The organism is Streptomyces sp. NPDC048277, from assembly GCF_040652235.1.
Taxonomy (GTDB): Bacteria; Actinomycetota; Actinomycetes; order Streptomycetales; family Streptomycetaceae; genus Streptomyces.
Genome location: NZ_JBEZLQ010000014.1, coordinates 218,709 through 276,379, shown reverse-complemented (window position 1 = coordinate 276,379; position 57,671 = coordinate 218,709). Strand labels below are relative to the sequence as shown.

General features: G+C 70.2%; 51 protein-coding genes and 3 tRNA genes (1 of these 54 only partly in view). 33 read left to right on the top strand and 21 right to left on the bottom strand.

Going from position 1 to position 57,671, the window contains the following annotated elements:
• The first annotated feature begins 525 nt into the window (after window positions 1-525).
• From dnaN to AB0D85_RS29385, 11 genes are all read left to right on the top strand, one after another.
• Window positions 526-1,656 (top strand): DNA polymerase III subunit beta, encoded by a 1,131-nt coding sequence (dnaN, locus tag AB0D85_RS29435; protein ID WP_362326554.1) that lies wholly within the window; start codon window positions 526-528, stop codon window positions 1,654-1,656.
• Window positions 1,657-1,850: 194 nt separating this feature from the next.
• Window positions 1,851-2,726, top strand: coding sequence for a phosphogluconate dehydrogenase (NAD(+)-dependent, decarboxylating) (gene gnd / locus AB0D85_RS29430; RefSeq protein WP_362326552.1), 876 nt, complete (start codon window positions 1,851-1,853; stop codon window positions 2,724-2,726).
• A 29-nt stretch (window positions 2,727-2,755) separates the two neighbouring features.
• Window positions 2,756-3,877 carry a DNA replication/repair protein RecF gene (gene recF, locus AB0D85_RS29425; protein ID WP_362326549.1) on the top strand — a complete coding sequence of 374 codons (1,122 nt, stop codon included), beginning with the start codon at window positions 2,756-2,758 and terminating at the stop codon, window positions 3,875-3,877.
• On the top strand, window positions 3,874-4,401 hold the full coding sequence (locus AB0D85_RS29420) for a DciA family protein (RefSeq protein ID WP_362326546.1): 528 nt from the start codon (window positions 3,874-3,876) through the stop codon (window positions 4,399-4,401). Before recF ends, AB0D85_RS29420 begins: the two co-directional genes overlap by 4 nt.
• Window positions 4,402-4,775: 374 nt before the next feature.
• Window positions 4,776-6,839, top strand: a complete 2,064-nt coding sequence (gyrB, locus tag AB0D85_RS29415; RefSeq protein WP_362326543.1) for a DNA topoisomerase (ATP-hydrolyzing) subunit B — start codon at window positions 4,776-4,778, stop codon at window positions 6,837-6,839.
• Between the two features lie 42 nt (window positions 6,840-6,881).
• A complete protein-coding gene (gyrA, locus tag AB0D85_RS29410; protein WP_362326541.1) occupies window positions 6,882-9,476 on the top strand; it encodes a DNA gyrase subunit A in 2,595 nt (864 codons plus the stop codon).
• Window positions 9,477-9,495: 19 nt separating this feature from the next.
• On the top strand, window positions 9,496-10,275 hold the full coding sequence (locus tag AB0D85_RS29405; RefSeq protein WP_362326538.1) for a DUF3566 domain-containing protein: 780 nt from the start codon (window positions 9,496-9,498) through the stop codon (window positions 10,273-10,275).
• 111 nt (window positions 10,276-10,386) lie between these two features.
• Window positions 10,387-10,463, top strand: a tRNA-Ile gene (locus tag AB0D85_RS29400).
• A 119-nt stretch (window positions 10,464-10,582) separates the two neighbouring features.
• Window positions 10,583-11,113 carry a carbonic anhydrase gene (locus AB0D85_RS29395; RefSeq protein WP_362326535.1) on the top strand — a complete coding sequence of 177 codons (531 nt, stop codon included), beginning with the start codon at window positions 10,583-10,585 and terminating at the stop codon, window positions 11,111-11,113.
• A gap of 60 nt (window positions 11,114-11,173) precedes the next feature.
• Window positions 11,174-12,244 carry an MBL fold metallo-hydrolase gene (locus AB0D85_RS29390; RefSeq protein WP_362326532.1) on the top strand — a complete coding sequence of 357 codons (1,071 nt, stop codon included), beginning with the start codon at window positions 11,174-11,176 and terminating at the stop codon, window positions 12,242-12,244.
• A gap of 113 nt (window positions 12,245-12,357) precedes the next feature.
• Complete coding sequence (locus AB0D85_RS29385; protein WP_362326530.1) at window positions 12,358-13,767, top strand: PA14 domain-containing protein; 1,410 nt, start codon at window positions 12,358-12,360, stop codon at window positions 13,765-13,767.
• Between the two features lie 158 nt (window positions 13,768-13,925).
• Here the strand turns inward: AB0D85_RS29385 and AB0D85_RS29380 are convergent, their stop codons facing one another.
• From AB0D85_RS29380 to AB0D85_RS29365, 4 genes are all read right to left on the bottom strand, one after another.
• Window positions 13,926-17,921, bottom strand: coding sequence for an AAA family ATPase (locus AB0D85_RS29380; RefSeq protein WP_362326528.1), 3,996 nt, complete (start codon window positions 17,919-17,921; stop codon window positions 13,926-13,928).
• Window positions 17,922-18,418: 497 nt separating this feature from the next.
• Complete coding sequence (locus tag AB0D85_RS29375) at window positions 18,419-18,883, bottom strand: hypothetical protein (RefSeq protein ID WP_362326526.1); 465 nt, start codon at window positions 18,881-18,883, stop codon at window positions 18,419-18,421.
• Window positions 18,884-18,983: 100 nt separating this feature from the next.
• Window positions 18,984-19,403: a hypothetical protein gene (locus tag AB0D85_RS29370; protein WP_362326524.1), complete on the bottom strand. Its 420-nt coding sequence runs from the start codon at window positions 19,401-19,403 to the stop codon at window positions 18,984-18,986.
• Between the two features lie 64 nt (window positions 19,404-19,467).
• A complete protein-coding gene (locus tag AB0D85_RS29365; protein ID WP_362326521.1) occupies window positions 19,468-19,917 on the bottom strand; it encodes a DoxX family protein in 450 nt (149 codons plus the stop codon).
• A gap of 185 nt (window positions 19,918-20,102) precedes the next feature.
• Between AB0D85_RS29365 and AB0D85_RS29360 the strand changes: the two genes are divergently transcribed.
• Genes AB0D85_RS29360 through AB0D85_RS29350 form a run of 3 tightly spaced genes read left to right on the top strand, consistent with a single transcriptional unit; the run spans window position 20,103 to window position 22,480 of the window.
• Window positions 20,103-21,314: an amidohydrolase family protein gene (locus AB0D85_RS29360; RefSeq protein ID WP_362326519.1), complete on the top strand. Its 1,212-nt coding sequence runs from the start codon at window positions 20,103-20,105 to the stop codon at window positions 21,312-21,314.
• A 38-nt stretch (window positions 21,315-21,352) separates the two neighbouring features.
• Entirely contained in the window at window positions 21,353-21,556 is a 204-nt protein-coding gene (locus AB0D85_RS29355; RefSeq protein WP_362326517.1) for a ferredoxin, read from the top strand.
• A 3-nt stretch (window positions 21,557-21,559) separates the two neighbouring features.
• Window positions 21,560-22,480, top strand: coding sequence for an FkbM family methyltransferase (locus tag AB0D85_RS29350; RefSeq protein WP_362326514.1), 921 nt, complete (start codon window positions 21,560-21,562; stop codon window positions 22,478-22,480).
• Between the two features lie 255 nt (window positions 22,481-22,735).
• On the opposite strand, the gene AB0D85_RS29345 is transcribed toward AB0D85_RS29350, so the two are convergent.
• From AB0D85_RS29345 to AB0D85_RS29335, 3 genes are all read right to left on the bottom strand, one after another.
• On the bottom strand, window positions 22,736-23,494 hold the full coding sequence (locus AB0D85_RS29345; RefSeq protein WP_362326511.1) for a glycosyltransferase family 2 protein: 759 nt from the start codon (window positions 23,492-23,494) through the stop codon (window positions 22,736-22,738).
• Between the two features lie 7 nt (window positions 23,495-23,501).
• Window positions 23,502-24,290, bottom strand: coding sequence for a GntR family transcriptional regulator (locus tag AB0D85_RS29340; protein ID WP_362326508.1), 789 nt, complete (start codon window positions 24,288-24,290; stop codon window positions 23,502-23,504).
• A 198-nt stretch (window positions 24,291-24,488) separates the two neighbouring features.
• Window positions 24,489-24,830: a DUF6344 domain-containing protein gene (locus tag AB0D85_RS29335; protein WP_362326505.1), complete on the bottom strand. Its 342-nt coding sequence runs from the start codon at window positions 24,828-24,830 to the stop codon at window positions 24,489-24,491.
• 350 nt (window positions 24,831-25,180) lie between these two features.
• Here AB0D85_RS29335 and AB0D85_RS29330 point away from each other — a divergent pair, with 350 nt between their 5' ends.
• Both AB0D85_RS29330 and AB0D85_RS29325 read left to right on the top strand, forming a co-directional pair.
• Window positions 25,181-25,309, top strand: coding sequence for a DLW-39 family protein (locus tag AB0D85_RS29330; protein ID WP_003999697.1), 129 nt, complete (start codon window positions 25,181-25,183; stop codon window positions 25,307-25,309).
• 196 nt (window positions 25,310-25,505) lie between these two features.
• Complete coding sequence (locus tag AB0D85_RS29325; RefSeq protein WP_362326502.1) at window positions 25,506-26,810, top strand: hypothetical protein; 1,305 nt, start codon at window positions 25,506-25,508, stop codon at window positions 26,808-26,810.
• Here the strand turns inward: AB0D85_RS29325 and AB0D85_RS29320 are convergent.
• A complete protein-coding gene (locus AB0D85_RS29320; protein ID WP_362326498.1) occupies window positions 26,774-28,717 on the bottom strand; it encodes a protein kinase in 1,944 nt (647 codons plus the stop codon). The genes AB0D85_RS29325 and AB0D85_RS29320 overlap by 37 nt on opposite strands.
• Before the next feature lie 165 nt (window positions 28,718-28,882).
• On the bottom strand, window positions 28,883-29,431 hold the full coding sequence (locus AB0D85_RS29315; RefSeq protein WP_181803462.1) for a DNA-binding protein: 549 nt from the start codon (window positions 29,429-29,431) through the stop codon (window positions 28,883-28,885).
• Window positions 29,432-29,573: 142 nt separating this feature from the next.
• Here AB0D85_RS29315 and AB0D85_RS29310 point away from each other — a divergent pair.
• Window positions 29,574-29,646, top strand: a tRNA-Ala gene (locus tag AB0D85_RS29310).
• Window positions 29,647-29,704: 58 nt separating this feature from the next.
• Here AB0D85_RS29310 and AB0D85_RS29305 read toward each other — a convergent pair.
• Complete coding sequence (locus AB0D85_RS29305; RefSeq protein ID WP_362326494.1) at window positions 29,705-30,784, bottom strand: HAMP domain-containing sensor histidine kinase; 1,080 nt, start codon at window positions 30,782-30,784, stop codon at window positions 29,705-29,707.
• Window positions 30,777-31,502: a response regulator transcription factor gene (locus tag AB0D85_RS29300; protein WP_362326491.1), complete on the bottom strand. Its 726-nt coding sequence runs from the start codon at window positions 31,500-31,502 to the stop codon at window positions 30,777-30,779. Before AB0D85_RS29300 ends, AB0D85_RS29305 begins: the two co-directional genes overlap by 8 nt.
• 87 nt (window positions 31,503-31,589) lie before the next feature.
• On the opposite strand from AB0D85_RS29300, the gene AB0D85_RS29295 reads away from it, so the two are divergent.
• Window positions 31,590-32,705, top strand: coding sequence for an endonuclease/exonuclease/phosphatase family protein (locus AB0D85_RS29295; protein WP_362326488.1), 1,116 nt, complete (start codon window positions 31,590-31,592; stop codon window positions 32,703-32,705).
• Between the two features lie 55 nt (window positions 32,706-32,760).
• Here AB0D85_RS29295 and AB0D85_RS29290 read toward each other — a convergent pair whose 3' ends face one another.
• Window positions 32,761-33,456, bottom strand: a complete 696-nt coding sequence (locus AB0D85_RS29290; protein ID WP_362326485.1) for a DUF5324 family protein — start codon at window positions 33,454-33,456, stop codon at window positions 32,761-32,763.
• 290 nt (window positions 33,457-33,746) lie between these two features.
• Here AB0D85_RS29290 and AB0D85_RS29285 point away from each other — a divergent pair, with 290 nt between their 5' ends.
• Window positions 33,747-34,280 carry a peptidylprolyl isomerase gene (locus AB0D85_RS29285; protein ID WP_362326482.1) on the top strand — a complete coding sequence of 178 codons (534 nt, stop codon included), beginning with the start codon at window positions 33,747-33,749 and terminating at the stop codon, window positions 34,278-34,280.
• A gap of 120 nt (window positions 34,281-34,400) precedes the next feature.
• Window positions 34,401-35,300, top strand: a complete 900-nt coding sequence (locus tag AB0D85_RS29280) for a rhomboid family intramembrane serine protease (RefSeq protein ID WP_362326479.1) — start codon at window positions 34,401-34,403, stop codon at window positions 35,298-35,300.
• A gap of 248 nt (window positions 35,301-35,548) precedes the next feature.
• On the opposite strand, the gene crgA is transcribed toward AB0D85_RS29280, so the two are convergent.
• Window positions 35,549-35,803 (bottom strand): cell division protein CrgA, encoded by a 255-nt coding sequence (gene crgA, locus AB0D85_RS29275; RefSeq protein WP_351956796.1) that lies wholly within the window; start codon window positions 35,801-35,803, stop codon window positions 35,549-35,551.
• A 152-nt stretch (window positions 35,804-35,955) separates the two neighbouring features.
• On the opposite strand from crgA, the gene AB0D85_RS29270 reads away from it, so the two are divergent.
• The 6 genes from AB0D85_RS29270 to AB0D85_RS29245 are packed head-to-tail and all read left to right on the top strand — an operon-like array spanning window position 35,956 to window position 40,144.
• Entirely contained in the window at window positions 35,956-36,744 is a 789-nt protein-coding gene (locus AB0D85_RS29270) for a DUF881 domain-containing protein (protein WP_362326476.1), read from the top strand.
• Window positions 36,745-36,775: 31 nt separating this feature from the next.
• Window positions 36,776-37,468, top strand: a complete 693-nt coding sequence (locus AB0D85_RS29265; protein ID WP_362326473.1) for a class E sortase — start codon at window positions 36,776-36,778, stop codon at window positions 37,466-37,468.
• 52 nt (window positions 37,469-37,520) lie between these two features.
• On the top strand, window positions 37,521-37,682 hold the full coding sequence (locus AB0D85_RS29260) for a hypothetical protein (protein ID WP_189296565.1): 162 nt from the start codon (window positions 37,521-37,523) through the stop codon (window positions 37,680-37,682).
• Window positions 37,679-38,317, top strand: coding sequence for an aminodeoxychorismate/anthranilate synthase component II (locus AB0D85_RS29255; protein ID WP_362326469.1), 639 nt, complete (start codon window positions 37,679-37,681; stop codon window positions 38,315-38,317). The genes AB0D85_RS29260 and AB0D85_RS29255 overlap by 4 nt, the downstream gene beginning before the upstream one ends.
• Complete coding sequence (locus AB0D85_RS29250) at window positions 38,314-39,372, top strand: class E sortase (protein ID WP_362326466.1); 1,059 nt, start codon at window positions 38,314-38,316, stop codon at window positions 39,370-39,372. Before AB0D85_RS29255 ends, AB0D85_RS29250 begins: the two co-directional genes overlap by 4 nt.
• Before the next feature lie 19 nt (window positions 39,373-39,391).
• Window positions 39,392-40,144, top strand: coding sequence for a class E sortase (locus tag AB0D85_RS29245; protein WP_362326463.1), 753 nt, complete (start codon window positions 39,392-39,394; stop codon window positions 40,142-40,144).
• An 86-nt stretch (window positions 40,145-40,230) separates the two neighbouring features.
• On the opposite strand, the gene pknB is transcribed toward AB0D85_RS29245, so the two are convergent.
• The 6 genes from pknB to AB0D85_RS29215 all read right to left on the bottom strand — a co-directional run bounded on the left by pknB (window position 40,231) and on the right by AB0D85_RS29215 (window position 48,423).
• A complete protein-coding gene (pknB, locus tag AB0D85_RS29240) occupies window positions 40,231-42,222 on the bottom strand; it encodes a Stk1 family PASTA domain-containing Ser/Thr kinase (protein ID WP_362326460.1) in 1,992 nt (663 codons plus the stop codon).
• 169 nt (window positions 42,223-42,391) lie between these two features.
• A complete protein-coding gene (locus tag AB0D85_RS29235; protein WP_362326457.1) occupies window positions 42,392-43,876 on the bottom strand; it encodes a penicillin-binding protein 2 in 1,485 nt (494 codons plus the stop codon).
• Window positions 43,873-45,315, bottom strand: a complete 1,443-nt coding sequence (locus tag AB0D85_RS29230) for an FtsW/RodA/SpoVE family cell cycle protein (protein WP_362326454.1) — start codon at window positions 45,313-45,315, stop codon at window positions 43,873-43,875. Before AB0D85_RS29230 ends, AB0D85_RS29235 begins: the two co-directional genes overlap by 4 nt.
• A 30-nt stretch (window positions 45,316-45,345) precedes the next feature.
• Window positions 45,346-46,911 carry a Stp1/IreP family PP2C-type Ser/Thr phosphatase gene (locus AB0D85_RS29225; RefSeq protein WP_362326717.1) on the bottom strand — a complete coding sequence of 522 codons (1,566 nt, stop codon included), beginning with the start codon at window positions 46,909-46,911 and terminating at the stop codon, window positions 45,346-45,348.
• A gap of 98 nt (window positions 46,912-47,009) precedes the next feature.
• Entirely contained in the window at window positions 47,010-47,531 is a 522-nt protein-coding gene (locus AB0D85_RS29220; protein ID WP_362326451.1) for an FHA domain-containing protein, read from the bottom strand.
• A gap of 10 nt (window positions 47,532-47,541) precedes the next feature.
• Window positions 47,542-48,423 (bottom strand): DUF3662 and FHA domain-containing protein, encoded by an 882-nt coding sequence (locus tag AB0D85_RS29215; protein WP_362326448.1) that lies wholly within the window; start codon window positions 48,421-48,423, stop codon window positions 47,542-47,544.
• 405 nt (window positions 48,424-48,828) lie between these two features.
• Here AB0D85_RS29215 and AB0D85_RS29210 point away from each other — a divergent pair.
• Together AB0D85_RS29210 and AB0D85_RS29205 are read left to right on the top strand one after the other, a co-directional pair.
• Window positions 48,829-48,912 (top strand) — tRNA-Leu (locus AB0D85_RS29210).
• Window positions 48,913-49,281: 369 nt separating this feature from the next.
• Window positions 49,282-49,617, top strand: coding sequence for a helix-turn-helix transcriptional regulator (locus AB0D85_RS29205; protein ID WP_362326445.1), 336 nt, complete (start codon window positions 49,282-49,284; stop codon window positions 49,615-49,617).
• Window positions 49,618-49,657: 40 nt separating this feature from the next.
• Here the strand turns inward: AB0D85_RS29205 and AB0D85_RS29200 are convergent, their stop codons facing one another.
• Window positions 49,658-50,458 (bottom strand): hypothetical protein, encoded by an 801-nt coding sequence (locus tag AB0D85_RS29200; protein WP_362326442.1) that lies wholly within the window; start codon window positions 50,456-50,458, stop codon window positions 49,658-49,660.
• Between the two features lie 441 nt (window positions 50,459-50,899).
• On the opposite strand from AB0D85_RS29200, the gene AB0D85_RS29195 reads away from it, so the two are divergent.
• The 4 genes from AB0D85_RS29195 to AB0D85_RS29180 are packed head-to-tail and all read left to right on the top strand — an operon-like array spanning window position 50,900 to window position 54,057.
• Window positions 50,900-52,363 carry a DUF2252 domain-containing protein gene (locus AB0D85_RS29195; RefSeq protein ID WP_362326439.1) on the top strand — a complete coding sequence of 488 codons (1,464 nt, stop codon included), beginning with the start codon at window positions 50,900-50,902 and terminating at the stop codon, window positions 52,361-52,363.
• Between the two features lie 38 nt (window positions 52,364-52,401).
• Entirely contained in the window at window positions 52,402-52,866 is a 465-nt protein-coding gene (locus AB0D85_RS29190; RefSeq protein ID WP_362326436.1) for a hypothetical protein, read from the top strand.
• Between the two features lie 9 nt (window positions 52,867-52,875).
• A complete protein-coding gene (locus AB0D85_RS29185) occupies window positions 52,876-53,688 on the top strand; it encodes a hypothetical protein (protein ID WP_362326434.1) in 813 nt (270 codons plus the stop codon).
• A gap of 39 nt (window positions 53,689-53,727) precedes the next feature.
• Window positions 53,728-54,057, top strand: coding sequence for a rhodanese-like domain-containing protein (locus tag AB0D85_RS29180; RefSeq protein ID WP_362326714.1), 330 nt, complete (start codon window positions 53,728-53,730; stop codon window positions 54,055-54,057).
• Between the two features lie 101 nt (window positions 54,058-54,158).
• Here the strand turns inward: AB0D85_RS29180 and AB0D85_RS29175 are convergent, their stop codons facing one another.
• Window positions 54,159-55,292, bottom strand: coding sequence for an acyl-CoA dehydrogenase family protein (locus AB0D85_RS29175; protein WP_362326431.1), 1,134 nt, complete (start codon window positions 55,290-55,292; stop codon window positions 54,159-54,161).
• A 161-nt stretch (window positions 55,293-55,453) separates the two neighbouring features.
• Here AB0D85_RS29175 and pepN point away from each other — a divergent pair, with 161 nt between their 5' ends.
• Window positions 55,454-57,671, top strand: the 5' portion of a protein-coding gene (pepN, locus tag AB0D85_RS29170; protein WP_362326428.1) for an aminopeptidase N. 209 nt of this gene lie beyond the right edge of the window; the window shows 2,218 of its 2,427 coding nt (coding positions 1-2,218); the start codon lies at window positions 55,454-55,456; its stop codon lies off the right edge, out of view.

The following is a 57,671-nucleotide window of genomic DNA, read 5'->3' as shown; positions in this document are numbered from 1 at the left end:
CAGCTTCTCCACACCGCTGTCCACTGTTCGGCAACGTGACGCGCCCGCTCACCGGGTCGAGTGAAAGGCGTCACACGAAGGTGCCGGGTTGGGCTGTGGGAAAGGTGGGTAAAGCTGGGGACGGCGTTGGGGAGAAGTCCCCTCGGGCTGTGCACGGCGTGTGCAGAACTTTCTGTTCTCCACAGCGACACCTAGTTGTCCACCGGCTTCACCCACAGGGGCAGTGGACAAAATCTCGGCCCTGAGCTGGGCAAACGAGGTTATCCACGGTATCCACAGGCCCTACTACTACTGACAACTAGAGAGAGCTCGGAATCCGTTTCGAAGAGGGCCCTGTGCACAACTCGCTCTTCGGCCTCTGACCGCGCCTCGTCACGACTTGACCCCGAGAGGCACCAGCTGTCAGTGCGGTGCGTCAGACTGGTCCCCGGTGTTCTTCCCCTCCCCGGGGCCGACGACACCGAGACAGACGACGAAGACGCAGCAGGGCGAGAAGCCCCGGCAACAGCAGGAGGCGGGCTTACGGTGAAGATCCGGGTGGAACGCGACGTACTCGCGGAGGCAGTGGCCTGGGCGGCACGCAGCCTCCCGGCCCGTCCGCCGGCGCCGGTCCTCGCCGGCCTGCTCCTCAAGGCCGAGGAGGGGCAGCTGAGCCTGTCCAGCTTCGACTACGAGGTCTCCGCGCGGGTCAGCGTCGAGACCGAGGTCGAGGAGGAGGGCACGGTCCTGGTCTCCGGCCGACTGCTCGCCGACATCTGCCGCGCCCTGCCCAACCGGCCGGTGGAGATTTCCACAGACGGTGTACGGGCGACGGTGGTCTGTGGATCCTCCCGGTTCACGCTGCACACCCTGCCGGTGGAGGAGTACCCCTCCCTGCCGCAGATGCCGAACGCGACGGGCACGGTCCCCGGCGAGGTCTTCGCCTCCGCCGTCTCCCAGGTGGCCATCGCCGCCGGCCGTGACGACACCCTGCCGGTGCTCACCGGTGTGCGCATCGAGATCGAGGGTGACACGGTCACCCTGGCCTCCACCGACCGCTACCGCTTCGCGGTCCGCGAGTTCCTGTGGAAGCCGGAGAACCCGGAGGCGTCCGCGGTGGCCCTGGTGCCCGCCAAGACGCTCCTGGACACCGCCAAGGCCCTCACGAGCGGCGACAGCGTCATCCTGGCGCTCTCCGGCTCGGGTGCGGGCGAGGGGCTCATCGGTTTCGAGGGCGCCGGCCGCCGGACGACCACGCGTCTGCTCGAGGGCGACCTGCCGAAGTACCGGTCGCTGTTCCCGACCGAGTTCAACTCCGTGGCCGTGATCGAGACCGCCCCCTTCGTGGAGGCCGTCAAGCGTGTCGCCCTGGTCGCCGAGCGGAACACCCCGGTGCGGCTCAGCTTCGAGCAGGGCGTGCTGATCCTGGAGGCCGGTTCCAGCGACGACGCACAGGCTGTGGAGCGGGTCGACGCACAGCTGGAGGGCGACGACGTCTCCATCGCCTTCAACCCGACCTTCCTGCTCGACGGCCTGAGCGCGATCGACTCGCCGGTGGCCCAGCTGTCGTTCACGACGTCCACGAAGCCGGCGCTGCTGAGCGGAAAGCCCGCGCTGGACGCGGAGTCGGACGAGGCCTACAAGTACCTGATCATGCCGGTGCGGCTCAGCGGCTGACCGTTCGTCCACAGCTGTGCACAGTGCCGGGTGCCTCCTGTGGGCGCCCGGCACTGTGGCTGGGTGGGGTATCCACAGGTGATCACCCCAGTTGAGCGGCTATGCCCACAACTGTGCACAAAGGGTCGGGATTAGGCTCGGACGCGGTACGAAAGTGCCTCTCCTGCCACACCGCAACCTAAGGATCACAACTGATGGAGCTCGGTCTCGTCGGCCTCGGCAAGATGGGCGGCAACATGCGCGAGCGGATCCGCCGCGCGGGCCACACCGTCGTCGGATACGACCGCAACCCGGACCTCGCCGATGTCCACAGCCTGGAGGAGCTTGTGGGCAAGCTCAGTGGGCCGCGCGTGGTGTGGGTGATGGTCCCGGCCGGGGCGGCGACCCAGTCCACCGTCGACGAGCTGGCCGAGCTCCTGGAGCCCGGTGACGTGGTCGTGGACGGCGGCAACTCCCGCTGGACGGACGACGAGAGGCACGCGGAGGAGCTGGCGGCCAAGGGCATCGGCTTCGTCGACTGCGGGGTCTCCGGCGGCGTCTGGGGCCTGGAGAACGGCTACGCGCTGATGTACGGCGGCGACGCCGAGCATGTGGAGAAGGTGCGGCCGGTCTTCGACGCGCTGAAGCCCGAGGGCGACTTCGGTTCGGTGCACGCCGGCAAGGTCGGCGCGGGCCACTTCGCGAAGATGGTCCACAACGGCATCGAGTACGCGATGATGCAGGCCTACGCCGAGGGCTGGGAGCTCCTGGAGAAGGTCGACTCCGTCACGGACGTGCGCGAGGTCTTCCGCTCCTGGCAGGAGGGCACGGTCATCCGTTCCTGGCTGCTCGACCTCGCGGTGAACGCCCTCGCCGAGGACGAGCACCTGGACAGGCTGAAGGGTTTTGCACAGGACTCCGGCGAGGGCCGGTGGACTGTGGAGGCCGCGATAGACAACGCGGTGCCGCTGCCCGCGATCACCGCCTCGTTGTTCGCGCGGTTCGCCTCCCGGCAGGAGGACTCGCCGCAGATGAAGATGATCGCCGCGCTGCGCAACCAGTTCGGCGGCCATGCCGTAGAGACGAAGTAGCAGGTAACGGGGAGGTCGGCAAAACACTCATGCACGTCACGCATCTGTCGCTGGCCGACTTCCGCTCCTACGCCCGGGTCGAGGTCCCGCTGGACCCGGGCGTCACCGCTTTCGTCGGCCCCAACGGCCAGGGCAAGACCAACCTCGTCGAGGCCGTCGGCTATCTCGCGACCCTCGGCAGCCACCGGGTGGCCACCGACGCCCCCCTGATCCGCATGGGCGCCGACCGCGCGATCATCCGCGCCCAGGTCCGGCAGGGCGACCGGCAGCAGCTGGTCGAGCTGGAGCTCAACCCCGGCAAGTCCAACCGCGCCCGCATCAACAGGTCCTCGCAGGTCAGGCCGCGGGACGTGCTCGGGATCGTACGGACCGTGCTGTTCGCGCCCGAGGACCTCGCACTGGTGAAGGGCGACCCGGGCGAGCGGCGCCGCTTCCTCGACGAGCTGATCACCGCGCGGTCGCCGCGGATGGCCGGCGTGCGGTCCGACTACGAGCGGGTGCTGAAGCAGCGCAACACCCTGCTGAAGACCGCCGCCCTCGCGCGACGGCACGGTGGGCGGTCCATGGATCTGTCCACCCTCGACGTGTGGGACCAGCATCTGGCGCGGGCCGGCGCCGAGCTGCTCGCCCAGCGGCTCGACCTGGTCGCCGCGATCCAGCCCCTCGCGGACAAGGCGTACGAGCAGCTGGCGCCGGGCGGCGGGCCGATCGCCCTGGAGTACAAGCCGTCCGCGCCCGGCGAGGCCCACACCCGCGAGGATCTGTACACCCAGCTGATGGCCGCCCTGGCGGACGCCCGCAAGCAGGAGATCGAGCGGGGCGTGACCCTGATCGGCCCGCACCGGGACGACCTCGTCCTCAGGCTGGGGCAGCTGCCCGCCAAGGGGTACGCCTCGCACGGCGAGTCCTGGTCGTACGCGCTGGCGCTGCGCCTCGCGTCGTACGACCTGCTGCGGGCCGAGGGCAACGAGCCGGTGCTGGTGCTCGACGACGTGTTCGCCGAGCTGGACGCCCGCCGCCGGGAGCGGCTGGCGGAGCTGGTCGCGCCCGGCGAGCAGGTGCTGGTCACCGCCGCTGTGGACGACGACGTACCGCACCTTCTCACCGGCACGCGGTACGCGGTGGCGGACGGGACGGTGGAGCGCGCATGACGACCGACGGACCGGCCCCCGAGAAGGAGCCTTCGGGCGTCGACCTCGCGCGCGTGGCGCTGCGCGCGGCGAAAGAAGCGGCACGCGCGCGGGGCGACGCGGCGCAGCAGAAGAAGCAGGCGCGGCGCGGCGGCCTGCGCTCCGGCGCGCGCGCCGACGGCCGTGACCCCATGGCGCTCGGATCCGCCATCAACCGGCTGATCACCGAGCGCGGCTGGGAGACGCCCGCCGCCGTCGGCGGGGTCATGGGCCGCTGGCCGCAGATCGTCGGCGACGACCTGGCCAACCACTGCGTGCCGCAGCGGTACGACGAGGACGAGCGGGTGCTGGTCGTGCAGTGCGACTCCACGGCCTGGGCGACCCAGTTGCGGCACCTCGCGCCGGCGCTGGTCGCCCGCCTGAACGAGGACCTGGGGCACGGCACCGTACGCATGATCAAGGTGCTCAATCCGGGCGGTCCGGCCCGGCGCTACGGCCCGTTGCGCGCCCCCGGGAGTACCGGTCCGGGCGATACCTACGGGTGACTTACGTCACGCCACGAGCCGGGTGCGGTGCCGTCGTACGGCCCCCTCGGCTGATCGTCGTACAACCGGACGCGGTTGCGAATCGCGACCTGACCCCGGAGTAGCCAAGGGTTGACAGCCGGAAGCGCTGAGTGCCTCCGTGAGCCTCTTGGAGCCCCCATCCGCATATCGGGAGTCGGCACAGGCGGGTTCAGGGCGGCACATGCGGACTCAGGTACCGGCAAACCCCCATCACTGTCGGCGCTACCGGTAGACTGGAAGCCAATCCCGCCCCAAACGTGGGGACCGTCCGGGAAAAGCTGAGCAACGCTGATCAAGGCTTACCAACGCAACATGCCGCAGCCGCTCCGGCAACCCGCCGACGAGCCCGGCTCGTGCTGTGCCAGAAAGGGCGCTTCGTGGCCGATTCCGGCAACCCCAACGAGAACATCCCGTCCACCGACGCCGGCGCGAACGGTGAGGTCACCGCCTCCTACGACGCCAGCGCCATCACCGTGCTCGAAGGGCTGGACGCGGTCCGCAAGCGACCCGGTATGTACATCGGCTCCACCGGCGAGCGCGGCCTGCACCACCTCGTGTACGAGGTCGTGGACAACTCCGTCGACGAGGCTCTGGCGGGCCACGCGGACACCATCGACGTGACGATCCTGGCCGACGGCGGCGTGCGCGTCGTCGACAACGGCCGAGGCATCCCCGTCGGCATCGTGGCGTCCGAGGGCAAGCCGGCCGTCGAGGTCGTGCTGACCGTGCTGCACGCGGGCGGCAAGTTCGGCGGCGGCGGCTACGCGGTCTCCGGTGGTCTGCACGGCGTCGGCGTGTCCGTCGTGAACGCGCTGTCGAGCAGGGTGTCCGTCGAGATCAGGACGGACGGCCACCGCTGGACGCAGGACTACAAGCTGGGCGTCCCGACGGCTCCCCTGGCCCAGCACGAGGAGACGGGCGAGACCGGCACCTCGGTCACGTTCTGGGCGGACCCGGACATCTTCGAGACCACCGAGTACTCCTTCGAGACGCTCTCGCGGCGCTTCCAGGAGATGGCGTTCCTCAACAAGGGCCTGACCATCCGGCTCACCGACGAGCGCGAGTCGGCGAAGGCCGTCGCCGGGGCGGACGAGGCCGGCGCGGACGAGAAGTCCGAGGTCAAGACGGTCACGTACCACTACGAGGGCGGCATCGTCGACTTCGTGAAGTACCTCAACTCCCGCAAGGGAGAGGCGGTGCACCCCACGATCATCGACCTGGAGGCCGAGGACAAGGACAAGAGCCTGTCCCTCGAGGTCGCCATGCAGTGGAACAGCGGCTACAGCGAGGGTGTGTACTCGTTCGCCAACATCATCCACACGCATGAGGGCGGTACGCACGAGGAGGGCTTCCGCGCGGCGCTCACCTCGCTGATCAACAAGTACGCGCGCGACAAGAAGCTGCTCCGCGAGAAGGACGACAACCTCACCGGTGACGACATCCGTGAGGGTCTGACCGCGATCATCTCGGTGAAGCTGAGCGAGCCGCAGTTCGAGGGCCAGACGAAGACCAAGCTGGGCAACACGGAGGCCAAGACCTTCGTGCAGAAGGCGGTCTACGAGCACCTCAACGACTGGCTGGACCGGTACCCGGTGGAGGCCGCGGACATCGTCCGCAAGGGCATCCAGGCGGCCACCGCGCGCGTGGCGGCCCGCAAGGCCCGCGACCTGACCCGCCGCAAGGGGCTGCTGGAGTCGGCTTCGCTGCCGGGCAAGCTGAGCGACTGCCAGTCGAACGACCCGACCAAGTGCGAGATCTTCATCGTCGAGGGTGACTCCGCCGGCGGCTCGGCCAAGTCCGGACGCAACCCGCAGTACCAGGCGATCCTCCCGATCCGGGGCAAGATCCTCAACGTCGAGAAGGCGCGGATCGACAAGATCCTGCAGAACCAGGAGATCCAGGCGCTGATCTCCGCGTTCGGCACCGGTGTGCACGAGGACTTCGACATCTCGAAGCTCCGCTATCACAAGATCATCCTGATGGCGGACGCCGACGTCGACGGCCAGCACATCAACACCCTGCTGCTGACCTTCCTGTTCCGCTTCATGCGGGACCTGGTGGAGCAGGGGCACGTGTACCTGTCCCGTCCCCCGCTCTACAAGATCAAGTGGGGCCGGGACGAGGTCGAGTACGCGTACTCCGACCGCGAGCGCGACGCCCTGCTGGAGCTGGGCCGACAGCGGGGCAAGCGCGTCAAGGAGGACTCGATCCAGCGCTTCAAGGGCCTCGGCGAGATGAACGCCGAGGAGCTGCGCGTGACCACCATGGACGTCGACCACCGGGTCCTCGGCCAGGTCACCCTCGACGACGCCGCCCAGGCCGACGACCTGTTCTCGGTCCTGATGGGCGAGGACGTCGAGGCCCGCCGCCAGTTCATCCAGCGCAACGCCAAGGACGTCCGCTTCCTCGACATCTGAGTCGGTCTCAGCTGACCGCACCAGGAAGGATCCTCACCAGCAATGGCCGACGAGAACACTCCTGTCACCCCTGAAGAGGGCGGCGACGTCGTGATGCGCATCGAGCCCGTCGGGCTCGAGACGGAGATGCAGCGCTCGTACCTCGACTACGCGATGTCCGTCATCGTCTCCCGCGCGCTGCCCGACGTCCGGGACGGTCTCAAGCCCGTCCACCGGCGCGTGCTGTACGCGATGTACGACGGCGGCTACCGCCCCGAGCGCGGCTTCTACAAGTGCGCCCGTGTCGTCGGTGACGTCATGGGTAACTACCACCCCCACGGCGACAGCTCTATCTACGACGCCCTGGTCCGCCTCGCCCAGCCCTGGTCGATGCGCATGCCGCTCGTCGACTCCAACGGCAACTTCGGCTCGCCGGGCAACGACCCGGCGGCCGCCATGCGCTACACCGAGTGCAAGATGGCGCCGCTGTCGATGGAGATGGTCCGCGACATCGACGAGGAGACCGTCGACTTCACGGACAACTACGACGGCCGCTCCCAGGAGCCGACGGTTCTGCCCGCCCGCTTCCCGAACCTGCTGATCAACGGCTCCGCCGGTATCGCGGTCGGCATGGCGACCAACATCCCGCCGCACAACCTGCGCGAGGTCGCGGCCGGCGCCCAGTGGTACCTGGAGAACCCGGAAGCCTCGCACGAGGACCTCCTGGACGCGCTGATCGAGCGCATCAAGGGCCCCGACTTCCCGACCGGCGCCCTCGTCGTCGGCCGCAAGGGCATCGAGGAGGCCTACCGCACCGGCCGCGGCTCGATCACCATGCGGGCGGTCGTCGAGGTCGAGGAGATCCAGAACCGCCAGTGCCTGGTGGTCACGGAGCTGCCGTACCAGGTGAACCCCGACAACCTCGCGCAGAAGATCGCCGACCTGGTGAAGGACGGCAAGGTCGGCGGTATCGCGGACGTCCGTGACGAGACCTCGTCGCGGACGGGCCAGCGCCTGGTCATCGTGCTGAAGCGGGACGCGGTCGCCAAGGTCGTCCTGAACAACCTGTACAAGCACACCGACCTGCAGACCAACTTCGGCGCCAACATGCTGGCGCTGGTCGACGGCGTGCCGCGCACCCTCTCCCTGGACGCGTTCATCCGGCACTGGGTGACACACCAGATCGAGGTCATCGTCCGGCGTACGAAGTTCCGGCTGCGCAAGGCCGAGGAGCGGGCGCACATCCTGCGCGGCCTGCTCAAGGCGCTGGACGCGATCGACGAGGTCATCGCGCTGATCCGGGCCAGCGACACGGTCGAGATCGCGCGTACGGGCCTGATGGAGCTCCTGGAGATCGACGAGATCCAGGCGAACGCCATCCTCGAGATGCAGCTGCGCCGGCTGGCCGCCCTGGAGCGTCAGAAGATCATCCAGGAGCACGACGAGCTCCAGGCGAAGATCACCGAGTACAACGCGATCCTGGCCTCGCCGGAGCGCCAGCGCGGCATCGTCAGCGCGGAGCTGGCCGCGATCGTGGAGAAGTTCGGCGACGACCGCAAGACCATGCTGGTGCCCTACGACGGTGACATGTCCATCGAGGACCTGATCGCCGAGGAGGACATCGTCGTCACCGTCTCGCGCGGCGGCTACGTCAAGCGGACCAAGACGGTCGACTACCGGGCGCAGAAGCGCGGCGGCAAGGGCGTGCGCGGTACGAAGCTGAAGGAAGACGACATCGTCGACCACTTCTTCGTCTCCACCACGCACCACTGGCTGCTGTTCTTCACCAACAAGGGCCGCGTGTACCGGGCCAAGGCGTACGAGCTGCCGGACGCCGGCCGGGACGCGCGCGGTCAGCACGTGGCGAACCTGCTGGCCTTCCAGCCGGACGAGGCGATCGCCGAGATCCTCGCGATCCGCGACTACGACGCGTCGGACTACCTGGTGCTCGCGACCAAGGCCGGTCTGGTCAAGAAGACGCCTCTGAAGGATTACGATTCGCCCCGCTCCGGCGGTGTGATCGCGATCAACCTGCGGGAGCGCGAGGACGGTTCGGACGACGAACTGATCGGTGCCGAACTGGTCTCGGCAGCCGATGATCTGCTTCTGATCAGCAAGAAGGCACAGTCCATCAGGTTCACCGCCTCCGACGACACTCTGCGTCCCATGGGCCGGGCCACCTCCGGTGTCAAGGGCATGAGTTTCCGCGAGGGCGATGAACTTCTGTCGATGAATGTTGTTCGACCCGGTACGTTCGTGTTCACTGCCACCGACGGGGGGTACGCGAAGCGGACCCGTGTCGACGAGTACCGCGTCCAGGGCCGCGGCGGCCTCGGCATCAAGGCCGCCAAGATCGTGGAGGACCGTGGTTCGCTCGTCGGCGCGCTGATCGTCGAGGAGAACGACGAGATCCTCGCCATCACCCTGTCCGGCGGTGTGATTCGTACGCGAGTCAGCGAGGTCAGGGAGACGGGCCGTGACACCATGGGCGTCCAACTGATCAACCTGGGCAAGCGCGATGCCGTCGTCGGCATCGCACGTAACGCCGAGGCCGGCAGCGAGGCGGAGGAAGTCGACGGCGAGGACGCCGTGGACGAGACCGCCGAGGGTGTCGCGACCAGCGGCACGGACGAGGGTGAGGCGCCCTCGGCCGAGTAGGCACGAGGAGTGAGTCATCGTGAGCGGAGCCACGGGCGCCGGATCGGCCGGTACCCCGACGGGTACGGATGCGGACGGCGGCGGCCGTGGCTCCGCCGCGTCCGGCGGGGCCACCGGGGGCGGTGCGCAGCCGATGGACACGCACACCACCCAGCTGAAGGCGATCAAGGCCCCCGCGAAGGCGCCCGCGCCGGACGCGGAGGGATCCCAGGGGGGAACCGTGACCGACACCCGAGGCCAGGCCGCGCCGGGCGACCGGCCGGCGGCGGCGCCGGCCGCCTCCCCGCTGCCCGGTGAGCGGCACCCGGAGCAGCCCGCCGGGCCCTACCACCCGCCGCAGGCCTACCCTGCGGCGGCGCAGGCCGAACAGGGGCCCGCGGCGGCGGTACGACGGCCGCGCACCGGAGCCGGGGCACGCACCGCCCCGCGCACCCGCAAGGCCCGGCTGCGGGTCGCCAAGGCCGATCCCTGGTCGGTGATGAAGGTCAGCTTCCTGCTCTCCATCGCGCTCGGCATCTGCTCGATCGTGGCGGCGGCGGTGCTGTGGATGGTCCTGGACGCGATGGGCGTGTTCTCGACGGTCGGCGGCACGATCTCGGAGGCGACCGGTTCCAACGAGTCGAACGGCTTCGACCTCCAGTCGTTCCTCTCCCTCCCGCACGTCCTGATGTTCACGGCGGTCATCGCGGTCATCGACGTCGTCCTCGCGACGGCGCTGGCGACCCTCGGCGCGTTCATCTACAACCTTTCCGCGGGCTTCGTCGGCGGCATCGAGCTGACCTTGGCCGAGGACGAGTAACCGGAGTTCAAACCTCTCCTGTCGGTCCCCCGACAACCGATTTTGGGACTGCCCCGGTCGTGCGCTAATCTTCAGGAGTCAGCGCGCGGGACACACACCGCAGAGCGCGGCGGGGCTATAGCTCAGTTGGTTAGAGCGCATCCCTGATAAGGATGAGGCCACAGGTTCAAATCCTGTTAGCCCCACCATCGAGAAGACCCCCGGTCCACCAGGATCGGGGGTCTTCTGTTTGGGTCCGGTGGCGCAAAGTCGGGTGGCAGGGGAGGCGGCGGGCCAGGATGGGCGGCAACCGGAGGTTACCGTCACAGTGATCGACACGGACGAGCTCGCTCATCGCAACGCCGGCTTCGCCGACGGCGGATCGTTCGCCGGCCTCGGGCTCATGCCCAGGGGCAGTCTGACGGTCATCGGATGCGTCGATCCGCGAGTCGACCCGTCCGACGTGCTCGGGCTCGGGCTCGGCGAGGCAGCGGTGATCCGCAATGTCGGAGGGCGGGTCACGCCCGCGACACTGCGGACGCTGGGGATGCTCGCGAAGGTCGTGCGGGCCCGCACGGGCGGCCCCGGACCGGGCGACAACCACTACGCGGTCCTGCACCACACCGACTGCGGGATCACCGACCTGGCCGCGTACCCCGAGCTGCTGGCCGACTACTTCGAGGTTCCGGCCGGAGACCTGGACGCCAGAGCGGTCACCGACCCGGTCGCCGCCGTCCGCGTCGACGTCGGCATCCTCAAGCGGAAGCTCCGGGCCGGGGTGTTCGTCTCCGGGCTCGTGTACGACGTGGCCACCGGGCTCATCGACGTCGTCGTCCCGCCCGCGCGAGTGGACGCATGACACCGCGAGGCGCCCACGGCCGGTCCGGCCGGTCGTATCGGCGGGGAGGCGTTTTCCGGTATGTGTGACGATCACCGGTACTCGGCGGCCGAGGCGGCGTGGTCGGCGCCTCGTGTCGCGGAGGGACCGGCGGTCGACCCGGTGACGCTGCCCGAGGTCGACGAGGTCAGGGTCACGACGATGGTCGACAACACCTTCGACGCCCTGCTCGCCTCGGCCGAAGGCGTCACCCGGGCGTCGGTCGGCGTCGGGCGGACCGCCGCGCGGCAGTTCGCCGGCGGCGAGGCCCTCGCGGGGCTGCGTGCCGAGCACGGCTTCTCCGCCCTGGTCACGGTCCGGAGCGGGAACGCGAGCAGCACGCTGCTGTTCGACACCGGCGCCTCGCCGGACGGGCTGGCGGTGAACGCCGAGCGCTTCGGCGTCGATGTCGGCGGCCTGCAGGGCGTCGTGCTCAGCCACGGACACTTCGACCACGCGGGCGGCTTCGACGGGCTGGCCCGGCTGCGCGGGCGCTCCGGCCTGCCGCTGACCGTCCACCCCGCGGTCTGGACCCGCCGCCGCCTGGAGCTGCCCGGCGGCGAGGGGCTGGAGATGCCCACGCTGTCTCGGGGCGCCCTGGAACGCGAGGGGTTCGAGGTGATCGAGCGGCGGCAGCCGTCGCTGCTGGCCGGCGGCATCCTGATCACCGGTGAGGTGGACCGCGTCACCGAGTTCGAGCACGGCATGCCGCGGGCCCACCAGGCCTGGGACGGGCACGGCTGGCGACACGACCCCGCCGTCATCGACGACCAGGCGCTCGTCATCCGTGTGCGCGGCCGGGGACTCGTCGTCGTCACCGGGTGCGGTCACGCCGGAGTGGTCAACATCGTCCGGCACGCCATGAGGCTGACCGGCGTCACCGAACTGCTGGCCCTCATCGGCGGCTTCCACCTGAGCGGCCCCGCCTTCGAGCCGGTCATCGGCCCGACGGTGGCCGCCCTGACCGCACTCGCACCCGAGCTGATCGTCCCCGGTCACTGCACCGGCTGGCGCGCCCAGCACACCCTCGCCGCGGCCCTCCCGGACGCCTGGGTGCAGAGCAGCGTCGGCACCACCTGCACACTCGGCGCCCCACGGGCGGCCGACGCCTGATCCCGGCTCAGCAGTCCGGTGCGCCGTGCAACCTTGCTCTCGGGTCGTTGGTCTTCCCGCTGTACGTACGCTCGCACAGCGCGAAAGGATTCCGTGCATCCGAGAGTCTTGCCGTGGCCCGGACCGGTGGTGTCGTGTCCGCCGTCGTTCTCGGCAGCCTGCTGGCCGCCGTTCCGCAGGCGGAAGCCGCCGGCGTCACCTGTTCCGCCAACGTCTACAAGCGGACGTTCTACAAGAACACCTCGTTCTCCGGCTCCCCGGTGCGGACCGACTGCGACGGCGGCGTCGGCGAGAGCTGGTCCGGCAGCCCGGCCTCCGGTGTGCCGTCGAACAACTTCGGTGTCCGCTGGTCGGTGACCCGTGACTTCGGCTCCGGCGGCCCCTTCACCTTCGCCGTCTCGGCCACGGACGGTGTCCGCGTCTACCTGGACGGCGTCCGCAAGATCGACCTGTGGAAGAACACCGGTGACACCGCCCGCTCCAAGAGCGTGAATCTCACCGTCGGCTCCGGCAGGCACACCCTCCGCGTCGACTACGTGAACTGGTCCGGTGCCGCGAAGGTCAAGTACACGTACACCCCGCGGACTTCGGCCACGTACGACAGGACGAAGCCGCTCGCCCCCACCGGGGTGAAGACCGCCTACGACACCAAGGTCCGCAGGACGACCGTCTCCTGGTCCGCCAACAAGGAGATGGACCTGGCGAACTACTCCCTCTACCGGCGGCCCGTCGGTTCCGGCACCTGGACGAAGGTCACCACGACCACCGCCCGCAGCTTCACCGACCCCCTGGTCAACCCCGACGACCGCACGCCGTACTACTACGAGGTCCGCGCCAGGGACAAGGCGGGCAACACCTCGTCGGGCAGCAAGGACACCATCGTCCAGCCGCTGCCGGTCGTCACCTCGCTCACCGGCACCTACGACAGGGCGACCGGCAAGGTCGGCCTGAAGTGGCCCCTCAACACCGAGCCGCAGTTCGACCACTACACGGTCCTCAGCAACGACCTGGTGGACGGCTCCTACAAGTGGGTCCCTCTTGGCACGACCAAGGGCAACACCTGGACCACCGGTCCCGTCACCGCCGACGGCGAGACCCGTCACTACCGGGTCCTCGTCACCAACGACGGCGGCACCACCACCTACAACCCCAACTGGCTCGACGCCGGCGCCACGAACGAGCTCTGGCTGGACATCCCCGACGGCATCGCCCCCGGCTACGCCCCGGACCTGAGCCTGGGCACGTGCGAGAGCGGCGTCCAGGCGACCGTCACCGACTACACGCCGGCCCCGATCCGCGACTTCATCGGGTTCGAGATCGAGCGCCGGGAGGTGGGGACGGCCGCCTGGTCGGTCGTTCTGCACAAGGCCTTCGACCCGCGCCTCGACCCGGCCACGGCCACCGTCTGCGACGCGCTGCCCAGCGACGGGCGCAGCTACGAGTACCGGGCCCACAGCTATGACGCGGCCGGGAACCACTCGCCGGAGAGCGACATCCGCACCGCGACCGTGCCGGCCGGCTGACATCAGAGGCTGACACCGGGGCATGAAAAGGCCCGACCGCTGGCGACGGGGGATGCACCAGCGATCGGGCTACGGCCAGCGTAACAAGGTGGCCTGTGCGGTGGGAGTCAACTTCTCAGCCGTAATGAGCAGTTGTGATCGGGATCACTCATGTGCGGTCAGGTGGCGCAGGGCGGGTCGTAGGTGAGACGGGGGAGGTACTCGCGCCACTTGGCCGGGGTCAGGACGTTGTGGGTGACCGAGCAGATGCGGGTCACCGCCTTGTCGACGTCCAGGCTCCAGAGGCGGACCGTGTCCGCGCCGCTGGAGACACCCAGCATGTGGCTCTGCGGGCTGAAGGAGAGGAAGTTGCCCGTCTTGGCGTTCGGGCTCATGGACTGGCCGATGGGGTGCGCGGAGGAGGGGGACGACACGTTCCAGAGGCGGACCGTGTTGTCGTTGCCGCCGCTGGCCAGGGTCCTGCCGTCGGGGCTGAAGGTCAGGGACACGACCGCCTCGGTGTGGCCGGTGAGGGCCGCGCCCAGGCGGGTGGCCCGGGCGGGATCCGAGACGTTCCACAGGCGGACCGTGTCGTCGTCGCTGCCGCTGGCCAGGGTGTTGCCGTCAGGGCTGAAGGCGAGCGTGTTGACGGGGCCCAGATGGCCCGTGAGGGGGCTGCCCAGGGACGTGGCGCGGGTCCGGTCGGAGACGTTCCACAGCCGGACCGTGCCGTCCGCGCTGCCGCTGGCCAGGGTGCGGCCGTCCGGGCTGTAGGCGAGCGCGTTGACGTATCCGGTGTGGCCGGTGAGCGGCTTGCCCAGGACGCGGGGGTGAGCCGGGTCGCTGATGTCCAGGAGCTGGATCGTGCGGTCGTCGTAGTCGGCGGCCAGGGTGCGGCCGTCGGGGCTCAGCGCCAGCGCGTCGGCGCCCGCGTACCGGGTGCGCAGCCCGAGGGGCGCGCCGTAGCGGACCGGGTGGGCGGGGTCGGCGATGTTCCACAGCTGCAGCGTGTTGCCCGAGCCGGTCAGGATGACGAGCGTGCGGCCGTCGGGCGTGAACGCCATGGACCGCAGGTCCAGGTCGACCGCCGAGAACGGCTCGCCCAGCGTCGTGGGCCGGACCGGGTCCATCACGTTCCACAGCCGGACCTTGCCGTCCCCGCCGCCGGTGGCCAGGATCCGTCCGTCCGGGCTGAACGTTCCGATCTGGCCGATCATGTCCGACCCGGGGACCGACCACAGCCGCACCTTGCCGTCGCCGCTGCCGGTGGCGAGGGTGTGCCCGTCCGGACTCCAGCCGACGGCGTACATCTCGCCGCTGCTGCCCGCGAGCGGCTCGCCCACCTGCGAGGGGAAGGCCGGGTTGTCGACGTTCCACAGGCTGGCCGTGGAGTCCGCGCTGCCCGCGGCGAGCATGGAGCCGTCGGGGCTGAAGGCCACCGACCAGACGGGCCCGGTGTGGCCGGTGAGCGGTGCGCCGAGGGCCTTGCCGTGCTTCGGGTCCGTGACGTCCCACAGCCGTACGGTGTCGTCCTTGCTGCCGCTGGCGAGGGTGTGGCCGTCCGGGCTGAAGGCGACCGAGTGGACGGTCGCGGTGTGTCCGGTCAGCGGGGTGCCGGCACGTTCGGGGTGCCGGGGGTCGGAGACGTCGTACAGGAGGATCGAGTTGTCGTCGCTGCCGGCCGCGAGGATGCGGCCGTCGGGGCTGAACGCGATGGAGCGTACGGCCTCGGTGTGGCCGGTCAGGGTGCCCAGTGACGTGGGGTGCCGTGGGTCGCGCACGTCCCACAGGCGGACGGTCCTGTCCTCGTCGGCGGTGGCCAGGGTGTGGCCGTCGGGGCTGAAGGCGACCAGGTAGACGGTGCCGTCGTCGCCGGTCAGCGGGGCGCCCAGGGACGCCGGGTGCCTCGGGTCGGAGACGTCCCACAGGCGTACGGTGCCGTCGTCGCCGGCGCTGGCGAGGGTCCTGCCGTCGGGGCTGAATACCGCGCTGGAGACCCAGCTGGTGTGGCCGAGCAGCGGCTTGCCGAGGGCCTTGGGGCGGGTCGGGTCGCTCACGTCCCACAGCCGGACCGTGCGGTCGTAGGCGGCGGTGGCCAGGACCTTGCCGTCGGGGCTGAAGGTGGTGAGGTAGACCGCGCCGGTGTGGCCGAGGAGAGGCGTGGCCAGGGGCGCGTTGACGATGGATATCAGACGGTTGTTGGCGCCCTCGTCGTCCTTGCGCAGGCTGTGGGCGACCAGGTCGAGCTGGGCGGACAGCGAGGGGTCCGAGTACTGGAAGCGGTCGGCCTCCGCGACCACCTGCTCGAACACCGCGTCGTCCCGCTGCTGACGGGCGATCACCGCGGATCCGGCCGCCAGGACCGCGAGCACGACCAGCGCCGCGACGGCGGTCCGGCTGAGCCACACCGTGCGTCTGCGCAGCCGTACCGAGGCCGCCAGGAACTCCACCGCGCTGCGGGTCAGGAAGGTGTCACCGGCCGATCTCGCCCAGGTGTGGGCCTGTTCGAGCCGTGAACCCCGGTAGAGCAGCGCCGAGTCGTGGCCGGACGTGTCCCAGGAGCGGCCGTCCTCCTCCAGGCGCTGGCGCAGCAGATTGCCGTTGCGGTCCTCGTCCAGCCACTCGCGCAGCCGGGGCCAGGCGTGCAGCAGCGCCTCGTGGGTGATCTCGACCGTGTCCGCGTCGAGGGTCACCAGCCGGGCCCGGACCAGGGCTTCGAGTGACTCCTCCGTCTTGTTCGGGTCGGTGGACTCGGCGGCCAGCTGGCGCCGGGTGCCGCGTCTGCGGGTCGCCTGGGTGTCCTCGCCGAGCCGGACCAGACGCAGCAGGAGCAGCCGGGCGGCGGTACGGGCGGCCGGGTCGAGGCTGGACCAGGCACGCTCGGCGGTCGCGGCGACGGCGCCCTGGATGCCGCCGGCCGCCCGGTAGCCGGCCAGTGTCAGCCGGCCCGCCTTGCGGCGCTGCCAGGTGGCCAGCAGGGCATGGGACAGGAGCGGGAGGACGCCTGCGTCATGGGCGCCGCGCGGGCCGTCGGCGCTCACCTCCCGGACGATCAGCTCGGCGAGACCCGGCTCCAGTTCCAGGCCCACCGCCTTGGCGGGACCGGTTACCGCCTCGCGCAGTTCGGCGGTGGTCAGCGGGCCGAGCACCATGTGCCGGTGCTGGAGCGCGTCGGCGAGTTCCGGGTAGCCGAGGCACTGTTCGTAGAAGTCGGCACGGATACCGAGGACGACCAGGGCGGCGGCGGGTTCCTCGGGAGCGCCGGGCGTGCTGGCCGCGTGGAGGAGGCGGACGAAGGCGAGCCGGTCCGTCTCGTCGGCGCAGAGGGTGAAGGTCTCCTCGAACTGGTCCACGATCAGGACCGGGCGGGCCGGAGCGGCTCCCGCGGGCCATGTTTCACGTGAAACATCCCCGGTTTCACGGCGGGCCCAGGCCGTGATCGCTTCCCGTACGGCCCCGGAGTCGTCGGGGTCCGACAGATCGGCCAGTTCGGGTATTCGGCGGGTCAGTTCCTTGACCGGGTCCGCTCCCGGGATGAGTTGGAGGATCTCGCGCGGGCGGCCCTCCTCGTCGGCCAGAGCGCCGTTCTGCAGCGCGGTGACCAGACCGGCGTTCAGCAGCGAGGACTTTCCCGCCCCCGAGGCGCCGACCAGCATGACCAGTCCTCCGCCGTCCTCCGCCGCGTGGAGCTGGGCGACCAGTGCGTCGGTGCTGCGCTCCCGGCCGAAGAACCAGCGGGCGTCCTCACGCCGGTAGGAGGCCAGCCCCCGGTACGGGCAGACGCTGTCGACCGGTGACGGTGCTTCAGTCTCCTCCGCCGCTTCGGACGTGGGCAGTTCACCGACCGGGTCGGCCACCGCCCGCTCCCACAGCTTCTGCCACTGGGCCAGGTCGTACAGCCCGGAGGAGACGGGGGCCGGCTGGGAGCGGCGGGCCTGCGGGATGAGGACATGGAGCACGGCGGAGAGCGCGGCGAACTGCGCGGGCACGTTCTTCGCCCGCCGCCAGTCGCTGATCCGCTGGGCGGAGACCCGCACCGGCCGGCCCCGCTCGTCGACGCGATGCAGCCGGTCGACCGCCTCGGCGACGCGTTTGAGCGGAGGGTTACCGGCCTCCTTGTACAGCAACGCGAGTCGTTCCGCGAAGGCTGTGCGTGCCCCTGCGTCGGGACCCAAGGCTCTCCACCCCTTACTTCCCCCGCTGCTGGTCATCCGGACCGGAAAACTCACTTTATACGGCTGACCTGCGGCGAAGCCCTGGACCGGACGGGCCGGCCTCCTCAGATGTGCACCTCGACTGGCAGGATTTCGCCCCAGCAACGCGGTAGCCGGGCGCCGCCCGGACGGCCCGACCTGGCCAGGGTCCGAAGAGGCCGCTCACGGCACCGCATGTTCTCGGTCAGCTTCCACCGGCGGTTACCCGCCGGAGTGGCGCAACGACGGCAGCCGCTCCCGCCGACCGGGCGGGCCTCTCGCCCGGAGGCGCGACCCGACGCCACCCGCGCCGTTCGGCACCGGTCCCCACGTGGGGAGGGACCGGTGCCGAACGGCACGGGTTCACCGATCGGCGGTGGGGAGCGAACCATCGAGCCCACCGAATCCGGCCCGCCCCGTCAACCTCGCCCTGTCAACGCGCCCTCGCTGCCAGGGTCGGCCCACCCGTCAACGCGCCCTCAGCGCCGTGTCCGTGTCCAACCCGCCGTGTGTGCCGCCTCCACCGCGCGTTCCTCCGCGTCGTCGGCCTCCGTGTTCAGGGCCGCGTCCTGTCCCGCCGCCGTACCGCCGGCTGCCTTCGCCGCCGCCTGTGACGCGGTGAGCGCGGCGCGCAGGGCCGCGGCCGCCTCGGGGCGGTCGTCCAGGGAACCGGCCACCTGAGCGGCCAGCGCCGCGGTGGCGGCGGCGTTGCGGGCGCAGCGGGCGTCGGCCGCCGGGTCGGGCGCGGAGTCGGCCAGGGCGGCGAGGGACTGGGCGGACAGGCGGAGGGCGTTCGCGGCCCGGCCGACCGGGCTCGTCGGGACGGTCTGGGCCGCGTCGGGGCCGATCCCCGCATGGCGGCAGGCGGCCACCGCGCGCTCGTACGCACTGCGCGCACGCGTGGAGTGCAGTTCTCTGAGCGTCTCCGCCGAAGGACCGGTCATCTCCGCCTCCTCGCTTCCGGGCGCGGGCAGGGTGCCACGCCGGCCGCGAAGAGACCAGACACGCGCCGGAACTCAACGGCGGAGCAGGCGGCGGAAAGGGTCAGCTCTCCTCGGCCCCGCGGGCCTCCGGCAGCAGCAGGTCGCGCTGTGGGTGCTTCTCGCCGCTGACGTTTCCCTGTATGCCCAGGTCGGTGCGGGCGGCGTCGTGGAAGGAGTTGATCAGCTGGAAGGCCGTCCGGTACCGCTCACGCCACTCGGGGTGGGTGCCGGTGACGCGTCCGGTGGCCTGCCACTCGATCTCGGCGATCATCGCGTTCAGCTCGTGTCCCGCCTCGATGGCGTCGTCGCCGCCGAGGAGCATGACCCGCTCGAAGGCCGAGCCCCAGCGCTGGTTGGCCTCGGTCAGCTCCTCGCGCAGTTCCTCCTCCGACCGGTGCTCCGTGCCGATGCCCGCCCGTACGTCGAACAGCCGGCCCGCGGCGGCCATCCGCAGCCGCGCGCCGATCAGTACCGCCCTCACGGTCACGAGCTGTTCGCCGGCCCCGAACTCTCCCCCTGCGCCCCTCGGTTGATGATCGCCGAGGCTACCCGAACAGCCCCAGCGCCGAGTCCAGGGACCAGCTCTGCCAGCACACCGCGAACAGGCCGACCAGGGAGATCAGGGCCATCATCAGGTTCTGGCCCTGCTCCGCCCAGTCGTGGATCATGAGGACCAGATAGACCAGGTTGAGCAGGAACCCGGCCACCAGCGCGACCGGTGTGAGGAAGCCGGAGACCAGGCCGAGGCCCAGGGCGAGTTCCGCGTACGCCACCACGTAGGCCATCAGCCGGGGACGCGGCGCGACGACGACGTCGAAGCCCCGCCGGACCACCGGCCAGCGGTGCTTCTCCGCGACACCCGCCGCCCACCGGATGCCCCCGCCGCCGAACCACTGCTTCTTGTCCTTGTGCCGCCAGCTCTCCAGCCACCACAGACCGAGCCCGATACGGAGCACCGCGAACCACTCGGCACCACTCAGCAAGGCTGTTCGCATCTTCCGCACCCTCCCGGCTCCCCGAACGCATCTGACGATCCGTCAGTTCAGCGGAAGCCGGAGCGGGTCGCAAGAGGTCCGGCGGCTCTTGCTGGTACCGGCTCCTGGGCCTAGCCTGAGTGCCACAGCCAAATCTGATGGACCGTCAGTTAATCGAGGGTCGAAGCAGGCAGCAGGGGGTAGGCATGGCAGAGAACGCGACCGGCACCCAGGATCTGCCCAGGGTCGTCAGCGTGGACGACCACGTGATCGAGCCCGCGCACCTCTTCGAGAAGTGGCTGCCGGGCAAGTACCGCGACAAGGGGCCCAAGCCCTTCACCGCCGGAATCGGCGAACTCGCCTACGTCGGCGGCAAGTACCGGTTCACCACCGACCCCGAGGGCCAGGTCACCGACTGGTGGGAGTACGAGGGCCTGCTCTTCCCGTACAAGCGGATCATCGCGGCCGTCGGCTTCTCCCGGGACGAGATGACGCTCGACGGCATCACCCGGGAGCAGATGCGGCGCGGCTGCTGGGACCCCAAGGAACGCCTCAAGGACATGGACATGAACCATGTCGAGGCCTCCCTCTGCTTCCCGACCTTCCCGCGCTTCTGCGGGCAGACCTTCGCCGAGGCCGAGGACAAGGAGGTCGCGCTGGCCTGTGTCCGCGCCTACAACGACTGGATGGTCGAGGAGTGGTGCGGCGACAGCGGCGGCCGGCTGATCCCGCTCTGCCTGATCCCGCTGTGGGACATCGACCTGGCCGTCGCCGAGATCCGGCGCAACGCCGCGCGGGGCGTGCGCGCGGTCACCTTCAGCGAGATCCCCACCTACCTGGGCCTGCCGTCGATCCACTCCGGCTACTGGGACCCGTTCTTCGCGGTCTGCGAGGAGACCGGGACGGTCGTCAACATGCACATCGGCAGCAGCTCGCAGATGCCCGCGGCCTCCCCGGACGCACCGCCCGCCGTGCAGGCCTCGCTGAGCTTCAACAACGCGATGGCCTCGATGATGGACTTTCTCTTCTCCGGGGTCCTGGTGAAGTTCCCCCGGCTCAAACTGGCCTACAGCGAGGGCCAGATGGGCTGGATCCCGTACGCCCTGGAGCGAGCCGACGACGTCTGGGAGGAGCACCGCGCCTGGGGCGGGGTCAAGGACCTGATCCCGGAACCGCCCTCGACGTACTACTACCGGCAGATCTTCTGCTGCTTCTTCCGCGACAAGCACGGCATCGAGGCGATCGAGACCGTGGGGGTGGACAACGCGACCTTCGAGACGGACTACCCGCATGTCGACTCGACCTGGCCGGAGACCAAGCGGGTCGCCCAGGAACACGTGGGCGGACTGGCCCCCGAGGTGGCCTACAAGCTGCTGCGCGGCAACGCGATCCGGATGCTGGAGCTGCCCTTCACCTGACCGGTTCAGCGGGTCCCCCGCTGGGCAGGGGACCCGGCATGAAGGTCTCCGTGGACGCCGACGTCTGTTACGGGTCGGGTGAGTGCGCCTTCCGGGCACCCGCCGTGTTCGGCTTCGAGGACGGGTACGGTTTCGTCCTGCCCGGGCGGGAGGAGTCCGGGGACGACGAGCTGATCCGGGACATCGCCGAGCGCTGCCCGTCCCAGGCGATCCGGATCGACGGCCGAAGGGTCACTGACTAGCGCATGAGCAACAGCGCCACCGAACTCCTGGCCACCCTCGGCCGTCGCTACGTCCGCGACTTCCCGGCCCCGTGGGGCAAGGCCCTCGCGGCCCGCGCCCTCAACCCCTACCTGCGCGACCACCCCCGGCAGCGCGTCGTGGAGACGCTCTCCGGCGCCCGGTTCGCGGTCGACACCCAGGACCTCATCCAGCGCTACCTCTACCTCTTCGGGGTGTGGGAGCCGCACATGACCCGCTGGCTGCGCGCCCGGCTGGCGCCGGGGGACTGTTTCGTCGACGTCGGCGCCAACATCGGCGTCTTCAGCGTCCTCGCCGCGCAGCTGGTCGGCGACCAGGGCCGGGTCGTGGCCGTCGAGGCCTCCCCCGACTTCCACCGCAGGCTCGGACAGCAGAGCGCGCTCAACGGCTGCCGGAACATCCGCGCCCTCAACGCCGCCGTCTCCGACACGCACCGGACCCTGACCTTCGTGCTCGCCAGCTCCCGCAACATGGGCGCCAACAGCATCGTCCCGTGGGACGGCCCGGCCGAGTCCAGCTTCGACATCGAGGCGGTGCCGCTGCCCGAGCTGCTGCGGCCGGAGGAGATCGAGACCGCGCGGGTCGTCAAGATCGACGTGGAGGGCGCCGAGGGCGCGGTGGTGCGCGGGCTCGCGCCGCTGCTGGAGAAGCTGCGCCCGGACGCCGAGATCACCGTCGAGGTCACCCCCGACCGCATGGCCCAGCTGGGCGACTCGGCGGACGAGCTGCTGCGCACCATGACCGACGCCGGCTACCACGTCTACCGGCTCGCCAACAGCTACGCGGCCGACAGCTACCCCCGGGCCCTGCACGGCGAGCCGGTGATCCCGGTGCGCTGGGACGGCCCGGTGACCGAGGAGAGCGACCTGGTCTTCTCCAGGGTGGACGCGGCGACCCTGCCGTAGCCAGGGGGTGCCCGGCGGAACACGGCGGCGTCGCGGGCCCTGGCACGCGCTCCGCCGGGATCCCGGCGGTGACCACGGCGGCGGTCGGCGCGACCTGGGCGCCCGCGAGTTCGGCGGCGAGCCGGGGCCGCCGGTATCAGGTGACCGCCTCGCGGACGTCCACCAGGGTTCTCATCGGCCGGGAAGCGGCGTTTTTTCCAGCCGATCTTCCAGCCGATCTTCCAGCCGACCTGATCCGCCGGACCCCCAGGGCGGTCAGTGGGCGGGCGGATACTGCCAGCCGTAGTCCGCCAGGGCCCGTGCCCGCGCCGCGACGACGGCCATGCGGGCCTCCCGTTCCACCGGGTCGGTGTGCGCGGACTGGCCGGTGACCTGGCCCTCCCACTTGCGGTAGAGCAGCCCGACCTCCGCCGAGAACCAGCCCCGGCTCACCGCGTTCAGCGCGAGCAGCAGACCGGTGTCCTCGGAGGCGGGCAGCGCCATCCAGCCGCCGAGGGCCAGCAGCAGCTCACGGCGGACGAAGAGGGTGGCCGGGTGGACCTGCGCGCGGAAGCCGTTCGCCGCCCAGAAGTCGAGCACCGTCCCGCGCTCGACCGGGCCCTCCTCGGGATCGCCGGGGAAACCGGCCGTGGAGCCGTCGGGCAGCAGGTCCAGGACCCGTGAGGTGGCCCAGCCGACGGCCGGGTCGGCCTCCAGCACGGCCAGATCACGGGCGAGTGCGCCGGGCGGCAGCTGGTCGTCGGCGTCCAGGATCTTGACGTACGACCCGTCGGCCCGGGCCAGCGCGATGGTGCGGGCGACCCCGGGACCGCCGCTGCGGCCCTGCCGGAACGACACCCGGGCGTCGTCGGGGACGTAGGGCCGGACCTCCTCGCCGTACCCGTCCTCCTGGATCACCCACTGCCACTCCCAGCCGTCCGGCAGCCGCTGCTCGCACAGCGACGTGTACGCCTCCGGCAGGAAGCGGGCCGACGGCGCGTGGACCGCGGTGACGACGGTGATGCGCCGGCTCACGCAGCGCTCACCACCTTTCCAGGTGTGTGGTGAAGAGGAGCTCGGTGCGGTCGCCGGGGAGCGTGACGACGGTGATGTCCACGATGCGGTCGTGGATGTCGTACGACGTCTTGTGCAGCCGGATCACCGAGGTGCCGGCCGGCAGGTCCAGCTCACGGGCCTCCTCGGGCGTCGGCGGGCGGGCGGTGCAGCGTTCCTCGACACGGCCGACCTCGATGCCGACGGTGTGGAGCTGGTTCTGGGTGCCGCCCGGCCAGGGTTCCCTGGTCTCGTCCAGGAGCTCCGGGTTCGCCGCGATCATGTCCCGGACGAGATAGGAGGTCACCAGGCTGAAGGGGGCCGTCTCGGCAGAGCAGCGGGTCCGGTAGGTGCGCTCCAGGAGCACGGTGCCCTCCGGCACCCCGAACGCGTCGGCGAGGTCGCTGGGCGCGGTCAGCTCGCGGTAGCGGGCGAAGAAGACCAGGTCACCGAGGACCAGACCGGTGTCGTGCTCGGTCGCGCCCGTCTGGGCCCGGGTCGCCTCCGGCATCCGGGCGCGGTCCTTCTCCCACTGGTACCGCTTGTTGTCGCGGATCGCGCGGGTGCGCGGGCGGCGCACGAAGGTGCCGCTGCCGTGCAGCTTGTCGATCAGGCCCTCCGCGTTCAGCAGCCGCAGCGCGTTCTGGATCGTCGGCACGCTCCGGCCGTAGTGCCGGGCCAGCTCCGCCTCGGAGGGCAGCCGGGCCCCGGGCTTGCGCTCACCGTTCCTAATGGAGCGGCGGAGGTCGTCGGCGATCTCCTCGTAGGCCTTGGGCACGGGCTCAGCCTACGACTCCTTAAGAGGAGTTGATGAGTCGAGCCGTTCTTCCGGGGCCGTTCAGGGGACATCCGGATCTTTTTCCGGGGAAATGCGAAGACCCGCGGCCGGTTCCCGGTCGCGGGTCTCTGTCGCAGTAGGCGCTGGTACGTACGCAAGTCGCCCTTGCGCCGTTGCGTCCGGCTCCTGCCGCGGGGGTCAGCAGTCGAGGGGCGCCGCGGGAAGCTCGTCCGGGTTCTCCGACTCGGTGGTGTCGAGGGGGCGGTGGCGGCAGCTGGGGGTCTTGCCGTGGGCCTCGGCCCGGATGCGCTGCTTCATCGTGGGGGGCAGGGACCTGGCCTGGGACCAGAGCCAGTGTCCACTCGCCGGGACCAGTTGCCGGGCGGCGATGTGGTCGTCGCTGCTGCTGTTGCGCGGGGTCTCGGTCTGCGGTACCGCCGCGGCGGTGGTGGCGGTGGCGAGTCCGAGCGCCGTGAACAGCGCGAGGAAGGCGGCGACGATGGCGGTCCACAGCTTCATGACCTTGGCGTTCCGGGCCATGGCCCCTCACTTTCGGGTTGGGCGATTTGCGTACTTTCCTCATGATGTGTATGGGGATCGCGAAGTGGGGGACGTCGACCCGCGGCGCGTCGATGTTCAGATCAACACCACACGGATGGGTGCACGGGTGGGGGAAAATCCCAAGAAATGCTTCCGAAAGGAGCGAGAGGGAGCAAAGTAACCGTCCGTGGGGGTGTGATCACCCTCCGATCGGAACGGTGCCGACCTCGTGCAACGCCTTGACACGGGCGGGAGTTGAGGCCGGAAGCCAGGTCACCGATCGATATCGGTCGGTGTGTATAGTCGGGCGCCAGAGGTCCCCTACGTCAAGGAAGAGACGAGGTCGCGCGGTGAAGAAGCTTCTCCTGGTCGCACTGGCCGCCATCGGCGGGCTCCTCGTGTACCGCCAGATCCAGGCGGATCGCGCCGAGCAGGATCTGTGGACGGAGGCGACCGACTCCGTGCCCACGGGTTCGTGAGTACCGACAACAGACGACACTGAGACCCCGGCCGCCTTCGCGGTCGGGGTTTTGCGTTGCCCGGCCCGTCAGGCGGTGCGCCTGATGCGGGTGTTTCGGCCGGTCGTACGGATCGCCGGGTGGCGGGCGGGCGCGCGGGGCAGTATGGGGCCCGTCCGGGACTTCGGCGGCTGGCGGGCTACGGCTGGGGGCGCGCGTGATACGGCGGTGGCGTACGGCGGGGTGGCGGGGCATCGGCGTGGCGGCCGCCCTCGCACTGACGGCACTGCTGCCGGCCTCTCCGGTTGCGGCGGACGGCGGCAGCGGGTACGCCTTCGCCCCGGACGCCCGCACGATCACCGGAGCGAAGGGCACGGCCGACGCCGTACCGCTGGAGCCCGGCACCACCTACCGCAGCTCCCTGCCGGAGAAGGGCGAGCGCTACTTCCGCCTCGAACTCGCGGCCGCCACCACGGCCTACCTCCCCGTCACCGCCGTCCCGCCCGCCGACGCCACCGTCTCCGCGAGCGACGGCATCGGGGTCTCGGTCGAGGACGCCAACGGGTTGCCCTGCACCAACACCAGCGCCAGCTTCGGCGCCGCGCTGAGCCCCCGGCCGATCACGGCGCTGGGGCGGCGGGACGCGGACAAGGCGCTGTGCCAGGACGCGGGCACGTACTACGTGGTCGTAGAGCGGCTCGTGACCGGCTCACGGACCACGTCCCACGGAAGCTGGGACCTGGAGATCGCCCCCGTCGCCGAACCTGGCCTGGCCAGGGCCGGCGCCACCACCGCCCCCGAGACCTGGAACTCGGCGTCCCCCGAGCCGCTCACCGGGGAACCCCGCCGCCGCACCGGAGGCGCGGGCTTCAGCACGGCCCGCACGCTGGACGAGGGCGTCTGGCAGACCGACATCACCCCCGGTCAGACCCTCTTCTACGCGGTCCCCCTCGACTGGGGTCGGCAACTGCACGCCACCGTCGACCTGGGCAGCACCAGCGGCGACCGCCACGGCTATGTCAGCGCCGCGCTCAACCTCTCCCTCTACAACCCGGTCCGCGGCTACGTCGACGACGTCTCCCTCGGCTACGACGGCACCCAGAAATCCTCCTCCCTCCAGCCCCTGCCACCCGTGGCGTACACCAACCGGTACGCCATCCCCGCCGCGGAGAACTCCGTCCGCGTCGCCGGCGCCTACTACCTCGTCGTCCACCTCTCCGGGCAGACGGCGGCCACGTTCGGGACGGGGCCGTACGGCGTGACACTCCGGGTCCGTGTCGACGGCAGCCCGAACTCCGGCCCGGACTACGCCGGTTCGTCCGTCCCGAAGGGTGTCTTCGACGTGTCGTCGTCGGACCAGGGCGGCCTCCTGACCACGACCGGCGACGACGACACGGCGATGAGGGCGCTCGCCGTGGCCGGGATCGGCACCGGCACGGCGCTGCTCCTGGTACTGGCCGGGTGGACGCTGGCCGCCCGGCGCTCTCAGATCCGGGCCAGCGCCCAGAAACCCACGGCGTAACAGGCCAGCGCGAGGAGCAGCATCGGCACGGCCGCCTTGGCGGGAGGACCGGGGCGACGCACCCGCCGCCGCCGACGCCGGCCATGGGTGCGGGGAGCGGACTGCGGGGTCTGCGGATCGCGGGTGGTGTAGGTGGCGGTGCTCGCGGTGTCGGCGTTCGGCCGCGCAGGGGGAAGAGGCTGCGCGGAGGGCCAGGGAGCGGGGGGCCGCGGGGTGGGGGCGACTTGCTGGGGCTGGGGCTGGGCGTACGGAGGATGCGGCGGTGCCGGTTGAGGGCGCTCCGCGTACGGGGTGGGGGGCGTAGGCGCCTGGGGCGGGGGGAGCCGGAAGCTGCCGGTGTCGGACATGGAGACGGGGCCCGAGGGAGATCCGGCGCGGCCGGTGACAGAGACCGGGGGAGCGTCCCCGTCCCCCGGCGGGGCCGCGGACGACGCGGAGGCGGGGCCCGAGCCGACCGCCGAGCCCGAGTCCGAACCCGTTTCTGCCGCGACCGGTGCCTCCGGGCCGGCAGCCGCGCCCGCCGCCGTACCCTCGCCCGAACCTGCTGCTGCGGCTGATTCCGCGGCCGTCACCCAGCCGACTGCCGTTCCCGGCGCCACTGAGCCGCCAGTCGCACCCGCCGCCGTAGCCTGGCCCGGACCTGCTGCGGCGGCTGATTCTCCGGCCGTCACCCAGCCGACTGCCGTTCCTTGGGCCTCCGGGCCGGCGGTCGGGCCCGCCGTAGCGTTGCCCGGACCCGTTGTGGCGGCTGATTCCCCGGCCGTCACCCAGCCGTCGGCTGCCGTTCCCGGCGTCACCGATCCAGCGGCTGCCCCCGGCCAGACCGCCGAGCCCACGCCCGGAGTCGATGCCGACGCCCCTGCGCCTGGCGCCGCCGCTTGCGCGCTTGTGCCCGGTGTCGGCGTTGGTGCTCCCGTGCCCCGTGGCGCCGCTTGCTCGCCCGTTCCCGGTACTGCCGTTGCAGTCGGCTTGCTTGTGCCTGTTGTCGGCCTCGTGCCCGTCGCCGTGTCGACGCCGGAGGCGACCCGTAGTGGTCCCCCCGGTCCGAACCCCGGTGGCAGTGGGCCCAGTTGGTCGAAGATCTCGATCGATTCGTCGTCGATGCCCGGTTCCGGGAGGAGTTCCCTGGCCTGGGCGAGGGCCTTGCGGGCGCCTGTGGCCGTACGGAAGCGGGACTGGGGGTCGGGCTGGACGAGGGTGGCGACGACCTGCCAGAGGGGTTCCGGGACGCCCTTGGGGGCTCCCGGGGTGCCGTGTTCGGCGAAGTACTGGACGAGCGCCTTGGCGTCGGGCTTGGCGCCTTCCAGGAGATAGAGCGCGACCAGACCGACGGCGTACAGGTCGGCCGCGAAGTCGGGCTCGGCGCCCAGGAGTTGCTCGGGGGCGATGTAACCCGGCGTGCCGACCACGAGGTTGGTCTCGGTCAGCCGGGCCTCGCCGAACCGCATGGCGATGCCGAAGTCGGACAGGCGCAGCCGGGGACGGGCGGTGCCGCTCGCTTCGAGAAGGATGTTGGCGGGCTTGATGTCCCGGTGCACCACACCTTCGGCGTGCACCGCGGCGAGCCCGGAGAGGAGCTGGTCGAGGAGGGTGCAGACGAACGAGGGGGGCAGGGGACCGTAGTCCCCGACGAGGTGGACCAGCGAACCGCCGGCGACCAGGTCCATCGTGAACAGGACCTTGTCGTCGTCGGCGGCCCAGCTGGCCGGAGCCAGGACATGGGGATGATCGATGCGCAGCGCCTGCTCCCGCACGAACCGCAGCAGCGCGTGGGCGTCGCTCTGCTGGAGCACCTTGGCCGCCACATAGCGTTTCCGCCGGTGGTCCCAGGCGCGCCAGACGGCGCCCACTCCGCCGTGACCGATCGGGTCGGCCAGTTCGTACCGGCCCGCGAAGACCTCACCCATGACTGCCCGTAGCCCTCCCCCTCGGGTCCCCCCTGCCACCCCTGTTGCCTGTTACCCCCCTTGCTTCCCCCGGATGAGCGATACGACCCCTCTCGCGTGACCCCCTCGGCCAGAGCGTGGCCCCGCCCGGTTCACCGGACCCCCTCCGGTGTACCGGGCCGTGGCTCAGCTCTGGTGGGACTGGTAGTGCGTGACCGCGTCCGAGGTGCGGCCGGCGCCGTACACCCGGAGGAACTCCGCGAGCTCCGGGTGGGTCGGGGCGAGGGTGTCGGCCGCGTCGATGATGTCGCCCGCAGCGGCCACCGAGCGCAGCAGCGACTGGATCTCGCGGACCACCCGCTTGACCGTCGGCGCTCCCGAACCGCTCGTCGTCTGTGTGGTGTTGCTGAGCACCGAGCCCCCCTGGGACTTCTTGATCTCGTCCATGCGCTCGGTCGCCTCGGCCGCGCTCACGCTGCCGTCCGCCACCTGCTGGGCCAGGTCCTGGAGCAGCTGCACCCGCTGGACCACGGCCGGGTTGCCGATCTTCGCCCGCTGGCCGCTCATCAGCTGCGACAGCATGGGCGCGGACAGTCCGAGGACCGCCGCCAGACGAGCCTGGTTGAGCCCCAGGTCGTCGATGAGCTTACGGAAGAGCGCCCCCAACGGCTCTCCGTACCAGTTCCGCTGCAGCTCCCGCGCTCTGGCGGTGGCTTCCTGCTGTGCGGCGTCCATTGCGTCTCCCCATCGCTTCCCCAAAAAATCCACGGTTCGCTACAGCGAACCTCGTCGAGCATCTTACGGAGCGTGGTCATCCGGGGGGACCCCCAATCTTTTTGCGAGGTACGGGGGGTGACCCGGTACTCTGGTGTGCGCCGGGGCCTTAGCTCAGTTGGTAGAGCGCTGTCTTTGCATGGCAGATGTCAGGGGTTCGACTCCCCTAGGCTCCACAACAACCCCTCCGACCTGCGAAAACGCGGTTCGGAGGGGTTTTTGCGTGCCTATGTGTCAGCCCGGTGACGCCGCCGGCAGTTCCACGGTGACGCGGAGCCCGCCGGCCGGGCGCGGGGTGAGGGTGAGCGTTCCTTCATGGGCCTGGGCGACGGTCTCGACGATGGCCAGGCCGAGGCCGACGCCCGCGTGATCGGTGTGGACGCGCTCGGTGCCGCGCCGGAACGGTTCGGTGAGCGTCGAGGCCAGCCGGGGCGTGACCTGCTCGCCGGTGTTCTCGACGGTGAGCACCACGGTCCTGGGGCGGACGCCGGTACGGACCCACACGGTGCCCTGTCCGGGCAGGTTGTGGACGATCGCGTTGTGCACGAGATTCGTGGTCAGCTGCAGCAGGAGCGCCGGCGATCCGGTCGTGGGGGTGATGTCGCCGCTGGTCTCGATGGTGATGCCCTGCTTCTCCGCGAGGGGGAGGAGCGTCTCGGTGGCTTCCTCCGCCAGCAGGGACAGGTCGACGCGTTCCCGGGTGAAGGACCGCTGGTCGGCCCGGCTGAGCACGAGCAGCGCCTCGGTGAGGTCGATCGCCCGGGTGTTGACGGCGTGGAGGCGGTCGATGACTTCGCCGGTGTCGCGCGCCGGATCGGTGCGGGCCACGTCGAGAAGCGTCTTCGAGATGGCCAGCGGGGTGCGCAGTTCGTGCGAGGCGTTGGCCGCGAACCTGCGCTGTTCGGCGACGTGGGCTTCGAGCCGCGCCAGCATCGTGTCGAAGGCGTCGGCGAGTTCGCGGAACTCGTCCATGCGGCCCGGCAGCCGGATCCGGTGGGAGAGCGATCCGCTCGCGGCCACGCGGGTGGCGTCGGTGATGCGGGTCAGCGGGGCGAGCATGCGGCCGGCGAGGAACCATCCTCCCAGGAGCCCGAACACCAGCAGGAACGCCATGACCACGGCTGCCCCCGACAGGAAGGTGAGCGCGAGCTGAGAACGGACCTGCACTCCGCCGATGCCGGCCTTCACGTTGGGCAGGTCCCTCAGCAGGAAAACCCACACCGATACGAGCATCAGGACACCGGCGAGCATCAGGAACCCGGCGTAGCTGAGCGTGAGCCTGAGGCGAACGCTCAACCCGGGCGCTCTATCCACGGTTCCCTCCCCCGCCCCCTCCTCCGCCCCTGACCCCGTCCCTGTCCCCGGCCTCCGAACGTGTGTCGACGTGGTAGCCGACGCCCGGCACGGTGGCGATGATCCAGGGCTCGCCCAGACGCTTGCGCAGCGCCGAGACGGTGATGCGCACGGCGTTGGTGAACGGGTCGGCGTTCTCGTCCCACGCGCGTTCCAGGAGTTGTTCGGCGCTGACGACCCCGCCCTCGGCGGCGACCAGGACTTCTAGCACGGCGAACTGCTTCCGGGTCAGCGCGACGTAGCGGCCGTCGCGGTAGACCTCCCTGCGGAACGGGTCCACCCGCAGCCCCGCGATCTCCCGCACGGGGGGCCTGCTGTGGGCGCGTCTGCGGTCCAGCGCCCTGAGCCTGAGCGCGAGTTCCTGGAGTTCGAAGGGTTTCGTGAGGTAGTCGTCCGCGCCGAGTTCGAACCCGGACGTCTTGTCGTCGAGCCGGTCGGCCGCGGTGAGCATGAGGATCGGCATGCCGCTGCCGGAGGCGACGATGCGTTCGGCGATCTCGTCACCGGACGGCCCGGGTATGTCGCGGTCGAGGACGGCGATGTCGTAGGCGTTGACGCCCAGCAGCTCCAGGGCGGTGTCGCCGTCACCGGCGATGTCGGCCGCGATCGCCGCCAGGCGCAGGCCGTCGCGAATGGCTTCCGCCAGATACGGCTCGTCCTCGACGATCAGCACACGCATGCCCTCAAGGCTACGAGCCGGCACATATCGTCGGCGTATCGAAAATCGCATACGCGCCGGCAACACGGCGCCCGGTCGACTGGCGGCATGAACCGCACCCCGCCACAGCCGGACACAGCGCACACGGAGGCGACCGGACAGACGGAGGCGACCGGACAGGAAGGCGCCGACCGCCGCGACACCGGCCTCGGTGCCCGGCGCGCACGCGTCCACCGGGCGCTCCGCCGCGCCACCCGGCCAGGACCCTGGAAGCGCGGCCCGGTGCCGGCCGCGCTGGCGCTGCTGCTGGGGCTGCTCATGCTGCTGCACGCGCGGATCACGGACCGCGGGGGCCTCGGCAGCCTGGTGGAGACCTTCCTGCCGTGGTTCGGCCTGTTCGTTCCGGTGCTGCTGGCCGGGGCGCTCTGGCGCCGCTCCGCCTCCGCGGTGGTCGCGCTGCTGTTGCCGGTGACGGTGTGGCTGAACCTCTTCGGCGGGCTGCTCGGCGACAAGTCCCACCCGGGCAGTGACCTCACCGTGGCCAGTCACAACGTCGACGCCGGCAACCCCGACCCGGCCGGCACCGCCCGCGACCTGGCCGCCTCCGGGGCGGACGTGCTGGCGCTGGAGGAGATCACCCCGCGGGCCGAGCCGCTGTACGAGAAGGGGCTGGCGAAGGCGTACCGCTACCACACGGTGCAGGGCACGGTCGGGCTGTGGAGCAAGCTGCCGCTGTCGGACATCCGGCCGGTCGACATCGCGACGGACTACGGACCGCTGGCGGCCACCAAGCCGGCCAGTGCCAAGCTCGCCTACAACCGGGCGCTGCGCGCGACGGTGACCACGGACCGGGGGCCGCTGGCGGTGTACGTGGCCCATCTGGGGTCCGTGCGCGTACTGCCCAGGAACGGCTTCTGGACGGACAGCCGGGACCGCGGCGCGAAGGCGCTTGCCAAGGCCGTCGCCGCCGAGCCGAACAAGCGGCTGGTGCTGCTCGGCGATCTGAACGGCACCACCGACGACCGCGCGTTCGACGGGCTCACCTCGCGGCTGCGCTCGGCCCAGGACGAGGCGGGGGACGGTTTCGGCTTCAGCTGGCCGGCGACGTTCCCGGTGGCGCGGATCGACCAGATCCTGGTCCGCGGCGTGCGGCCGGAGAGCTCGTGGGTACTGCCGGCCACCGGCAGCGACCACCTGCCGGTGGCGGCCGGAATCGGCTGGTGATCCGTGGGGCGGGAGGTGTTCGCGCCTCCCGCCCCACCAGTCCACTGCTTCGAGGTCAGCGCTTCTTGTCGTCCCGGGACGCCCGGTCCTCGGCCTCCTTCGCCTGGACCTCGGGGTCCAGCGGGGAGCTGCCGTCCACCGAGTTGAGCCGGCTCGAGTCCGGCACCTCCGTGGCCGCGGGGGGCTCGACCAGCCAGTCGGGGTTGGCCTGCTTGTCCCACCACTTCCAGGCGGTGAAGGCGGCACCGGCCAGCACACCGGCCACGGCGAACGCCTTGAACACACGGCCGCACGCCGAGCGCCGGGCGTTCCTGCGCGCCAGCTTCTCGATGTCCTCGGCCGAGACGTTGCCGCGCAGCGCGGCCAGCGCGGCAGCGCCCCGCGCGGTGGCCTCGTCGCGGACCGGCCCGGCCGCCGCCACGGCCTGCTCGATCCTCGGACGCGAGTAGTCGGCGGCCTGCCGGGCGGCCCTGCGGGTCAGGTCCGCGGCGTCGTGCGCGGCCTGGTCCACCATCGGCGGCACATGCGTCCGGGCCTGCTCCAGACGCGGCACGAGACGGGCGTCGTACTGGACGCGGGCCTGCTCGGCGGCCTGCGACACCACGGGCGCGAGCCGTACGCGTGCCTCCTGCGCGTAGTACGCGGCACGCTCCTTGGCCGTGTCGGCATAGGGCGCCACCGCTTCCGCGGCGTGCCGCACGCTGTCCTTCGCCGAACTGGTCGCGGCGCGCACGCTGTCTTTGCGGGTCACGGGTTTCCTCCTCCTCGGTGGCGTACGGTATTTCGACTTTCCACCCTTTTACGGATCATGCCTGCCAACGGGCCGAGTGGCGCGCGAGGGCGGGCATACGGGTGCAACCAGAGCTAAGAGGGGCTTGTCGACGACAATGCCACGGATCGGCGCCGCGCGCCCCCGCATGACAGAAGGGGTTCGGCAAGTGATTCGTGAGGATCCGGGGCCGGAAGCCCGGCACGGACTGCGGGCCTGCCGTACCGTGCGAGGATCGGGGCACTGAATCCGAGCACAACGGAAGGTGGACCGTGGCCGAGCAGCTCTACGCCACCCTGAGGACCAGCCTCGGCGACATCGAGGTCCGGCTCTTCCCGAACCACGCGCCGAAGACGGTCAGGAACTTCGTCGAACTGGCGCAGGGCGAGCGTGAGTGGACCCACCCGGCCACCGGCGCGGTCTCCACGGACCCGCTCTACGACGGCACGATCTTCCACCGGGTGATCAGCGGCTTCATGATCCAGGGCGGCGACCCGCTCGGCACCGGCATCGGCGGCCCCGGCTACAAGTTCGAGGACGAGTTCCACCCCGACCTGCGCTTCGACCGGCCCTATCTGCTCGCCATGGCCAACGCCGGCCCCCGCACCAACGGCTCGCAGTTCTTCATCACGGTCAACCCCGCTCCCCACCTCAACCGCAAGCACACCATCTTCGGCGAGGTCGTCGACACGGACAGCCAGAAGGTCGTGGACAAGATCGCCGCCGTCACCGTCAGCGGACCGAACAAGCGGCCCGAGAACGACGTCGTGATCGACACGGTCGTGGTCGGGAAACGCGAGAGCTGAGCCGCCCCGGGCACACCCCGCGGGGAACCGCCGGACAAAGCTCCGAAGGGAACCAAACACCCCGCTCGTCCGTAAGGATGTGCGGGGCACAATGGTGCTCACGACGAGCGAGGGGACCCCATGGAGGACCAGGCGGCAGGCAGCGCGCGCGACGCCCACAGCCTGCCCATGTGCTACCGGCACCCGGACCGGGAGACCGGCGTGCGCTGCACCCGGTGCGAGCGCCCCATCTGCCCCGAGTGCATGGTCAGCGCCTCCGTGGGCTTCCAGTGCCCCGAGTGCGTGCGCGGCACCGCCGAGGGCCGGAGCGGACCGCCCCCGGCGGCCTCCCGGCCCCGCACCATCGCGGGCGGCACGATGGTCGCCGACCCGCGGCTGCTCACCAAGATCCTGATCGGCGTCAACATCGCCGTCTTCCTGGTCCAGCTCTCGGTCGGGGACAGCTTCACCAACCGCTTCGACCTGATCGGCCAGGCCTGGTTCCCGCAGTACGGCGACGTCGAGGGCGTCGCGCAGGGCCAGTACTACCGGTTGCTGACCGCGATGTTCCTGCACGACAGCTCGAACTACATGCACATCGCGTTCAACATGCTCAGCCTGTGGTGGATCGGCGGCCCCCTGGAAGCCGCCCTCGGCCGCGCCCGCTACATCACGCTGTACTTCGTCTCGGGCCTGGCCGGCAGTGCGCTCAGCTATCTGCTCGCGGCCCAGAACCAGCCCTCGCTCGGCGCGTCCGGCGCGATCTTCGGGCTCTTCGGCGCGACCGCGGTGCTGATCCGCCGGCTCAACTACGACATGCGGCCGATCATCGCGCTGCTGGTGATCAACCTCATCTTCACGTTCAGCGGCGGTATCGCCTGGCAGGCCCACATCGGCGGCCTGGTCGCCGGTGTCGTCACCGGTTACGCGATGGTGCACGCCCCGCGCGAGCGGCGGAACCTGATCCAGTACGGCACCTGTGCGCTGGTGCTGGCCGTGGCCGTCGTCCTGACGATCGTGCGAACAGCTCAGCTCACCTGATACCGAACCGTTGTCCACAGTCGGTGGCCGATCTTGTGCACAACGTGCGCGCACACCTGTGCCCCCTGTCCCTCACTTGCGTTTCCGCAGGTCAGGCAGGGGGCACTTGGTTCAGGCGAGGGGCGTTGTGGTAGTCGTACCGGCGTCAACGCCCCACGGGTTATCCACAGATCGTCTTCTTTTCCCCAGGTCCATACACAGGCCTGTGGATAACTCAGCGGATAACCCTGGGCAGAGCTACCGCCGAGCTACTTCCACTGCGTGGAGACACCGAAGCCGGCGGCGATGAAGCCGAAGCCCACGACGATGTTCCAGTTGTCGAGGCTGTCGATGGGCAGCGAACCGTCGGTCACATAGAAGACGACGATCCAGGCCAGCCCGATGAGGAACATGGCCAGCATCACCGGTGCGACCCAGGCCCGGTTGTTCAGCTTGATGGCGGTCGCCTGCTTCGCCGGCGGCGGCGTGTAGTCGGCCTTCTTGCGGATACGTGACTTCGGCACGAGGGTCTCTCCTGTCGATGCGCTGCGTGGCCGCGCAGGTAACTGGGTCGGGCTCGGGGCAGCGTACAAGGGGACAGTAAGGGCTCACCGAGCGCTCCCCCGGGCGTCCGTTAGCGTAGTGCTTCCGTGGCGTCGAAGGAGATAAGGGTACGTTGAGCAATTCTGCCGACTCCAACGCGACCGGATCAATGGGTCCCGCCCCGGCCCGCAAGGGCGGCTTCCGTCCGGTGCGGATTCTCACCGTGGGCGTCTTCGCCCTCGCCGGCCTTCTCTTCTTCACCAGCTTCAACACGGCCAAGGGCACCGACATCCGCTCGGACGACAACCTGCTGAAGCTGTCCGACCTGATCCAGGAGCGCAGCCGCAAGAACAAGGAGCTGGACGAGGCCAACGCGAGCTCGCGCGACCAGAACGAGAAGCTCGCCGAGCGCGACGACGGCTCCTCCAAGGCCCAGGACGACAAGCTGACCGGGCTGGAGAAGGACGCGGGGACCCAGAAGCTCTCCGGCAAGGCGATCACCGTCACGCTCAACGACGCCCCGCCGAACGCCACCGCCAAGCTCCCCGGCTACCCGGAGCCGCAGCCCGACTACCTCGTCATCCACCAGCAGGACCTGCAGGCCGTGGTGAACGCGCTCTGGAAGGGCGGCGCCCAGGGCATCAAGGTCATGGACCAGCGGCTGATCTCCACCAGCGCGGTGCGCTGCGTCGGCAACACGCTGATCCTCCAGGGCCGGGTCTACTCGCCGCCGTACAAGATCCAGGCGGTCGGGGACCCGGCGAAGATGCAGCAGGCGCTCGCGGACTCCGAGGCCATCCAGAACTACATGGTGTACGTGAACGTGTACGGCCTCGGCTGGAAAGTCACCGAGGACGGGACGGTGACTCTGCCGGGCTACTCGGGCACAGTGGATCTGCACTACGCGAAGCCCGTGCAGTAGCCGCCTTCCCGGAGTCTTTCTGGAGCCGCCGGTGCGCGTGATCGTCAGGACCGTCAGCGAGCTCTGCATCACCGTCGGCACCCTCATCGTCCTTTTTGTGGTCTATGTACTGTTCTGGACCGGCGTGAAGGCCGACAGCGTGATGCACGACCAGATCGATCAGTTACAGCAGCAGTGGTCCGACAGCGCCACGGTGCACCCGAAGGCCAAGGCGACCGCGACCGCGTCTGCTCCCGCCGCGCCGGCCGCCTATCACTACGGCAAGGCCTTCGCGATCATGTACATCCCGCGGTTCGGTTTCACGTGGAACAAGCCGGTCCTGGAGGGCACCGGCACCGACGTGCTGCAGAAGGGCCTCGCGCACTACGCCCGGACCGCCCGGCTGGGGCAGGTGGGCAACTTCGCGGTCGCCGGCCACCGCCGCACGTACGGCGATCCGTTCCTGAACTTCCCGGAGCTGCGCAAGGGCGACGCGATCGTGCTGACGGACGGGACCACCTGGTTCACGTATCGGATCGACAAAGGCCCCTACAAAACAGTTCCGACGGACGTTGAAGTGATCGACCCTGTGCCACGTAAGTCGGGGTATACGCGCCCGGGGCGTTATCTCACGCTGACCACGTGCGATCCGGAATGGGGGCACAGCCATCGGCTGATCGTCTGGGCGCATTTGGACTCCACACAGCCTGTGGACACAGGCAAACCCGCGGCGCTGCGCCGTTAGTCTGGTGCAGTACGGCGGGATTCTGGTGCCGTGGTGGAACGGAAGGGACGGCATGTACGGCTGGATCTGGCGGCATCTGCCGGGGAACGCATGGGTGAAGGCGCTGCTCTCGCTCGTGCTCGTCCTGGCCGTGGTCTACGTCCTGTTCCAGTACGTCTTCCCCTGGGCCGAACCGCTGCTGCCCTTCAACGATGTGACGGTGGACAACCAGTGAGCGCGCGGATTCTCGTCGTCGACAACTACGACAGCTTCGTCTTCAACCTGGTCCAGTACTTGTACCAGCTGGGCGCCGAGTGCGAGGTGCTGCGCAACGACGAGGTGTCGACGGCGCACGCCCAGGACGGCTTCGACGGCGTCCTCCTCTCGCCCGGACCCGGCACGCCGGAAGAGGCCGGGGTGTGCGTGGACATGGTCCGGCACTGCGCCGCGACCGGTGTCCCCGTCTTCGGTGTCTGCCTCGGCATGCAGTCGATGCAGGTGGCGTACGGCGGGGTGGTGGACCGGGCGCCGGAACTGCTGCACGGAAAGACCTCGCTGGTGGAGCACGAGGGCAAGGGCGTCTTCGCCGGCCTGCCGACCCCCTTCACCGCGACCCGCTACCACTCCCTCGCGGCCGAGCCGGACACGGTCCCGGCCGAGCTGGAGGTCACCGCCCGCACCCACGACGGGATCATCATGGGGCTGCGTCACCGTGAACTCCCGGTCGAGGGTGTGCAGTTCCATCCCGAGTCGGTGCTGACCGAGCACGGGCACCGGATGCTGGCCAACTGGCTGGTGGAGTGCGGGTACGAGGGGGCCGTGGCGAGGTCGGCGGGGCTCGCCCCGGTGGTGGGCAGGGCCACGGCGTGACCGCGCTGCGCCCCGAGCGCGAGACCGATACCTCGTACGGGGATCAGTCGTACGGGGGGTCGAGCGCGCTCGGGGAGACGGCGTATCTGCCTCCCGTCACGGCCCAGGAGCCGGCGACGGCCTATCTTCCGCCGATCGACGAGGAGACCGTCGCGCTGCGGATCCCCGATCCGCTGCCCATATCGGCGTCTGCGGGCACGGCAGCCCCTTCCGCAACAGGAACACCAGGGGGCGGCCGAGCGGCCCGCAGAAAGGCAGCCAAGCGGCGTGGCGGGCGGCACGGCGGCGCACCGGAGGCTCCGGAGACACCGCCGAGCGCGAACAGCGGCTCGGGACGGACGCTCTCCCGGGTCGAGGCCCGTCGCCGGGAGCGGCTGCGCAAGCCCAGCCCGGCCGTCGTGGCGAGCCGGGCGATCGGCGAGGTGTTCATCACCACCGGTGTGCTGATGCTGCTGTTCGTCACCTACCAGCTGTGGTGGACCAACGTCCGGGCCCATGCCCAGGCGGGCAGCGAGGCCAGCACCCTGCAGAAGGACTGGGCGAGCGGCAAGCGCGCGCCCGGTGTCTTCGCGCCCGGGCAGGGCTTCGCCATCCTGCACATCCCCAAGCTGGACGTGGTGGCGCCGATCGCCGAGGGCGTCAGCAACAAGAAGGTCCTCGACAAGGGCATGGTCGGCCACTACGGCGAAGGTGCGCTGAAGACCGCGATGCCCCAGGACAAGACCGGCAACTTCGGCCTGGCCGCGCACCGCAACACGCACGGCGAGCCGTTCCGGTACATCAACAGGCTGGTGGCCGGTGACGCGGTCGTCGTCGAGACGCAGGACGAGTACTACGTGTACAAGGTGACGTCGATGCTGCCGGTGACGTCGCCGAGCAACGTCAGTGTGCTGGACCCGATCCCTAAGGGCTCGGGCTTCACCACGGCGGGCCGTTACATCACGCTCACCACCTGTACTCCGGAGTTCACCAGCAAGTACCGGTTGATCGTCTGGGGCAAGATGGTCGAGGAACGCCCTCGCAGCGAGGGCAAGCCGGACGCGCTCGTCGAGTAAGGGCAGAGGCAGAGGAACAGTGGCAGCGACCGCCGACGACACCGAAGAACAGACCGACGCGCCGGACGACGGGGCGCCCCTCCCGAGCCGTCGGCCGATCGGCCGGATCGCGACGGCGGTCAGTGTCTTCGGCGAACTCCTCATCACCGCGGGCCTGGTGCTCGGCCTGTTCGTCGTCTACTCGCTCTGGTGGACGAACGTGGTCGCCGACCGCAAGGCGGACCGCGAGGGCGACCAGGTCCGTGACACCTGGGCCCACCAGGACACCGGCCCGGGCGCGCTGAACACGAAGAACGGCATCGGCTTCCTGCACGTCCCGTCGATGAAGAACGGCGAGGTGCTGGTCGAGAAGGGCACGTCGACGGACGTCCTCAACGACGGTGTGGCCGGCTACTACACGGACCCGGCCAAGGCCACGCTCCCCACCACGGGCAAGACCGGCAACTTCACCCTCGCCGCCCACCGCGACGGCCACGGCGCCAAGTTCCACAACATCGACAAGGTGAAGGTCGGCGACCCGATCGTCTTCGAGACGCGGGACGACTGGTACGTCTACAAGGTCTACGACATCCTCCCCGAGACCTCGAAGTACAACGTCAAGGTCCTCTCCCAGGTCCCCGAGGAGTCCGGCAAGACCAAGCCGGGCCACTACATCACCCTGACGACCTGCACGCCGGTGTACACGAGCCGGTACCGGTACGTGGTGTGGGGCGAACTGGTCCGGGTCGACAAGGTCGACAGCAAGCGGACCCCGCCGAAGGAACTGCGCTAGCCGGCCCGGACACGGCGAAGGGGCCCCTGCCGGGAATCACCGGCAGGGGCCCCTTCGTCACTGGGCGCGGAACTGGCCGCGGAACGTCAGCCGCTGGTACCGCCGAAGACGTTGGTACCGCCGTTGTTGCCGCCGTTGTTGTTGCTGTTGCCGAAGCTCACCGTGGTGAGGGTGATCTGCGTGCTGCCGGGGTCGTTGACGCCGGTGTTGGCGGACGGGTCCTGGTTGGTGACGAACGCGTTGTCGCTGGAGTCGCCGTTGAACTGGATGTTGGTGAAGCCGGCCGCCTGCAGGGTCTGCTTGGCCTGCTTCACGGTCTGGCCCACCACGCTCGGCACGGCCGTCTGCTGCTGGGCCTTGCCGATCTGGATGTTCACCGTGGAGTTCTTGTCGACCTGCTGACCCGCCTGCGGGTCGGTCGAGACGGCCTTGCCGACCAGGTTGGAGTCCGAGGTGTCGACCTCGGTGCAGTTGCCGACCAGGTTGTTGGCCGTCATCTGGGCCTTGGCGTCGTCACAGGACTTGCCGGTGACGTCCGGGACCGTGGACTTCTCCTCGGCCTTGGCCACCGTGAGGGTGATGGTCGAGCCCTTTTCCACCTCGGTGCCGAGGACCGGATCCTGCTCCAGGACCGTGCCCGCGGTTTCCGCGGACGTCTTCTGCTTCGTCTTGACGACGAACTTGTACTTGTCGCCCTCGAGCGTCGTCGTGGCGTCGTCGACGTTCTGGCCGACGACGCTGGGTACGACCACCTTCGGCGCCCCGGTCGACACCACCAGGTTGATCGTGTCGCCCTTGTTGACGTTGGACCCAACGGTCGGGTCCTGCGAGCAGACGCTGCCCTTCGGCTGGCTGGCGCAGGCCTTCCTGGTCGGTGTCCCCAGTTTCAGACCGGAGTTGTCGGCCATCTTCTGCGCGTCCGAGTAGGTCTGGCCGACGAAGGTCGGGACAGGGAACGGTTTGTCCCCGCCGTGGCCGCTGACCACCCATTTCCCGATCAGGACCGAGCCCGCCAACACCAGGATGCCGGCGACCACGAGCAGGATCGTCGAGGTGTTGCGCTTCTTCTGCTGGCGGCGGCGGTCCGGGCGGTCGTCGTAGCCGAAGCCACCGTCGTCCGGGTTCATGGGCGGCAGCATGGTGGTCGCACCGGCGTCCGCGCGCAGCGCCGTGGTCGCATGGTCGTCCGGGTAGCCGCCGTAGCCGACCGAGCCCATGGCGGCCGTGGCCGCGACCGGCTGGCCGTCCAGGCACGCCTCGATGTCGGCGCGCATCTCGTCGGCCGACTGGTACCGGTAGTTCGGGTCCTTGACCAGGGCCCGGAGGACGATCGCGTCCATCTCCGGGGTGATCTCGGGGTCGAACACCGACGGGGGCTGCGGTTCCTCGCGGACGTGCTGGTACGCGACGGCGACCGGGGAGTCGCCCACGAACGGCGGGCGTACCGTCAGCAGCTCGTAGAGGAGGCAACCCGTCGAGTACAGGTCCGAGCGTGCGTCGACCTGCTCGCCCTTCGCCTGCTCCGGGGAGAGGTACTGGGCGGTGCCGATCACCGCTGCCGTCTGGGTCATGGTCATGCCGGAGTCGCCCATGGCGCGGGCGATGCCGAAGTCCATCACCTTGACCTGGCCGTTGCGCGTCAGCATGACGTTCGCCGGCTTGATGTCCCGGTGGACGATGCCGCTGCGGTGCGCGTACTCCAGGCCCTGAAGGATGCCGATGGTCATCTCCATCGCGCGCTCCGGCAGGAGCTTGCGGCCGGAGTGGAGCAGCTCGCGCAGTGTCGAGCCCTCCACGTACTCCATGACGATGTACGGGATCGAGACCCCGTCGATGTAGTCCTCGCCCGTGTCGTAGACCGCGACGATCGCGGGATGGTTGAGCGAGGCGGCCGACTGGGCCTCCCGGCGGAACCGGGCCTGGAAGGACGGATCACGCGCGAGGTCCACGCGCAGCGTCTTCACCGCCACCGCGCGGCCGAGCCGGGTGTCATGCGCGAGGTAGACCTCCGCCATGCCACCACGGCCGAGCACGTGGCCCAGCTCGTACCGGCCGCCGAGGCGACGCGGCTCTTCCATAGCTACCTACCAGCCCTCTCCGTCGGTCCCGACCGGCACGGGTGTGCGGTCGGAGGCTGCCGTCCGGGCCTACCGTACCCGGCTGTGTTTGTGTGACCTGGCCAAGCCCGTAACCCGATACAGGACCGGTATCGCAACGTGCACCGATGTGAAGGGAACGTGAGCGGGGTCACTTCTTGGAGTTGATGACCGCCTCCATCACGCTCTTCGCGATCGGGGCCGCGAGGCCGCCGCCGGAGATGTCGTCACGGTTGGCCTGGTCGTCCTCGATCACCACGGCGACCGCGACCGGCTTGCTGCCGTCGGGGAGCTTGGCGTACGAGATGAACCAGGCGTAGGGGTTCTCGCTGTTCTCCACACCGTGCTGGGCGGTACCGGTCTTGCCACCGACGGTGATGCCGTTGATCTGCGCGTTCTTGCCCGTGCCGTCCTTGACGACCGTCTCCATCATGGACTGGAGGATCTGGGCGTTGGAGGAGGAGAGCGGCTGGCTCATCTCCTCGGGGTCGGTCTGCGAGATCGTGTCGAGGTTCGACGACTGCAGCTTGTCGATCATGTACGGCTTCATAAGCTTGCCGTCGTTGGCGACCGCCGAGGCGACCATGGCCATCTGGAGCGGGGTCGCGGCGGTGTTGTACTGGCCGATCGAGGACAGCGCGGTCTGCGACTGGTTCATGTTGTCGGAGAAGACCGAGGCGCTGGAGCGGACCGGGGTGAACTGCTCGGCGTCGAAGCCGAACTTCTTGGCCTCGGCCAGCATCTTCTCGTTGCCGAGGTCGGCGCCGATCTTGCCGAAGACGGTGTTGCAGGAGTACCGCAGCGCGATCCGCATGGTCGCGTTCTTGCAGGGGATGCTGCCCTCGTTCTTCAGCTCGGTCGTGGTGCCCGGCATGACGTAGGGCAGCGGCGAGTCGGTGGCCGAGTCGGCGTCCTTGTACAGCCCGTTCTCCAGCGCGGCCGCGGCGGTGACCACCTTGAAGGTGGAGCCCGGCGGGTAGGTCTCGCGCAGCGCCCGGTTCAGCATCGGGTCGTTCGGGTTGTATTTCTTCTGCAGGTTCTTCCAGGCCTTCGCGTCGTTGTCCGAGGCGCCCGCGAAGACCGAGGGGTCGTACGACGGGTAGGAGGCGAGGGCCAGGATCTTGCCCGTGGAGGGCTCCAGGGCGACCACCGCGCCCTTGCCGCCCTGCGACTTCAGCCCGTTGTAGGCGGCGCTCTGGGCGGCCGCGTTGAGGGTGGTGACGACGTTGCCGCCCGACTTCTGCTTGCCCGTGATCATGTCGAGGGTGTTGCGGAAGAAGAGCCGGTCGTCGTTGCCGGTGAGGATGCCGTCCTCGACGGACTCCATCAGGTTGGCGCCGAAGGCCTGCGAGGCGAACCCGGTGACCGGCGCCCACATCGGGCCGTTCTTGTAGGTGCGCTTGTACTTCAGGTCGTTGAGACCCGAGGAGCTGGACGTCGTGGAGCCGGTGATCGGGTTGCCGTCGACGATGATGTCGCCGCGCGGGGTGGAGTAGCGGGCGATCGTGACCCGGCGGTTCAACGTGTCGTTCTTCAGGCTGTCGGCCTTGACGTACTGAAGCCAGTTGTCACGCAGGAGGAGCGTGAGGACCAGCAGGCCGCAGAAGAGCGCGATCCGGCGCAGGGGCTTGTTCATGACGGGCGGACCACCTGGGTCATCTCGGCGTCGGGGTTGCTGGCGGGGGCGGGCGCCGGGCGGCGCGCGGTGTCGCTGATTCTGATGAGGATGCCGATCAACGCCCAGTTGGCCAGCACGGAGGAACCTCCGTACGCCATGAACGGCATGGTCATACCGGTCAGCGGGATGAGCCCCATGACACCGCCGGCGACGACGAAGACCTGCAGGGCGAAGGCGCCGGACAGGCCGACCGCGAGCAGCTTGCCGAAGGGGTCGCGGGCGGCGAGGGCGGTACGCACGCCGCGCTCCACGATCAGGCCGTAGATCAGCAGGATCGCCATGATGCCGGCCAGGCCCAGCTCCTCGCCGAAGGTGGCGAGGATGAAGTCGGAGTTGGCGGCGAACCGGATGAGGTCGGAGTGGCCCTGGCCGAGGCCGGTGCCGAGGGTGCCGCCGGAACCGAAGGCCCACAGCGCCTGCATGGACTGCTCGGAGTGGCCGACGACGCCCTGCTGGCTGAGCTTGTACTCGTGCAGCGGGTTCATCCAGGCCTGGACGCGCTGCTGGACGTGCGGCTCGAAGCTCGCCACGCCGACGGCGCCGACCGCGGACATCAGCAGACCGAAGACGATCCAGCTGGTCCGCTCGGTGGCGACGTACAGCATGATGACGAACATTCCGAAGAACAGCAGCGAGGTGCCGAGGTCGGTCTCGAACACCAGGATCAGGATCGACATCAGCCAGACGACCAGGATCGGACCGAGGTCGCGGCCGCGCGGCAGGTACAGGCCCATGAAGCGGCGGCTGGCCAGGGCCAGTGCGTCGCGCTTCACCATCAGGTACCCGGCGAAGAAGATCGCCAGGGCGATCTTCGCGAACTCACCGGGCTGCAGCGAGCCCAGGCCCGGGACCCGGATCCAGATCTTGGCGCCGTAGATGTTGGCGCCGAGGCCCGGCACCAGCGGCAGGATGAGCAGCACCAGCGCGCCGAACATCGAGATGTAGGTGTAGCGCTGCAGGACGCGGTGGTCCTTGAGGAAGATCAGTACGACGACGAACATGCCGATGCCCAGCGCGGTGTACAGCAGCTGGCGGGGCGCGGCCTGGAAGTAGTTCGGCAGCGACTGCAGCAGCTTCGACTGGTCGAGGCGCCAGATGACCACCAGCCCCAGGCCGTTGAGCAGTGTGGCCAGGGGCAGCAGCAGCGGGTCGGCGTAGGCGGCGAACTTCCGCACGCCGAGATGGGCGATGCCGGCCATGAGGCCCAGGCCCAGGCCGTAGCTCAGCAGCCCGGCGGGGACCTTGTCGTTGATGGCCAGGCCCACGTTGGCGTAGGCGAACACCGGGATGGCGACGGCGAACACCAGGAGCGCGAGCTCGGTGTTGCGCCGGCTCGGCGTGCCGATGGAGCCGATCGTGGACGTGTGGTTCGTCGACGTGTTGGTAGTACTGCTCATCGTGTGACGGGGCCTCTCACGGCTTGCCTACTACTGCTTACCGCACAGCGAGACGACCTTCTGCTCATCCTCCGAGAGGGTGGGGCCGGGGCTGGGGGTCGCTGAGGGGGACGGGGACGGTGACGCCGTGGAGGACGCCGAGTTCGACGGTTTGGGCGATGCCTTGGACGTGAGAGAGGTCTTGGTGGTTCCCGTGGTGCCTCCAGCCTCGCCCTGGCCCGTCTTGGAGTTGGTCTTGGACTCGGCCGCGGCGCGCTCCGACTCCTTCTTGCAGGCCGAGGCCTGCACGGCCAGCTCCTGGACCTTCGACTGGGCGTCGTCGAGACCGCCCTCGGCGATGGTGGCCTTGACCTGCTTCTGCTGGTACGCCGGCAGGTACTTGAGTTCGATCTCGGGGTGGTCCTTCTCCACCTTCGACAACGACACCCAGGCCAGGTCCTGGCTGATGCCCTGGTACAGCGCGATGTGCTCGCCGTTGGCGCCGACGTAGTACTGCGTCTGCGTCCAGCGCCAGCCGCCGTACAGGCCCCCGCCGATGACGGCGAGGGCGAGCACGCTGTAGAAGGTTCTCTTCAGCCACTTCCGCCCCTTGCGGGGCTTCACGAAGTCGTCGTCGGTGTAGTCGCCGAAGCTGCCGGCCGGGACATAGCCGGTGGTGTCGCCGGAGCCGGGCGGGCCGAACTCGCCGCCCCCGCCCTGGCCGGGGACCTGGCGGCCGAGGTTCGCGGCCCGTCCTGCCGGGGTCTGCATGAAGCCGTTGTCGTGCAGGTGGTGCTGGTTCTCGGCGACGGCGCCGACCACCACCGGGGTGTCGGAGAACTGGCCGGCGAGGGTGTCGCCGGTGTCCAGGTCGAGGACGTCCGCGATGATGACCGTGATGTTGTCGGGGCCGCCGCCGCGCAGTGCGAGCTGGATCAGCTCCTGCACGGTCTCCTGCGGGCCCTGGTAGCTGGCGAGGGTCTCCTCCAGGGTCTGGTGGGAGACGACGCCGGAGAGCCCGTCGGAGCAGATGAGATAACGGTCACCCGCGCGGACCTCGCGGATCGAGAGGTCGGGCTCGACGTGTTCACCGCTGCCGAGCGCGCGCATGAGGAGCGCGCGCTGCGGATGGGTCGTGGCTTCCTCTTCGGTGATCCGGCCCTCGTCGACGAGCCGCTGCACCCAGGTGTGGTCCTGGGTGATCTGTGTGAGCACACCGTCACGGAGGAGATACGCGCGCGAGTCGCCGACGTGCACGAGACCGAGCCGCTGCCCGGTCCACAGCAGGGCGGTGAGGGTGGTCCCCATGCCCTCCAGCTGCGGGTCCTCCTCGACCATGGAACGCAGCTGGTCGTTGGCCCGCTGCACGGCGTGGCCGAGGGAGGTGAGGATGTCGGAGCCCGGCACGTCGTCGTCGAGCGTGACCAGCGTGGAGATCACCTCGGAGGAGGCGACCTCACCGGCGGCCTGGCCGCCCATGCCGTCGGCGATGGCGAGCAGGCGGGGACCGGCGTAACCGGAGTCCTCGTTGCCCTCGCGGATCATGCCTTTGTGCGATCCGGCGGCGAAGCGCAGTGACAGACTCATGCGCACCTCGCCCGTCGGCTCCGGGTACATCCGCACGGTGCCCACCCTCCGGTCGGGAGCGCGCAAAGGACCGGCGTCCGGTCCGCCGCTGCGTGCTCGCTCCGCTCGCGCCTACTCATGATGTAGCACTACTTCCGCAGCTCGATGACGGTTTTGCCGATGCGGATCGGTGCGCCCAGCGGGATCGGTGTGGGAGTCGTCAGCCGGGACCGGTCCAGGTACGTGCCGTTCGTCGACCCGAGGTCCTCGACGATCCACTGGCCGTCGCGGTCCGGGTAGATCCTGGCATGGCGGCTGGAGGCGTAGTCGTCGTCCAGCACGATCGTGGAGTCGTGCGCACGGCCGAGCGTGATGGTCTGCCCCTGGAGCGCGACCGTCGTCCCGGTCAGGGTGCCCTCGCTCACGACCAGCTTGCTGGGGGCGTTGCGCCGCCGGCCGCCGCCCGCGGGCTGCTGGGCGCGCTGCTGCGGAGGCGCGGCCTGCTGCCGGGCGGCGGGCTGCTGCCGGCGTCCTTCTTCCCTACGCGATCCGCGCTGGGTGACGCGCGTACCGAACAGGTCGCTGCGGATGACCTGCACGGCCACGATCACGAACAGCCACAGTACGGCCAGGAAACCCAGCCGCATGACCGTGAGGGTCAGCTCTGACATTGCCCCCGCTTCACCCTTCGGCTTGCCGGTAAATGATGGTGGTGCTGCCCACGACGATCCGCGAGCCGTCGCGGAGCGTAGCGCGGGTGGTGTGCTGCCCGTCCACCACGATGCCGTTGGTGGACCCGAGATCCTGGATCGTCGAGGGCGTTCCGGTCCGGATCTCGCAGTGCCGGCGGGAGACGCCGGGGTCGTCGATCCGCACGTCGGCCTCGGTGCTGCGGCCCAGCACGAGCGTCGCGCGGGAGATCTGATGGCGGGTGCCGTTGATCTCGATCCAGTAGCGGGTACGGGAGCCGGGCGCCGGGGCGCCGACGGGCCCGGAGGGACCGGCGGGCCGCTGGCCGGCGGGCTGCGCAGGCTGCGGGTAGCCGTAGCCACCGGGGCGCTGCGGGGCGCCGGGCGGCGGTGCGCTCGGCATCGGCGGGGCGGCGGGACCCGACTGCGGGTAGCCGTAGCCGCCCGGGCGCTGCGGGGCGCCGCCGGCCGGGGCGCGCTCCGCGGCCTGCTGGTTGCTCGAGGAGGCGAGCGTGCGGCTGCGCACCCGGTACAGGCCGGTGTCGAGGTCCTCGGCCTTCTCCAGGTTGACCTTGATCGGCCCCATGAAGGTGTAGCGCTGCTGCTTGGCGTAGTCGCGGACCATCCCGGCGAGCTCGTCGCCGAGCTGCCCGGAGTAGGGGCTGAGCCGCTCGAAGTCGGGGGCGCTCAGTTCCACGATGAAGTCATTGGGTACGACGGTCCGGTCGCGGTTCCAGATGGTCGCGTTGTTGTCGCACTCACGCTGCAGTGCGCCGGCGATCTCCACGGGCTGGACCTCGGACTTGAACACCTTGGCGAAGGTGCCGTTGACCAGACCTTCGAGACGCTGCTCGAACTTCTTCAGGACTCCCACAGGGCACCTCCTCTGTCGCCTTGCCCGTACTGCTGCTTCTTCCGCTACTGCTCACTGATCGTATCTACGCGCCCGGCAATCAGCCGGTTCCCCGAGCGGCCCCTCTTCGAACTCCTCCGCACGCTTCTCCTGTCAAGGATCCGCGAGTCTTCTGCACAGGATCGTAGAGGTGGCCTACGACCAGTGTCCCGCACCCGACTGTGGACCCGATCCGTCTCCTGGACAGATGGGCCGGACCGGTACGAGGTTGATACGAGAACGCAGACTGCCCGGTACGCGGGCTTCAGGTGAGCGCTGCCCGGGGAAATGGGATGTGAACCCACCCTGTCCCACGTGCTAGTGTTCTGGATGTCGGAAGGGGCCAGCCCGCAGGAAACGGGGCCGGAACCGGAGGACACACCCAATGCGCGGGTGGCGGAATAGGCAGACGCGCTGGATTCAGGTTCCAGTGCCCGCAAGGGCGTGGGGGTTCAACTCCCCCCTCGCGCACAGAGATACCGATGAACGGGTCTCTGCCGGTGACGGAAGTCACGGCAGGGGCCCGTTTCTCGTCGGCCGACGGCTGTGAGACATCGCACAGCTTGGTAAGGGCAGGTGAGGGGCCTCGGCCCGTGAGCTATCTCACGGGAGGAGAGCCCTCACCTGCCCTCACGTCGCCCCCATTGGAGTGACGTCCGACCGGCCATGGACCGGTTGTCCGGGAAGTCCATAGTCGCAGGTCACAGACTTTTCTACGGGACGGTTCGCGTCGTCGTGCACGGAGATTCCGCTGGAATCGACTGTTTAGCCAGAGCTAAAGGTGGCATCCTTGAGGCAGCGGCAACATCCGCTGCAGCGGCTTCAGTTGGGGGTCATACGATGAGCTTCTTCGCTAGTGGTGAGAGCAACGTCGAGTTAGCCGGTGCCCAGCTGGCGCGGCAGGCTTCGGCCTCTCTCGCGGGCCTGCTGGCCGGGCTCGGCACGTCACGCGCCGACCTTGCCAAGGCCATGGGGGTCAGCCCCGGCCGAGTCAGCCAGATCATGTCGGGGGACTCGAACCTGACGATGCGCACGTTGGCCGCTGTGGCGGAAGCGCTGGGGGCCGACATAGAGATCAGGTTTTCTCCCCGTCTCCCGCAGACCGCACAGGGCCCGTCCGTGAGCAACGGAGAGCCGCTGTCCTTGCACAAGAGCGGTGTCGCCTCGCATCGCTGAGCGAGTCACGGGGCCGGCGGGCCCGCGGCCTCGCTGACGGCTACCGCCGGGCGCGGTTGCGGCGGAGGCCGAACCGTCGTCGTTGCGGGGGCAGCGCGGAACTGTGGAAGGCGTCGCTGGGAAGCGCCGCGGCGCGCAGTGCCTCGAGCGCGGTCTGTTCCGTCCGGCGGCCGTGTACGTAGGCGCAGAACAAGAGGTCTCCGCAGCGGTTCTGGGCTTCGCCGACGGCGCTCCGGCACTGATAGGTCTCTTCGGCGGTCGGCTTTCGCATCCACCCGTCGATGTCACGGCGGGCCTCGTCCGTCTTCGTCTGCACCTCCAGCGCGTGGATCATGGCCCGGTCGGCCGCGTCGAAGAGGTTCGTGATCGTTTTGGTGAGCGCCGGATGCCGGTCCACCAGGTAGTTCCTCAGATCGTGGACGAACACGCGGAGCTGCGTCGACTTCTCGAAGCCGTCCAGGAACCGGTCGCACCAGCTGTGCGCGTCGAGAAGCATGCGGTATTCGAGCCGTTCCCTCAGCCAGGCGATGCCGAGCGTCATGAACTTGACGTAGGGCTGGGTCGTGTCGTCCTGCCTCTTGCGGGGCATGGCGGTGACACCCGTCGCCAGACCCGCGGCCGCCGGCGGCAGCTTGGCCAGGTGGGGAAGCGCCAGACCGGCGGCGACCCCGACCGCACCCGTCAGGACGAGGACCAGAAGCGTCAGGCCGGCAGAGCGCCAGCTGCCCAGCAGCCATCCCTTGCCGACGGAGTGGCGGACCAGGCCGACCCACGCAAGACCGGCGCTCAGCAGGGCCGGTAACGCGTAACCGGTGAGCCAGCCGTGGTGGTACCAAGTCATGAACGGCCCCAAGTCATGCATGGACAGATAGGACCGCCGCAGGCGAGCGGAAGGTGAGCCGGGCTCCCCCTCGGCGTGTGTGCCCAGCCCTCTCACGGCAGGCCCGTCACGGGTCGGCTGCAGCGAGTACCGGAGATGATGTCACCCGCCGCGTCCTCGTGGGATTACTTTGCGCGACAAGTCGCCACTGAATGCGGTGATCCGGCCACTCCGGGTGCCGCACGGCCGAGTGTCGCCGTGCGCCGGGCGACCGTGCGCATCCGTCGTCGTCGCACGTGCCGCGGCGGACCGGTGCGCCCGGATTGGCTCGATACAGGTGTGAAGACAGGTGTGAAGCCCCGACCCGTGAGCCGTCTCAACCCCAATTCGCCCGGACCGTCCCGAAGTTATCCACAGGGTCTGACGCCTTTCGGCCCCCACCTGTACCGTCTCCACGAGTTGATGTTCGAGAGTGTGCGTGCGTGGAGTACGGGGGAGGCGGTCGACGTGACCGGACTGGAAGAGCCGACGACGGCCGGGGCGCGCACGCTGCCCTCGCCGAAGGGCTTTGCGCAGTGGCCCCCGAAGAGTTCTCCCAAGGAGGAGGGCAAGGCGCTGCGTTCGGCGGTACCGCGCGGCAGCCATCACGCCCTGGACCTGGACGGCTCCCGTCCCGGTGCGGTGAGCGCGGTCGAGGAGTCCAACCGGGACCGTATCCCGGAGCTCGTCCCGATACGGGTCGGCAGGATGGCGGCGAGCCCGTTCGCGTTCCTGCGCGGCTCGGCCGGCCTGATGGCGCACGACCTGGCCCGCACCCCGATGACCAGGATCGCCACCCAGATATGCGGCGACGCCCACGCGGCCAACTTCGGCCTGTACGGCGGCCCGCGCGGTGACCTCGTCATCGACCTGAACGACTTCGACGAGACGGTGTCCGGCCCCTGGGAGTGGGACCTGAAGCGGCTCTCCGCCTCGCTGGTGCTGGCCGGCCGGGAGGCGGGCGCCGACGAGGACATGTGCCACAAGGCGGCGGGCGACGCGGCCGGCGCCTACCGCCGCACCATGCGCCTGCTGGCCAAGCTCCCGGTGCTGGACGCGTGGAACGCCATCGCGGACGAGGAACTGGTCTCCCACTCCGACGCCCACGACATGATCGGCACCCTGCGCCGGGTCTCGGAGAAGGCCCGGGCCAACACCAGCGGCCGGTTCGCGGCCCGCTCCACCGAGCCCACCGAGGACGGCGGCCGCCGCTTCGTCGACGCCGCACCGGTGCTGCGCCGGGTCCCGGACGCGGAGGCGGAAGCGGTCACCGCGGCCCTGGAGCACTACGTCACCACGCTCTCCGAGGACCGCCACCCGCTGCTCTCCCGGCACACCCCGCACGACGTCGCCTTCCGCATCGTCGGCACCGGCAGCGTCGGCACCCGGTCGTACGTCGTGCTGCTCCTCGACCACCGCGGCGAACCGCTGATCCTCCAGGTCAAGGAGGCCCGCCCGTCCGCGCTCGTCCCGCACCTGGCGACGGCCGGCTTCGAGGCGGCCGCCGTCGACCACGAGGGCCGCCGGGTGGTCCTCGGCCAGAAGCGGATGCAGGTGGTCAGCGACATCCTGCTCGGCTGGACCACGGTGGCCGGCCGCCCCTTCCAGGTCCGCCAGTTCCGCAACCGCAAGGGCAGCGTCGACCCGGCCGCCCTGTCCCCCGACCAGATCGACGACTACGGCCGGATGACCGGCGCCCTGCTGGCCCGCGCCCACTCCCACAGCGCCGATCCACGCCTGATCGCCGGCTACTGCGGCAAGAGCGAGGAGCTGGACGAGGCGATAGCGGCGTTCGCGGTGACCTACGCCGACCGCACGGAGGCGGACCACGAGGAACTGGTGGCCGCGGTGCGGGCGGGGCGGATCGCGGCGGAGCTCGGGGTGTGATCTCCGGTGACGTACGTCCGTGGAGACGAGGTGCCGAGGTGAAGTACGTCGAGATCGGCGAGGGCGAGGCCGCGGTCCTCATCGACGCCGGCCCCTACCTGGCGCGGCTGCCGGAACTCGCCGGCGGTCTGCCGCCCGGCGCCCGCGCCTTCGCCACCGACCCCCGCCACTACGAGTTCGGCGGCCGTCGCTGTGTGAAGGACCTGCGTCCGCTGGACATGCGCCGCACGGCCCCCGCCGACATCGAGATCCGCTTCCGCCACAACTGCTTCCAGCACGACGAGGACCTGATCATCCGCTACACGGGCGTCTCCCGCTTCCAGTCGGACGTCCTGGGCGCCTGCGACCTCGGCTCGCTCGGCGAGGTGATCCTCGACGAGATCCTCCCGCACCCCGACGGCTGCACCCACGAGCTGGCCTGCCGCCCCGGCACGCTCGTCGTGGCCTGCACGGACCTGGTCGCAGAGTGGGTCCCGGCCACCGACGACGACGAGAGGCCCTAGGCTGGTCGGGTGACGACCCCGGAAGCTGAGCAGTCCCAGGCACCGCGGCCCGAGGAACGCCTGGAGCGGGCCGTACGGGCCGCCGAGCAGGCGTTGATCGAGTACGAGATCGCGGTCGAGACCTTCCGTGTCGAGGTCGAGAATTTCTCCCGCCTGCACGAACAGAAACTCGGCCCCGTCTATCTGCGCCTCGAAGAGCTGGACGCGCGGATCGCCGAGGCGAAGGCCGCCCGCACCGGTGACCCCGAGGACATCCGCGCGGCCGAGGAGGCCCGGGCCCGGGTCATGCCCATGCCCGGGGTCGAGGAACTGCTGCACGGCTGGATGGACGGCGACGGTCTGTTCCCGGAGGCCGCCGCGATGCTCACCGAGCAGGAGGTACGGCCCCCGCAGCGGGTGCGGCCCAGCGAGGAGGCCCGCAGGCTCTACCGCGAGCTGGCCCGCAAGGCCCACCCCGACCTGGTGCAGGAGGGGGCCGAGCAGGAGCGGCGCGAGGAGTTCCTCAGCCGGGTCAACGCGGCCTACGCCCGCGGCGACGAGGCCCTGCTGCGCGAACTGGCGGAGGAGTGGGCGGCCGGTCCGGTCCCGCCGGAGCGCAGGCCCAGCCGCGCCGAGGAGCTCTACGCCCGCCTCGAATGGCTCGACCAGCGCAAGGAACTGCTCACCCTCGTCGCCAAGGAACTGGAGGACGGCCCCATCGCAGGCCTGCTCCGGCTGGCCCCCGAGGACCCCGACAGACTCCTCGACGAGATCGCCGAGAAGCTCTACAAGGACGTCGCCGAGCGGGAGGCGGAGCTGGCCGCGCTGCTCATGCAGGAGTAGCCGTCGGGTAGCGTCGGAGACATGAACTTCGCAGCGCGTGTGCCCACGGTCGAGGTCGTGGACCTCAAGGACGGCGACTTCCTGCTGGACGTCCGCGAGGACGACGAGTGGCAGGCGGGCCACGCCGCCGGTGCCCTGCACATCCCGATCAGCGAGTTCGTGGCCCGCTACGGCGAGTTCACCGAGGCGGCCCCCCAGGACGCCCGCGTCCACGTCATCTGCCGCTCCGGCGGCCGCTCGGCCCAGGTCACGATGTACCTGGTCCAGCAGGGCATCGACGCGGTGAACGTCGACGGCGGCATGCAGGTCTGGCAGGCAGCGGGCCGCGAGGTTGTAACGGAGGGCGGCGAACCGGGCTTCGTGGTCTGAAGCGCCCCGTCAGGGGCGCGGGGAACTGCGCGACCAGCCACTCACGGTCCGCAGCGTTCGTACGACCCCTCGCCCCCCTTTTTTTCTTCTCTTCTCCTCTGTCACCCCAGAGGATGCGCAGCCAGCAGGTCCCCCAACGCCTCCTCATAGGCCCCCGCCCCTCCGAGCGCCAGCTCAACCTGCTTGGCCCACGCGTGATACCGGTGCAGCACATACTCCGTGTCGGCCCCGAACCCCCCATGCAGATGCTGGGCCGTCTGCACCACCCGCCGCACCCCTTCGGCAGCCCAGATCTTCGCCACGGCCACATCCCCGGCCAGGGGCAACGCCCCCGGCGCCCCCGCCGCGATCCGCCAGGCCGCCTGCCACAACGTCGCCTCCATGGCCCGCAGATCGATGTACCGGTCGGCTGCCTGCACGGCCACCGCCTGGAACGTGGCGATCGGATGCCCGAACTGCTCCCGCTTCCCCGCGTACTGACTGGTCAACCCCAGCACCCGCTCGCCCAGCCCGAGCGCCGTCGCACACGTCCCCGTGGCGAGCAGCTCCCGCAGCCACTCCCAGGCCCCCTCCGCCACCACCACGTCCCGCCCCGCGACCCGCGCCGACTCCAGCCGCAGCTCACCGAGGCGTTCCCCGCTGGTCGACACCTGCTCGGCGAGCGCGACCCCGTCCGCTCCCGGCGCCACCAGCGCCAGCACGCTCCGGTCGTCGTCGGTGTGCGCCGGTACGACGACGAGATCGGCGTCGTACGCCCACGGCACCGCCGTCTGCACCCCGTCCAGCACCCAGGCATCCCCGTCCGGCCGGGCGGTGACCGCCAGTTCCGCGGGGTCGTGCCCGGTGCGTCCGCTCGCGGCGACGGTCAGCACCAGCTCGCCCCGCCCCGCCCGCGCCAGCAGCCGGTCCCTCAACTCCTCGGCCCCATAAGCCTGTACGGCCGCCACGGCCGCGCTGTTCTCCAGCAGCGGCACCCGCGCCAGCACCTTCGCCGACTCCCGCAGCACCAGGCACAGCGCGATCGCGTCGAGCCCGGCCCCGCCGTACTCCTCGTCCAGCAGCAGGCTCAGCAGGTCCGCGCCCGCCAGCCTGTCCCACAGCTCCCGGTCGAAGCCCTCGGCCACGGCACCGGTGGTCAGCGCCGGGCTCGGCACGGCGTCCGGCGCCACCCCGACGAACACCCCCCGTGCGGCCTCGGTCGCCGCCAACTGCTCCTCGCTGAAGGTGAAGTCCACGGTCCTGTCCTCCCGGCGGATCCGGTGATCTGACGGTCCGTCAAGATAGAACAGGTTCTAGAAGAAGGGAACCGAAAACCGCTGCGATCACCGGCTCCCCGCGTCATAGGCTGGCGCCCGTGTGTCCGCCAATGGGGGACGGGCACCCGAGGGAGGACTCCATGGGGATCCGAAGCCTGACTCGTACCGAGGCGGAACACCGGTCCGCGCTGATCTCGGTCGAGCGCTACGACGTGGACATCGACCTCACCGCCCTTCCCGACGGACCGGAGATCCGCTGTGTCTCCACGGTCACGTTCACCTGCCACGAGCCCGGCGCGGAGACCTTCGTCGACTGCGCGGCCGAGGTCCGTGCCGCCACCCTGAACGGCACCCCGCTCACCCCCTCCGACGACGGCCGTATCCCGCTGCCCGGCCTGGCCGCGCACAACGTGCTGCGCGTGGAGAGCGTCCAGGCCGACACCACCACCGGCGAGGGCGTGCACAAGGCCACCGACCCCGCCGACGGCGAGGTCTACGTCTGGACGAGCTTCGAACCCGACGAGGCCCGGTTCGTCTGGGCCTGCTTCGACCAGCCCGACCTCAAGGCCCCGCACGCCTTCACGGTCACCGCCCCGGCCGCCTGGACCGTCCTCAGCAACTCCGGCGGCCCGCGCGTCGAGGAGCAGGGCGGGGCCCGCCGCTGGACCTTCCCGGACACCCCGCCGCTGTCCGTGTACAACACCGTCGTCAACGCGGGGCCCTTCCACGGGATCCGCCGCGAGGCCGACGGCCACGACCTCGGCATCTACGCCCGCCGCTCGCTCGCCGAGGTCCTCGAACGCGACGCCGACGAAATCTTCACCCTCACCCGCCAGGGCCTCGCCTTCTTCGCCGAGGCCTTCGCGATGCCGTTCCCGCAGCGCACGTACGACCAGGTGTTCATGCCCGAGTTCGGCGGCGCGATGGAGAACTACGGCTGTGTGACCTGGTCGGACGCGTTCCTGCGGCGGGCCACGCCGACGCATGCGGAGCGCGAGCGGCTCGCGCTCGTGCTGCTGCACGAGATGGCGCACATGTGGTTCGGCAACATCGTCACCATGCGCTGGTGGGACGACCTCTGGCTGAACGAGGCCTTCGCCGAGTTCGCCTGCCACTGGGCCGCCGAGAGCGCCACCCGCTACACCGACGTCTGGGCGGGCCACCTCGCCGACGGCAAGCTCAAGGCGTACCTCTCCGACCAGGGTCCGGCCTCCCACCCGATCCACCAGCCCATCCACGACGTCGCCCAGGCCGCGTCGATCTTCGACAACATCACCTACCCCAAGGGCGCCTCCGTCCTCCAGCAGCTGATGACCTACGTCGGCGAGGACCGTTTCCGTACCGGCATGGCCGCCTACTTCGCCCGGCACGCCTGGGGCACCACCACCCTCCAGGACCTGACCGACGCCCTCGCCGAGGCCAGTGGCCGCGATCTGGCCATCTGGCGGAAGGCCTGGCTGGAGACCGCCGGCACCGACCGCTTCACCCTGGAACTCGACGGCGACACCGTCACCCTGGTCGCCGACGGCACCCCGCGCCCCCAGGTCCTGGCGGTCGGCGCGTACGACCGCGACGGCGACGCCCTGGAACGCGCCGCCCTGGTCCGCGTCGAGGTGACCGAACCGCGTACCCCGGTCACCGGCCTCCCCGCCACCGCCGACCTCCTGCTGATCAACGACGGCGACCTCACCTTCGCCACCACCCGCCCGGACCCCACCACCCGGGACACCCTCTTCCGCACGGCGGCCCGGCTGCCCACGGCCATCTCCCGGGGTGTGGCCGCCGCCACCGTCTGGGACATGCTCACGGCCGGCGAGGCCACGGCGGCCGAGGCCGGACAGTGCCTCACCGCGGTCCTCGCGGCCGAGACGTCCGACGCCGTGATCGAGCCCTACCTCACCCTCGTCACCACCATCGCCGAACTCTGGGCCCCGCCCGCCGAACGCCCCGCGCTGACGGAGGCCGTGGCCGCGGTCTGCCGGCGGCTCGCCGCCGACCCGGGCCGCCGCCAGGTCGCCCTGCGGGGCCTCGCCCGCACCGCGACCGGCGCCGACGACCTCGCCTGGCTCCGCGACCGGGCCGGCGACGACGTCGACCTGCACTGGCGGGCCCTCGCCCGCGAGGCCGAACTCGGCGGCGACGTCTCCGCCGAGTCCGCCGCCCTCCTCGAACGCGACCCGGACCCCGACGCCTGGGTCCGCGCCCTCACCGTGCGTGCCGCGCTCCCCGACGCCGCCGCGAAGGCGGAGGTCTGGCAGCGGCTGGCCGTGGACCGCGCGGTGCCCATCGGGTCGGTCAATCCCGTGCTGACGGCCTTCTGGCGCCCCGGCCAGGACGCCCTGCTCGCCCCCTATGCCG

Bases quoted from the DNA above. Each gene is read 5' to 3' on its own strand.
- gnd (WP_362326552.1), top strand. From the start codon at position 1,851: ATGGAGCTCGGTCTCGTCGGCCTCGGCAAGATGGGCGGCAACATGCGC.
- recF (WP_362326549.1), top strand. From the start codon at position 2,756: ATGCACGTCACGCATCTGTCGCTGGCCGACTTCCGCTCCTACGCCCGG.
- AB0D85_RS29420 (WP_362326546.1), top strand. From the start codon at position 3,874: ATGACGACCGACGGACCGGCCCCCGAGAAGGAGCCTTCGGGCGTCGAC.
- gyrA (WP_362326541.1), top strand. From the start codon at position 6,882: ATGGCCGACGAGAACACTCCTGTCACCCCTGAAGAGGGCGGCGACGTC.
- AB0D85_RS29390 (WP_362326532.1), top strand. From the start codon at position 11,174: ATGTGTGACGATCACCGGTACTCGGCGGCCGAGGCGGCGTGGTCGGCG.
- AB0D85_RS29375 (WP_362326526.1), bottom strand. From the start codon at position 18,883: ATGACCGGTCCTTCGGCGGAGACGCTCAGAGAACTGCACTCCACGCGT.
- AB0D85_RS29365 (WP_362326521.1), bottom strand. From the start codon at position 19,917: ATGCGAACAGCCTTGCTGAGTGGTGCCGAGTGGTTCGCGGTGCTCCGT.
- AB0D85_RS29360 (WP_362326519.1), top strand. From the start codon at position 20,103: ATGGCAGAGAACGCGACCGGCACCCAGGATCTGCCCAGGGTCGTCAGC.
- AB0D85_RS29355 (WP_362326517.1), top strand. From the start codon at position 21,353: ATGAAGGTCTCCGTGGACGCCGACGTCTGTTACGGGTCGGGTGAGTGC.
- AB0D85_RS29350 (WP_362326514.1), top strand. From the start codon at position 21,560: ATGAGCAACAGCGCCACCGAACTCCTGGCCACCCTCGGCCGTCGCTAC.
- AB0D85_RS29335 (WP_362326505.1), bottom strand. From the start codon at position 24,830: ATGGCCCGGAACGCCAAGGTCATGAAGCTGTGGACCGCCATCGTCGCC.
- AB0D85_RS29320 (WP_362326498.1), bottom strand. From the start codon at position 28,717: ATGGGTGAGGTCTTCGCGGGCCGGTACGAACTGGCCGACCCGATCGGT.
- AB0D85_RS29315 (WP_181803462.1), bottom strand. From the start codon at position 29,431: ATGGACGCCGCACAGCAGGAAGCCACCGCCAGAGCGCGGGAGCTGCAG.
- AB0D85_RS29300 (WP_362326491.1), bottom strand. From the start codon at position 31,502: ATGCGTGTGCTGATCGTCGAGGACGAGCCGTATCTGGCGGAAGCCATT.
- AB0D85_RS29295 (WP_362326488.1), top strand. From the start codon at position 31,590: ATGAACCGCACCCCGCCACAGCCGGACACAGCGCACACGGAGGCGACC.
- AB0D85_RS29280 (WP_362326479.1), top strand. From the start codon at position 34,401: ATGGAGGACCAGGCGGCAGGCAGCGCGCGCGACGCCCACAGCCTGCCC.
- AB0D85_RS29260 (WP_189296565.1), top strand. From the start codon at position 37,521: ATGTACGGCTGGATCTGGCGGCATCTGCCGGGGAACGCATGGGTGAAG.
- pknB (WP_362326460.1), bottom strand. From the start codon at position 42,222: ATGGAAGAGCCGCGTCGCCTCGGCGGCCGGTACGAGCTGGGCCACGTG.
- AB0D85_RS29235 (WP_362326457.1), bottom strand. From the start codon at position 43,876: ATGAACAAGCCCCTGCGCCGGATCGCGCTCTTCTGCGGCCTGCTGGTC.
- AB0D85_RS29230 (WP_362326454.1), bottom strand. From the start codon at position 45,315: ATGAGCAGTACTACCAACACGTCGACGAACCACACGTCCACGATCGGC.
- AB0D85_RS29225 (WP_362326717.1), bottom strand. From the start codon at position 46,911: ATGTACCCGGAGCCGACGGGCGAGGTGCGCATGAGTCTGTCACTGCGC.
- AB0D85_RS29220 (WP_362326451.1), bottom strand. From the start codon at position 47,531: ATGTCAGAGCTGACCCTCACGGTCATGCGGCTGGGTTTCCTGGCCGTA.
- AB0D85_RS29205 (WP_362326445.1), top strand. From the start codon at position 49,282: ATGAGCTTCTTCGCTAGTGGTGAGAGCAACGTCGAGTTAGCCGGTGCC.
- AB0D85_RS29200 (WP_362326442.1), bottom strand. From the start codon at position 50,458: ATGACTTGGTACCACCACGGCTGGCTCACCGGTTACGCGTTACCGGCC.
- AB0D85_RS29195 (WP_362326439.1), top strand. From the start codon at position 50,900: ATGTTCGAGAGTGTGCGTGCGTGGAGTACGGGGGAGGCGGTCGACGTG.